This is a genomic window from Streptomyces sp. NRRL F-525 (assembly GCF_000716605.1).
Lineage (GTDB): Bacteria > Actinomycetota > Actinomycetes > Streptomycetales > Streptomycetaceae > Streptomyces.
In genome coordinates, this window is the sequence record NZ_JNXE01000033.1 from 115,344 (window position 1) to 173,014 (window position 57,671).

19 protein-coding genes (2 of these 19 cut by a window edge) are annotated in these 57,671 nt (G+C 71.9%); 6 read left to right on the forward strand and 13 right to left on the reverse strand.

The window, feature by feature from the left end; translation table 11 throughout:
* A protein-coding gene (locus tag OO69_RS35765) for a S8 family serine peptidase (RefSeq protein WP_051801433.1) crosses the window boundary here: on the forward strand, positions 1-2,182 show its 3' portion. Its footprint begins 1,484 nt before the window's first position; only the last 2,182 of its 3,666 coding nucleotides appear in the window; its start codon lies beyond the left edge, outside the window; it ends in the stop codon at positions 2,180-2,182.
* An 80-nt stretch (positions 2,183-2,262) separates the two neighbouring features.
* On the forward strand, positions 2,263-3,264 hold the full coding sequence (locus tag OO69_RS35770; protein ID WP_033285055.1) for a helix-turn-helix transcriptional regulator: 1,002 nt from the start codon (positions 2,263-2,265) through the stop codon (positions 3,262-3,264).
* Positions 3,265-3,329: 65 nt separating this feature from the next.
* On the opposite strand, the gene acnA is transcribed toward OO69_RS35770, so the two are convergent.
* Positions 3,330-6,044, reverse strand: coding sequence for an aconitate hydratase AcnA (gene acnA / locus OO69_RS35775; protein ID WP_033285104.1), 2,715 nt, complete (start codon positions 6,042-6,044; stop codon positions 3,330-3,332).
* Positions 6,045-6,285: 241 nt separating this feature from the next.
* Positions 6,286-7,065, reverse strand: a complete 780-nt coding sequence (locus tag OO69_RS35780; RefSeq protein WP_033285056.1) for a methyltransferase domain-containing protein — start codon at positions 7,063-7,065, stop codon at positions 6,286-6,288.
* Between the two features lie 120 nt (positions 7,066-7,185).
* Between OO69_RS35780 and OO69_RS35785 the strand changes: the two genes are divergently transcribed.
* From OO69_RS35785 to OO69_RS35795, 3 genes are all read left to right on the forward strand, one after another.
* The gene (locus tag OO69_RS35785) at positions 7,186-8,088 is read left to right on the forward strand and encodes a class I SAM-dependent methyltransferase (protein ID WP_033285057.1); all 903 of its coding nucleotides are present in this window, start codon (positions 7,186-7,188) and stop codon (positions 8,086-8,088) included.
* A 70-nt stretch (positions 8,089-8,158) separates the two neighbouring features.
* Positions 8,159-8,356 carry a DUF4236 domain-containing protein gene (locus OO69_RS35790; protein WP_033285058.1) on the forward strand — a complete coding sequence of 66 codons (198 nt, stop codon included), beginning with the start codon at positions 8,159-8,161 and terminating at the stop codon, positions 8,354-8,356.
* An 86-nt stretch (positions 8,357-8,442) separates the two neighbouring features.
* On the forward strand, positions 8,443-9,972 hold the full coding sequence (locus OO69_RS35795) for a helix-turn-helix domain-containing protein (RefSeq protein ID WP_033285059.1): 1,530 nt from the start codon (positions 8,443-8,445) through the stop codon (positions 9,970-9,972).
* 60 nt (positions 9,973-10,032) lie between these two features.
* On the opposite strand, the gene OO69_RS35800 is transcribed toward OO69_RS35795, so the two are convergent.
* The 11 genes from OO69_RS35800 to eccD form a co-directional block, all read right to left on the reverse strand.
* Complete coding sequence (locus tag OO69_RS35800; RefSeq protein WP_033285060.1) at positions 10,033-11,271, reverse strand: RICIN domain-containing protein; 1,239 nt, start codon at positions 11,269-11,271, stop codon at positions 10,033-10,035.
* Between the two features lie 37 nt (positions 11,272-11,308).
* Positions 11,309-24,817 carry a hypothetical protein gene (locus OO69_RS49025; RefSeq protein WP_051801435.1) on the reverse strand — a complete coding sequence of 4,503 codons (13,509 nt, stop codon included), beginning with the start codon at positions 24,815-24,817 and terminating at the stop codon, positions 11,309-11,311.
* An 8,058-nt stretch (positions 24,818-32,875) separates the two neighbouring features.
* A complete protein-coding gene (locus OO69_RS49030; protein ID WP_051801436.1) occupies positions 32,876-47,545 on the reverse strand; it encodes a hypothetical protein in 14,670 nt (4,889 codons plus the stop codon).
* An 18-nt stretch (positions 47,546-47,563) separates the two neighbouring features.
* Positions 47,564-47,929, reverse strand: coding sequence for a hypothetical protein (locus OO69_RS35815; RefSeq protein ID WP_033285061.1), 366 nt, complete (start codon positions 47,927-47,929; stop codon positions 47,564-47,566).
* A 7-nt stretch (positions 47,930-47,936) separates the two neighbouring features.
* Positions 47,937-48,386, reverse strand: a complete 450-nt coding sequence (locus tag OO69_RS35820; RefSeq protein WP_033285062.1) for a YbaB/EbfC family nucleoid-associated protein — start codon at positions 48,384-48,386, stop codon at positions 47,937-47,939.
* The gene (locus OO69_RS35825) at positions 48,383-51,505 is read right to left on the reverse strand and encodes an AAWKG family protein (RefSeq protein ID WP_033285063.1); all 3,123 of its coding nucleotides are present in this window, start codon (positions 51,503-51,505) and stop codon (positions 48,383-48,385) included. The genes OO69_RS35820 and OO69_RS35825 overlap by 4 nt, the downstream gene beginning before the upstream one ends.
* A 99-nt stretch (positions 51,506-51,604) precedes the next feature.
* On the reverse strand, positions 51,605-52,054 hold the full coding sequence (locus tag OO69_RS35830) for a type VII secretion system-associated protein (protein ID WP_033285064.1): 450 nt from the start codon (positions 52,052-52,054) through the stop codon (positions 51,605-51,607).
* A gap of 118 nt (positions 52,055-52,172) precedes the next feature.
* Positions 52,173-52,496: a WXG100 family type VII secretion target gene (locus OO69_RS35835; RefSeq protein WP_033285065.1), complete on the reverse strand. Its 324-nt coding sequence runs from the start codon at positions 52,494-52,496 to the stop codon at positions 52,173-52,175.
* Positions 52,497-52,555: 59 nt separating this feature from the next.
* The gene (locus tag OO69_RS35840) at positions 52,556-52,894 is read right to left on the reverse strand and encodes a hypothetical protein (RefSeq protein WP_033285066.1); all 339 of its coding nucleotides are present in this window, start codon (positions 52,892-52,894) and stop codon (positions 52,556-52,558) included.
* Between the two features lie 221 nt (positions 52,895-53,115).
* Positions 53,116-54,684 (reverse strand): type VII secretion protein EccB, encoded by a 1,569-nt coding sequence (eccB, locus tag OO69_RS35845; RefSeq protein ID WP_033285067.1) that lies wholly within the window; start codon positions 54,682-54,684, stop codon positions 53,116-53,118.
* Between the two features lie 55 nt (positions 54,685-54,739).
* Positions 54,740-56,140: a type VII secretion integral membrane protein EccD gene (eccD, locus tag OO69_RS35850; protein ID WP_033285068.1), complete on the reverse strand. Its 1,401-nt coding sequence runs from the start codon at positions 56,138-56,140 to the stop codon at positions 54,740-54,742.
* A gap of 328 nt (positions 56,141-56,468) precedes the next feature.
* Here eccD and OO69_RS35855 point away from each other — a divergent pair, with 328 nt between their 5' ends.
* On the forward strand, positions 56,469-57,671 hold the beginning of the coding sequence (locus OO69_RS35855) for a type VII secretion protein EccC (RefSeq protein WP_033285069.1). Its footprint extends 2,733 nt past the window's final position; only the first 1,203 of its 3,936 coding nucleotides appear in the window; its start codon is at positions 56,469-56,471; its stop codon lies off the right edge, out of view.

Here is a 57,671-nt window from a genome sequence, read left to right on the forward strand (position 1 = left end):
GGACGTCTTCGCGACCTCGGCGCTGAGCTTCGGCAGGTTCGAGGACGGCGACACGGGCGTCGTCAGCAAGGACATCACGTACACCAACACCATTGACAGTCCGGTGGAGTTGAAGCTCTCGTCGTCGCTCGCCGACCTCGCCCTGAGCGCCGGTTCGGTGACCGTGCCCGCGCGGGGCACCGCCACCGTCTCCGTCGGCGTCGACCCGGCGCAGCTGACCGAGGGCCGGTACACGGGCCATGTCACCGCGACCGCCGACGGCGGTGTCCAGGTCACCACGGGCGTCGGCTTCGAGAAGGCGCCGAAGACCTACAGCCTCAAGGTCTCGATCGTGGACCGCGAGGGCAACACCTCCACCGGGGCGTCGCTCTACACGCTCCAGGAGCTGAACGGCGCCTACCCCGACGAGTACGGCTTCCTCGGCACCGGCGCGACCTGGCAGGTGCCGGCCGGTATCTACTCCATCGCGACCTGGATCCCGGACCGGGACGGGAGCGGCCTGGCCGTGGGCACCTCGGTCGTCGGCAACCCCGAGATCAAGGTCGACGGCGACACCGCGGTCGTCCTCGACGCCCGCAAGGCGGTGGAGATCAAGCCGAAGACCAAGCAGGACTCCGAGTTCCGGGGCTTCAGCACCAACTGGCACCGCGAGGGGCCGGGCAGCGCCTGGGGGCTCACCTACAGCCAGGGCTTCTGGACCGATCACGTCTACGTGGCGCCGACCCCGCGGGTGACCGTGGGGACCCTGGAGTTCTCCGCCAAGTTCCGGCTGTACGCGAAGGAGTTGACGGCGAGCGTCACCGGCCCGGAGAAGACCTCGCTGTCGTCGCTCTACTACTCCCAGACGTACAACGACTTCCCGTTGAAGATCAGCGGTGACCACACCGTGCAGGCGGTGGACGCGGGCGGCGGTACCGCGGCCGACTTCGCGGGGCTCGACGTCAGGGGCAAGGTGGCGGTGGTCGGGCTCGGCGCCACCGAGCGGGCGCAGAGCGCCCTGGACAACGCGACCGAGGCCGGGGCGGGTTACCTCATCGCCTACCGCAAGACGCCCGGTTTCTGGATCGAGGCCGTGGACCGGGCGACCACCGTCCCGCTGATGATCGCCACCGGCGAGCAGGGCGCCGGGCTGGCCGCCCTGCTGAAGACCGGCAGGAAGGTCACGCTGAAGCTGAGCGGCACACCGGTCAGTCCCTACGTCTACAACCTGCTCGCCGCGCAGAGCGGCGCCATCAGCGCGGACCAGACCTACCGTCTGGACAGCTCCAACACGGTGAAACGGAAGGCCCGTTACTACGGTGCCACGGCCGGCGAGATGGGAGCGGACACCCTGTACACCTTCCGCCCCTGGCAGCTCTTCGGCATCGACACCAGCGTGTCCACACAGCTGGGCACGGAACGCGACGAGTACTACTACGTCGACCCGGACACCCGCACCTGGCATGTCGTCTATCCCAACTGGAAGGCCTACAAGGGCGAGTGGAGCCCGCTGCGGACCTTCACCGAGGCGGCCACCGAACCCACCGAGGACTGGCTGCGCCAGGTCGTCCGGCCCGGAAGCAGCGAGGAGTACGGGCTCTCGGAACGCACCGGTGACGAACTCACCTTCTCGATACCGGAGTTGACCGACTCCACGCCGGGCCACTACGGATCTGTCGACGGCGTCGACAGCACGGCGCAGGGCGGGCTCTACGCGGACGGGCAGTTCGTCGACGACTCCACGTCCGGCGGGTACGGCGTCTTCGACATCCCGGCGGCGAAGGCCTCGTACCGCTTCGATCTGGACGTGCAGCGCAAGGCGGCCTGGGCGAAGTACTCCACGAGCACGCACACCGAGTGGACCTTCGCCTCGGCGCACACCGACACCGCGACCGCACTGCCGCTGCTCACCGTCGGCATCGCCCCGAAAGGCCTCGACCTCCTCAACCAGGCCGACGGCGGGCGGGAGTTGACGGTGGGGCTGCCGGTCGCGAACCAGTCGGGGAGCGTCCGGGCGAGCAGTCTGAAGGCCTGGGTCTCCTACGACGACGGCGCGTCCTGGAAGGCGGTGCGTGTCGAGAAGGGCGAGGCGCGGTTCAGGCCCGCGAAGGGCGCCGCGTCGGTGTCGCTGCGCGTGCGGGCCGCCGACCGTGACGGCAACGCGGTCGACCAGACCGTACTGCGGGCGTTCGGCCTGAAGTGAGCCCGAAGTGAGCCTGAAGTGATCGGATGGGTCGAGCCACTGTAAGGATTCTTAACAAAGAACCCCTACCGTGGCGAGCCATGGTGAACACGGCACAGGATCCTGTACGGCAGACCCCTGCCGCGAGCCCTTGGGCAGCGGTGGGGGTCTCCGCCTTCGACGAGCTGGTGTACCGGGCGATCCTCCAGCAGCCCGACGCCGGAGCGGGCGGCTGGGCGCTGCTGACCGGGACGACACCGGCCGAGCTGCGCGAGGCCTGCAACCGGCTGCTCGCGCTGGGACTGCTCCAACCGCCGGACTCCATGGGCGGGTTACGGGCGGTCGACCCGCGGGTGGCGGTCCGTGCGCTGATCCGGCGGCGCGAGACCGAGTCCGAACTGGTCGCCGCCACCGCCGAGGAGATGGCCACCGCGTACGAGGCGGGGCTGCTGCGCGAGGAGCCGTCCCGGCTGATCGAGGTCGCCTCCGGCGAGGGTGCCATCGCGGCCCGCCTGGAGGAGATGTACGCCCGCGCGGAGCACGAGGTGTGTCTGTTCGACACCCCGCCCTACCTGGCCCCGCCCGCACCGCAGGTGGACCTCCAGGCCGATCTGCTCAAGCGCGGGATCGTCTCGCGCGGCATCTACGCGGCGACCGCCCTGGAGGATACGAACGCCCTGTCCCGTGCCTGGAACATGGTCGAACTCGGCGAGCAGGCCCGGGTGTTGCCGTCCGTGCCCCTCAAACTGCTGGTGGTCGACGGGCGTCGGGCCCTGCTCCCGCTGACCTCGTCCGAGGCGGGCGGCTACTGCGCCGTCGTCGTATGGCACTCGGCGGTGACCGAGGCCCTGCAGAAGCTCTTCGAGCTGGCCTGGCAGCAGGCGACTCCGCTCGGCCGGCCCGCGGGGAACGGCGAACTCACCGAGGACGAGCAGGCGTTGACGCGGCTGCTGGCGGCCGGGCTGAAGGACGAGGCGGTCGCCCGCCATCTGGGGGTCAGCCTGCGCACGCTGCGGCGGCGGGTGAGCGACCTTCAGGAACGGCTCGGGGCGGCGAGCCGCTTCCAGCTCGGGCTGCGGGCGGCGCAGCGGGGCTGGCTGTAGCACAACGGCGAAGGGCCGCACCCCCGTCACCGGGGATGCGGCCCTCAACTGCCGTACCGGAGCCGCTAGTTGCGGATCAGGTTGCGCAGGACGTACTGGAGGATGCCGCCGTTGCGGTAGTAGTCGGCCTCGCCGGGGGTGTCGATGCGGACGACCGCGTCGAACTCCACGCCGGTGTCGGTGGTGACCTTGACCGTGCTCGGGGTGGTGCCGTCGTTCAGCTCGGTGATGCCGGCGACGGAGAAGGACTCCTCGCCGGTCAGACCGAGGGACTCGGCGGTCTGGCCCGCCGGGTACTGGAGCGGGACGACGCCCATGCCGATGAGGTTCGAGCGGTGGATGCGCTCGTAGGACTCGGCGATGACGGCCTTGACGCCGAGGAGCGCGGTGCCCTTGGCGGCCCAGTCGCGGGACGAGCCGGAGCCGTACTCCTTGCCGGCCAGGATGACCAGCGGGATGCCCTGCTCGATGTAGTTGCGCGAGGCGTCGTAGATGAAGGAGACGGGGGCGTCGGCCTGCGTGAAGTCGCGGGTGAAGCCGCCTTCGGTGCCCGGCGCGACCTGGTTGCGCAGGCGGATGTTGGCGAAGGTGCCGCGGATCATGACCTCGTGGTTGCCTCGGCGCGAGCCGTAGGAGTTGAAGTCACGCCGCTCGATGCCGTGCTCGGTGAGGTACTTGCCGGCCGGGGTGTCGGCCTTGATGGCACCGGCGGGCGAGATGTGGTCGGTGGTGACCGAGTCGCCGAGCTTGGCCAGGACGCGGGCGCCGGCGATGTCCGAGACCGGGGTGGTCTCCATCGTCATGCCCTCGAAGTACGGGGGCTTGCGCACGTAGGTCGACTGCGCGTCCCACTCGAAGGTGTTGCCCTCCGGGATGGGCAGCGCCTGCCACTGGGCGTCGCCCGCGAAGACGTCGGCGTAGGACTTGTTGAACATGTCCTCGCCGATGGAGTTCGCGACGACGTCGTTGACCTCGGCCTCGGTCGGCCAGATGTCTTCCAGGTAGACCGGCTTGCCGTCCTGGTCGACGCCGAGCGCGTCCTTGGTGATGTCCACCTTCATGGAGCCGGCGAGGGCGTACGCGACGACCAGCGGCGGGGACGCCAGGTAGTTCATCTTGACGTCCGGGTTGATCCGGCCCTCGAAGTTGCGGTTGCCGGAGAGCACCGACGTCACGGCCAGGTCATGGTCGTTGACGGCCTTGGAGACCTCCTCGGGCAGCGGGCCCGAGTTGCCGATGCAGGTGGTGCAGCCGTAGCCGACGAGGTTGAAGCCGACCTTGTCGAGGTAGGGGGTGAGCCCGGCCTTGTCGAAGTAGTCGGTGACGACCTTGGAGCCCGGGGCGAGGGTCGTCTTGACCCACGGCTTGCGGGTCAGGCCCTTCTCCACGGCCTTCTTCGCGACGAGCGCGGCGGCGACCATGACGTACGGGTTCGAGGTGTTGGTGCAGGAGGTGATGGCCGCGACCGTCACCGCGCCGTGGTCCAGCTCGTAGGTCGAGCCGTCGGGGGCGGTCACCGTGACCGGGTTCGACGGGACGCCGTTGCTGGCGGCCGGGGAGTCGGAGGCCGGGAAGGACTCCTTGCCCGCCTCGTCGTCGTCCGAGACGTAGTTGCGTACGTCGCTCTTGAACTGCTCGGAGGCGTTCGCGAGGACGATGCGGTCCTGCGGGCGCTTCGGGCCTGCGATCGAGGGGACGACCGTGGCGAGGTCCAGCTCCAGCTTCTCGGAGAAGTCGGGCTCGGCGGCCGGGTCGAGCCAGAGGCCCTGCTCCTTGGCGTACGCCTCGACGAGCGCGACCTGCTGCTCGTCACGGCCGGTCAGGCGCAGGTACTTCAGGGTCTCGTCGTCGATCGGGAAGATCGCGGCGGTGGAACCGAACTCCGGCGACATGTTGCCGATGGTGGCGCGGTTCGCGAGGGAGGTGGCGGCGACGCCCTCGCCGTAGAACTCGACGAACTTGCCGACGACGCCGTGCTTGCGCAGCATCTCGGTGATCGTGAGGACCAGGTCGGTGGCGGTGGTGCCCGGGGTCAGCTCGCCCGTGAGCTTGAAGCCGACGACGCGCGGGATGAGCATCGAGACCGGCTGGCCGAGCATCGCGGCCTCGGCCTCGATGCCGCCGACGCCCCAGCCCAGCACACCGAGGCCGTTGACCATGGTGGTGTGCGAGTCGGTGCCGACCAGGGTGTCGGGGTACGCCTGGCCGTTGCGGACCATGACGGTGCGGGCCAGGTGCTCGATGTTGACCTGGTGGACGATGCCGGTGCCCGGCGGGACGACCTTGAACTCGTCGAACGCGGTCTGGCCCCAGCGCAGGAACTGGTAGCGCTCGCGGTTGCGGCCGTACTCCAGCTCGACGTTCTGCGCGAACGCCTCGTGGGTGCCGAACTTGTCCGCGATGACGGAGTGGTCGATGACCAGCTCGGCCGGCGCGAGGGGGTTGATCTTCGCCGGGTCGCCGCCCAGCTCCTTCACGGCCTCACGCATGGTCGCGAGGTCCACCACGCAGGGCACGCCGGTGAAGTCCTGCATGATCACACGGGCGGGCGTGAACTGGATCTCCTGCGACGGCTGGGCCTGCGAGTCCCAGGTGCCGAGGGCGCGGATGTGGTCGGCGGTGATGTTCGCGCCGTCCTCGGTGCGGAGCAGATTCTCCAGCAGGACCTTAAGGCTGTAGGGGAGCCGGGCCGAGCCCTCCACCTTGTCCAGGCGGAAGATCTCGTACGACTCGTCGCCCACCTGCAGCGTGCTGCGGGCGTCGAAGCTGTTCGCCGACACGACAGTCTCCTTCATTGATGTGCGCGTTCCCACCGCATCCTGCCGCTACGACGTCTTGGCCGATCCGCTAAGGTAAGGCTAAGTTAGGCAAGCCTTACTACTGGATCGGCGGAGTGTGCGGCTGCGGTGCACCTCGGCAGATATCTCGATGTCGAGATAACTCTAGTACATGGGGGCGGACTGGTCATGCCCGGACCCGCCCGGAGCCGTTCCCGGCGGCCCCTCTCGGCCGGATCGGCGGCTACGACCGCTCGGCCACGACGAGGTAGAACGTCACCGCCGCGAGGAAGGGCCCGGTGGAGAGGTGGTCCAGCCAGCGCCCCGCCCCATCCTCCGTGAGGTGTCCGGCGGCGACGGCACGCCGGGTCGTCCGCTCCAGCCCGAGGATCCTGTCGGCCGCCTCGGCGTCCCGGAACACGGGAGTGACAGGGATGACCGCGGGCACCGCGAATCCGGCCGCTGCCGCCAGCCGGGGGAGCTCCCTGCCGATACGGGCGTTGCGGACGACCTCGTCCGCGACGAACCGGGTGTAGGCGCGCGAGAGGTCGCTGTCCGGATGGTCGACGGCCAGGGTGTCCCAGTCCGGCTCCCCCATGACGAGCCGCCCGCCAGGCCGCAGCACCCGGTGAATCTCGCGGAGCGCCTGAGCGGGGTCGGCGACATGCTGCAGGACCCGGTCGGTGCGGGCGCGGTCGGCGGTGCCGTCCGGCAGCGGGAGGTCGTGGAGGTCACCGAGCCGCACGCTGACGGTGGACTGGTCGGCGGTGCGCTCCCGCGCGGTGTCGACCGTGGCCCGGTCGTGGTCGACACCGATCACCGTGCCTGTCGCGGTGACGGCCCGGGCGAGCGAGGCGAGATCCGTGCCGGGGCCGCAGCCCAGGTCGAGCGCCGTCTGGCCCGGACGGATGTCGAGTTCGTCGAGCATGCGCCCCTTGTAGGAACGGCCCAGGTCGGTCGCGGCGACCCGGTCGAGGTAGGCGGTCCGGTCGGGGGTGGCGGTCTCGAACGCTGGTGAGGTCATGGCAGACAGTCAATCAACTACGGCGGGCCGAAGGGGTGTTGGCACACGTACGACGGCTCCGCGTCCGGCTCCGCGAAAACCGCTGGAGCCGACGCGCCGACCGCCCGTACCGTCCCCGGAGTGACCTATCTGAGCCCGCTCGGGTATCTGCTGGGACTTGAGGGCGCCGCCCTGCTGCGCGGCTTCAGGGAAGGGAGCGCCGACCAGGCGTTCGTCGAGGCCCGGACGGCCGAGATCCGCAGGCTGGTGGAGAGCCCGGAGCTTGCCGAGGGCGTCACGGCGGTCCCCGGCGCGATCAGTACCGCCGACGTCTATCAGGACTGGGCGCCGTACTACGACGACCCCGGCAACCAGATGATCGACATCGAGCAGCCCGTCGTCCAGCGCATCCTGGACGGCCTGCCGGTCGGCACCGCACTGGACGCCGCGTGCGGCACCGGTCGGCACACCGCCCATCTGCACCGGCTCGGCCATCGCGTGATCGGCTGCGACGCCTCGCCGGAGATGCTCGCGCGGGCACGGGAGCGGCTGCCGGACGTCGATCTCCGCCAGGCCGATCTGCGTCGACTGCCGCTTGCAGACAACGCCGTCGACACCGTCGTCTGCGCGCTCGCGCTCACACACGTGCCCGAACTGGCCGTCGCACTGGCCGAGTTCGCGCGGGTGCTGCGGCCCGGCGGGCATCTCGTGATCTCGGACGCGCACGTCATGTCGTCCTATCTCAGGCCCACCCTTCCCCGGCGCCCCGGCCCGGACGGCCGCCCGACCCTGCTCACCGAGTACCACCGCCCGCTCAGCGCGTACCTCTCGGCCGCCCTCCCCCTCGGCTTCCGGGTGCGGCAGTGCGAAGAGCCCCGCCGACCGCGGCGCTCCCTCGATCCCGGCGCCGCCCCGGACCCGCTGCCGACCTGGATGTCCTGGGACCTCCTGCACTGGGATCCCGAGGCGTCCGCCGCCGCCCTGGACGACTCGCCGGTCGCCGTCGTCTGGCACTTCCAGCTAGAGGACAACGGGGAGGAGTGAGCAACTCCCGTTCTTCCTCGGATGATTGGCCGACTTCGGGGTACCCGGTGCCAGACGAAAGGGGGCGGGTATGCCGCTCACGTTCCGTAAGAGCTTCCGGGTCCTTCCCTGGCTTCGGCTGAACATCAACAAGGGGTCCTTGTCGTTCACGACAGGGGGCAAGCGCGGCCCGCGCTACACGCGCAGCACCTCGGGGCGCCGTACGACATCGATGAACCTGCCCGGGCCGTTCGGATGGCGCAAGACGCGCACGAAGAAGGACGACTGACGGCAACGGGCAGCGCCGCTGACCGGTCGTCACCCGAATGGACCCCCCAGGAGGCGCCATCTCATATCTGAGATAACCTCGGCCTCATGGCAGACGACTACCTCGTACGTATCGGCAAGCTCATCCGTGACGCCCGGCAACATCGGGGCTGGACACAGACGCAGCTCGCCGAGGCGCTCGGCACCAGTCAGAGCGCCGTCAATCGCATCGAGCGCGGCAACCAAAACATCAGCCTTGAGATGATCGCTCGAATCGGTGAAGCCCTGGACAGCGAGATCGTCTCTCTGGGCTACGCCGGTCCGATGCATCTGAGGGTGGTCGGCGGGCGCCGGCTGTCCGGCGCGATCGATGTGAAGACCAGCAAGAACGCGTGCGTGGCACTGCTGTGCGCCTCGCTCCTCAACAAGGGGCGCACAGTGCTGCGCCGGGTCGCGCGGATCGAGGAGGTGTACCGCCTTCTGGAGGTACTCGGCTCGATCGGCGTCCGCACCCGCTGGATCAACGACGGTGTCGACCTGGAGATCGTGCCGCCGGCCGAGCTGGAGATGGAGTCGATCGACGCGGAGGCCGCCCGCCGGACCCGCTCGATCATCATGTTCCTCGGCCCGCTGCTGCACCGCATGGACAGCTTCAAGCTGCCGTACGCGGGCGGTTGCGACCTCGGTACGCGCACGATCGAGCCGCACATGATCGCGCTGCGCCGGTTCGGCCTGGACATCGCCGCGACCGAGGGGCTGTACCACGCGCAGGTCGACCGGGCCGTCTCCCCCGACCGGCCGATCGTGCTGACCGAGCGCGGCGACACCGTCACCGAGAACGCGCTGCTGGCCGCCGCCCGCCACGAGAGCGTCACGGTCATCCGCAACGCGTCCTCCAACTACATGGTCCAGGACCTGTGCTTCTTCCTGGAGGCGCTGGGCGTCAAGGTCGAGGGCATCGGCACCACCACGCTCACCGTGCACGGCGTGCCGACCATCGACGTCGACGTGGACTACTCCCCCTCCGAGGACCCGGTCGAGGCGATGAGCCTGCTGGCCGCCGCCGTCGTCACCGAGTCGGAGCTGACGGTCCGCCGGGTGCCCATCGAGTTCCTGGAGATCGAGCTCGCGGTCCTGGAGGAGATGGGCCTCGACCACGACCGCACACCCGAGTACGTCGCGGACAACGGCCGTACGCGCCTGGTGGACCTCACGGTCCGGCCCTCCAAGCTGGAGGCGCCGATCGACAAGATCCACCCGATGCCGTTCCCCGGCCTGAACATCGACAACGTGCCGTTCTTCGCGGCGATCGCGGCGGTCGCGCAGGGCCAGACCCTCATCCACGACTGGGTCTACGACAACCGCGCGATCTACCTCACGGACCTCAACCGCCTCGGCGGCCGGCTCCAACTCCTCGACCCGCACCGGGTGTTGGTCGAGGGCCCGACCCGCTGGCGGGCCGCCGAGATGATGTGCCCGCCGGCGCTGCGGCCCGCCGTGGTCGTCCTGCTGGCGATGATGGCGGCGGAGGGCACGTCCGTCCTGCGCAACGTGTATGTCATCAACCGCGGTTACGAGGATCTGGCGGAGCGGCTCAACTCGATCGGGGCGCAGATCGAGATCTTCCGGGACATCTAGGGCAGGTCGCGGATGTCCGGGGTGCCGCCGTGCCTTTCGGGTGCGGCGGCACCGCCGTGTTCAGCGGGTGCTCCACTTCTGGTTGTCCTGGCCGTTGCAGTCCCAGAGCTGGAGCCGGGTGCCGTTGGCGGTTCCCTGGTCCTTGACGTCCACGCACTTGTTGGCCTGCGGATTGACCAGGTCGTTGCTGGAGTTGAGGCGGAACTGCTGGGCCGGGTTGCCGCTGCACACCGCGATCTGGATGACCGCGCCGTTCGCCGAGGAGCCCCAGGCGACGTCCATGCACAGGCCCATGGAGCGGATCGTGCCGTCCGAACGGAAGTCCCACTTCTGCCAGTTCTTGCCGGTGCAGCTGTTGATCTGCAGCGGTGAACCGTCGGCGCCCTTGTGACCCACCATCTCGATGCACTTGTTGGAGGCGTGGCTGTAGATGGTGGTGCCGGGGGCGGCGACCACCGTCTTGGTGGCGGTGACCTTGGTCGTGGTGGTCTTCTTCGAACTACCGCCGGAGGACGCCTTCTTGGGGGCCTCGGCGGAACTGCCCGCGATCACTCCGGCACCGGAACCGGCACCGGCGGCCGCCGCTCCCGCGCCGCTCTTCACCTTGTTGTTCTTGCCGCCGCTCGGGTGCGAGGGGGTCGCCTTCGGCGAGGTCGGGTCCGGGCTGGCCGAACCGTAGGCGCCCGCGCCGCTGTCCGTCGTCGCTCCGTTCAACACCGTTCCGGCGTCGGCCACTTGGTCCGACGGCTTGCTGTCCGAACTCGACTTGCCGAGCAGGCCCGACACCAGGAACGGCACGCCGATCAGCAGCGCGCCGGCTATCGCGGCTCCGGCGAGCAGACCTCGGGAGGGACGGCCGAAGGCGGGGGCCGCGGCGGCGGTGCCTTCACCGGTGCCCGAACCGGCGCCGGATTCGGCCGCCGCCGCTCCGGCCAGGGCTTCGGGGCCCGGGTCGGGGTCGGCGTGGGTGTCGGGTGCGGCTTCGGGTGCGGCTTCGGGGGTGGCTTCGGGGGTGGCTTCGGGGGTGGCTTCGGGGGTGGCTCCCTCGTCGGTGCCTACGGCGGCTTCCGCGGTCGGGAGTTGGGCCGCCGCGGCGGGCTGCGCGGGAGGCGTGAGGGCCGCTTCCGCCTTCGCCGCGGTCTCCGGGGCGCCGGTGCCGGCGGCCGTCGTCTCGCCGCTGGTCGGCGGGAGGGCCGCCGCCTCGGTCTCGGGGGCGCCGCCCGCGGTGGTGTCCGGGGCCGGAGTGGGCTCCGCCCCGCCCGTCGCTGCCTGGTGCTGCGGGCTGTTCTTGCCGGACATGCTGGTCCTTCCAGAAAGGTGATCGGGTGACGACCGGTCAGTCGTCGTCCGGGGCGGGCGGGTTGACCGAGAACCGGTTGCCGTCAAAGTACAAGGTCAGCGGGGTACCGTCGGCCGGGCCGAAGCGGTGGGTGCGGTCGCCGGGGCCGATCACCTGGACCGGGTGCCCGGTGTCGCGTACGACCAGTGCCGCGAGGGTGGCCACGTAGAAGGGGTTGTCGGGGCTGGCCAGCACCAGGGCGAGGCGGGCCGAGTCGTCCAGTCCGGCCTCCGCGACGGTCACCATGCCGTTCTGGAGGATCGCCTGGGCACGCAACTCCTCGGTGAGGGCGCCGATCTGGGCCAGCACGTCGGTCGACACCTCCGTTGCCGGGGCCGGGAACCTCGGGTCGTCGGGGGCGCCGTGAGCCGCCACATCGGCCTGGACCCAGGTGAGCAGCGCGCCGTGCGGGTCGGGGTCCCGGGTCCACGCGGGGGCGGTGTCGGAGTCGGAGTCGGAGAGCAGCTGGGCCAGTGAACGGGCGAACGTCTCGGGGCGCCGCGCTCGCGACACGACGGGGCGGTAGCGGGAGCCCTCACCTCGGTGACCGTTCGCACCGCCCAAGTCCTGCCGACGCTGGCCGGTCTCATCGTCCCCGTCGTCCTCGTCGTCGCCGTCCTCCTCGTCCGACTCGCCTTCGCCGGACTCGCTCTCGTCATCCAAGTCCCGCCCGTGCCCGCCCTGTTGGCCGCGTTGGCCACCCTGCCCGTGCTGCCCGGCCGGGTCGTCCTGGTCGTCCTCGGACTCCTCGTCGGTGTCGTTCCCGGCTCCGACCGGCTGGAACTCCGGTTCCTGGGGCACTACTTGGGGCTCTGCCTCGGGTTCTTCCTGTGGGTCCGCCACCGGTTCGGCGGCCGCCGGGGTCGCCTCGGCGCGGGCCGGTGCCGGGCGAGGGGTGCGGCGCGGCCATGTGGCCGGGGTCGCGGCCAGGGAGCCGGTCGTCAGGAGGGCCGTGCCGTCGCCCGCTTCCGCTCGCCGGGTCTCCAGGACGGTGACGACGTCGGCGAGGTCCCGCTCCGCGTGGCGCTGCCGGGCCGCCTGCCCGGCCTGTTCGGCGAGGGTGTCGGCGATCGCGCGCCGGAGGGTGTCGAACGCCCGTTGGGCCTCGTCCCGTGCGGCGACCGCCTGGTCGTGGCGTGCGGCGGCCCCGATCAGCGCCGCCCGGGCCGTGCGGGACGCCGTGGTCGCCGTCGCGACCCTGTTCCGGGCGTCGGTCAGGACGCCGGCGGCGTGGCGTGCCACGTCCTCGGCCAGGCCGAGCCGGTGCGCGGTGTCGTTGGCGGTGTGCCGGGCGGTGTCGACGGCGCGGTCGGCTGCCGCGGCCTCGATCCGGGCCTGGTCCAGCGTGGTACGGGCCCGGTTGCGGTGCGCCTCGCGCCGGGCGAGGGAACCGGGGTCGTCCGAGCGGGAGTTGCCGTCGGCGCGGCGCGAACTCCCGCCCCGGGTCGGCGCGTTGGCGGTCCGCTGCCGCGCGGCCTCCTCGGCCTCCCGTACGGCCCGCTCCGCCGCCGCCAGTTCGTCCTCCGCCGTGCGGACCGCGTCGTGGTACTCCCCCGCCGCCCGGGTCGCGGCCGTCACGCGCCCGTTCTGGTCCTGGAGGTCCGCGGTCAACTGCGTTACGCGGGCGCGCCGTTCCTGGTCGGTGCGTTCGGCGACCGGGACGGCCCGCTCGGCGGCGGTGAGTTCGGCGGCCGCGGCGGTCGCGGCGGCGTGGGCGTCGTCCCGGTCCAGCTGCGCCTGTGTCACCGGCGGCTCGGCCTCGTTCAACAGCCTTTCGGCGTCCGGCACTTGGTCCTGGAGCCGACGTTCCTCCGTGTTCGCGGCGTGCTCAGCCCGCGCGGCCTCCTCCAGTGCGCGCACCTGATTCCGTACGGCCGCCCAACCGGCGTCGTGGACCGTGTCGTTGGGATTCAGGCCGCTCGGGCCCGCGCTGCCCGGCCCCCTGTCCTCCAGTTCCTCGTCGCCCCGCTCGTCCGCCCCCTGCGTCCCCTCCGCGTCCCCGTTCGCGTCGAACCGCCGGAACCGCACGCCCTCGCCGTCACGCAGCGCCAGCTCGACCGGCCGCTGTAGCAACGCGGCCGTGCCCGAAGCGGCGTACAGGGCGCGGGCCGTCTGGTTCGGGGTGCCGTCGGTGGCCAGCCAGAGCTGGAGCATGGTGTCGGCGGGTGGGGCGGGGTGCGCCTGGATGCCGTCGGCCAGCAGGGTCGGGAGGTCGCGGAAGGAGATCTGGCGCCAGTCGCGGAGGGCCTCGGCTGCGGGGGCGGCCGGTGCCTGGGCGTCGGCCGCCTCGCGGATCAGGGACGCGGCGTCGTACACGCCCGGGTCCGTGACGCCCGCGGTGACGCCGTGGCCCAGGAGGTCGCGCTCCAGGGGACGGAGGCGGACCGTGCCGGAGACGTACCGGGTGCCGTGCGGGCCGTGGACGGTGACGACGGCATCGGCGAGGATCTCGTGGCTGCGGGTGCCGCGCGAGCCCTCCGGCGTCGAGGTGTTGCCGTGCTTGAGCCACTCGCGGCGGGTGCCCGCGACGGCCGCGCCCGAGCCGGGGTCCTGGGCCGGGCGGGCCAGGACCGGCGCGGTGAAGCCGAGGAGCTGGCGGTTGGAGTCGTGCAGGCTGAGGGCGCCCTGCGCCGACAGACTGCCGGTGAGACCCGCGTGCGAGGCGGAGCCCGCGCTGACCGTGCTGAGCCGGACCCGGTCGACCGTCACGTCGCCGGTGTCGGTCTGCGGGCGCGGCCGGTACAGCTCCACGGTGAGCCGGGGCGGGGTGTCGGGATCGCCCTGGAACGGGTAGGCGCCCGGCATCGTGGTGGTGAGGCCGGCGGGACGGCGCGGGTGGTCCAGCTCGATCGTGCCCGCCTGGAGGAGTTCGCCGACGCGTACGGCGGTGGCGTCCGCGGAGCCGGAGGCGGCGAGCCAACGCCAGGTGCGGGTGAGGGCGGGAGCGGGGGCCACCTCGGCGAGCGCGGCGGCGAGTTCGGTGCCCGCGTCGAAGGAGAAGACCGGTGCGGGACCGCCCGGCCGGAAGCGGCCGCCGGTCGTGGCCGGTCGTGCCGCCGACCGGCCCACCGCCATCCGCGCCTCGGGCTGCGCGGGGTCGCCGGTCTCGCTGCCGGTGAAGCGCAGCGCGGCGGCGGCGTGCACGGTGATGGCGCGCGGCCGGCGGCCGACGAAGAGGTGGGCGATGCGCTGGGCCAGCGGGGTGTCCGCGTCGGTGAGGCTGAGCACGCCGTGCTGGAGCACGCTGCCCGGCAGGTCCACCAGCCAGTCGGCGGTGAGGGAGGACCGCACGGTGGCGACGATCCGGTACGGCACGCCGTCGAAGTCGGCGACGTTGTCGGAGCGCAGCCAGTGCCGGTCCTCGGCGGCCCGGGTCACCCGCGCCGAGTTGCCGCGCACGGTGTCGGCGCTGAGCAGTGCGGCCGCCCGGTCGGTGCGGGGGCCGCCGGTGGGCCTCGGGAGCCGGGTCTGGAGCTGGACGAACCCGGAGTGCCGGGTGCTGTGGGAGGTCTTGTCGGTCACCGCGGACGGGGTGTGGCCGAGGTACTGCTCCATACCGGCGCCCGGGGCCCCGTCGTGGCCGCGCACCTGCCGCAGCGTGTGGTCGTCGGCGTCCGGCTCGGCCGCGAGCGTGACCTCGACGACGCGGGCGCCGCCGTAGCCGACATGGCGGAAGCGGAAGCGCTGGACGCGGCCGGGGCCGCGGCCGGCCAGGGTGCGCAGGCCGGCCGTGGAGGTGAGGTCGGCGATGCGGGTGTCGACGCCGGAGAGGTACGACGCGTGGCCCGGGCCGGTCGTGCCGGGGGCCTCCTCCTCGACGAGGGCGAGGAGCCGCTGCCGGAGGAGGTCGGGGCGCTGCACGGTGCGCAGGGCGTCGGTGTACTGGTCCATCGCCTGGACGCTGCCGAGGCCCACCTCCCGGGAGGCGATGAAGCGGCGCGGCAGCGGCACGGAGGGCGGTGTCTGCGCGGGCACGGTGAGACCGGGCACGGTCGCGAACCAGGCGGGGTGGCGCCGGATCTGTGCCGGGGTGACGAAGAACCGTACGGCGTCCGGGAGTTCGACCGCCACCGTCACGTCGCGGCCCTCGCCCTGTCCGATCGCGTTGCCCACGGCGTTGCGGTGGCCGCGCCGGAACGTGACCAGCAGCAGCGCGTCGGCCAGGACGCTCTGCTGGACGCCGCTCTCGGTGGCCGTGCGGTGCGCCATCGTCGAGGAGGCGAGCGCCCGGCCCTTCTCGTCGCGGGTGGTGCGGGTGTAGCGGCCCGAGGGGTTGAGGGTCGCCGCGCGGGGTGCAGAGGTGGACGTGCCGCCGCCCTCCTGCTGCGCCGGTTCGTCGGCGCGGCGCCGCATGCCGCCCTCGCCGAGGCCGCCGATGTCGCCGTCGTTGCCCGCGGCCTGGTCGGAACTCGGGCCCTGGGCCGAGGAGTTGTTGCGGACCGCGGTGAAGCCGCCCGCCCACTGAGCGGCGCGGGCCACCGTGCGCTGCTGCCCGGCGCCGTCGACGGCGTTGAGCCCTGACTCGAAGTACTGCGTGATCTCGCCCGACGCGCGCGGCCGGCGCAGGGCGCCGCGGATCTCCACCGACAGCACCTCGTCCGAGGCGAGCCCGGGCAGGGTGAGCCCCTCGATCACATAGGCGCCCTTGAACACCTGGTGGCCGCGGGCCAGCAGGGCGGCGGGGCTGCGGGCGGCGCCGAGCAGCTCGGCCGCCACCGTGGTCGGGTCGGTGGCGGCGGCGCCGACCAGCGACTCGCTCACGGCACGTCCGACGCGGGCCACCGGAGCGGGAGTCAGGCCCCCGACCGCGTCCCGTACGCCGTCCAGCAGACCGCGCGCCGGATGCCCCTGGTAGGTGTTGCCGAGCACCCCGCGGAACGCGTCGTCCAGCGCGGCCGACGCCCGGAACACCTCCACCATCGCGTCGTCCGGCAGCGGTACCGCGTCCGGCAGCAGGGTGCCGTCCGCGGCGGTCAGGTCGAGCGCCGTCCTGTCGGCGGCGGTGGCGGCCCGTACGGTGTGCGCGGCGGGCGCCGGCTGGACGGGCTCGTCGGCGGCGGGCAGCGTACGGAGCGTCGGCACCGCCAGCTCCAGCGTCCCCGCCACCCGGTCCGGCGGCGGAGGCGGCGGCGGGTCGTCCGGGCCGGGCGCCGGGGCGCCGTGCGGGACGTACGGCAGCTGGACCGTCTGGTGCGCGAACCGCTCCAGGGGCTCCTCCCCCGGCCCTTCGTACAGGTCGAGCGCGAAGTCGGCCGGCACCGTGAACACCTCGGTGCGGTTGCCCTCCCCGGTGCCCTGGAACTGCTGGTCGTGCCCGAGGGCCACCTGCACACTGTGGTCGTGCTGCACCTGGTGGGAGCGCACATGGTCGGCGGTGCCGCCGAGGGTCCACGCGCCGTCGCGCACCGGTATCCCGAGCGAACCGCCCGCGCCGTACGACGCCCCGTACTGCGAGCCCGACTGGTCGGTGGCGACCGTCGACAGGGAGACCAGGCCGACGCCCTCCACGTGCGGCAGCACCTTGGTGTGTGTGCTGGGACCCGTGCCGCGCCGCGCGCTGAGCACCAGCCGCACCCGGCGGGTGCCGGTCACCGTCGGGATCTCCAGGAAGAGCGAGTGACCGCCGTCCAGCATGGCGTCCGTCGCGGCCCGCTGCCCGATCTGCGAGCGGGTCTGCTCGAACCGGCGCAGGTTGTTCAACTGGGCCTGCACCAGCGCCTCGTCGGGCAGTACGCGGTTGCGCGCGTTGGCGTCGGCGGGCAGGAAGCCCTCGCGGCGCAGCCAGTTCTCGGCGTGCACGAAGAGGCCTTCGGCACCGTCCACGGCCAGCGGTGTCGCGCTGGCGCCGATCGACCGCAGATGCTCCAACTCCGCCGGGAGCCGCCGCAGTTCGGCCGTCGTCGGGGCGTGCCCCTCGGCGTCCTCGGCGGTCATCAGCCGCAGATGCATGCCGGCCGGCCACGCCTCCGGCTCGAAGATCTCCTGCCCGCCGCCCGGCAGATGGAGCACCAGCCGGTGCTCGACCGTGGCCGGCGCCAGCAGATGGCTGCGCTTGGTGCGCACCTCGTGCATCAGGGACGCGCTGGCGCTCTGGTTCAGCGCGTCGCTCGTCCCGGCCTGGACCGAGGCCCGCCCCAGCACACCGCCGCCGACCCGCTTCGTCGCCTCCGGGTGGCCCTGGCCGTGGTCGCCGGTGAGCGCCGGACCGACGCTCCCGGACAGGGAGACCCCGCTGCTGAACTTCGACTGGGCGTCGATCTTCACCGACTGCGTGAGGTGGCTCTCCAGGTTGATCTTCCCGGCGACGCTCCGCCGCCGCGGCTCGCCCACCGTGACCGTGGTCCGCAGCTGGAACATCCCGAGCGCGCGCCCCGACCTGTCGAGCAGCACCGGCGAGAAGACGCCCCCCTGCCGCTGCATCGGCAGGGTGCCCCGCAGCAACGGCTCCGACAGGAACGTCTCCAGCTCGGCCAGCGAGTCCTTGCCCAACTCCCGTAGCCGGACGCTGAATTCCCGCAGCGTCTCCGCGAGCAGCCGCCCCGGCTCCGCCACCGTGTCCACACCCCAGATCGGCAGCACGTCCAGCCCCGCCGCCTCGGGCAGCTCCCCGTCCTCGTCCACCGTCAGATGCTGCGGGAACCAGATGGTCACCGGCCCGTGCGACTGCTCCGGCGACCAGGTGACGGGCGCGGCCAGCGCCGGGGTGTCGACCCGTACGTCCCACGAGGCGGTGAAGTCGTACGGCTCCGAAGGCTCGTTGCTGCGCTGCGCCGTCGTCGACGTCACCACCGACGCCACCGACGCGCTCGACGAGAGCTGGTTCAGGGTCAGTGCGAGGGTCACCGCGGCATCGACACCGCTCACGGGGGTCGCCCGTGTCACGGGGAACAGCGCCGTCCAAGGCAGCATCACCGTACGGATGTTGCCGGACACCTCCGACGACACGGACTCCTGCGAACCGATGCCACGCCGCTCCACCCGTACGTCCCGCACGGCCCCCTCGGCCTGCCCGTACCGGGCCGCCGCCCTCGGATCCGAGAGCCGCATCCGCAGATCCACGTCCCGGTCCCGGCCGTCCACCGTCACCCTGATCCGGAAACCCAGACTCCCGCGCAGATACGGCAGGTTGAGCACCAGCGTCTCGGCACTGGCCACCGTCCGCAGCTGCTCCCGCACCGGGTGCGTGTCGGGCGCGGCCCCCAGCCCGAGCGCCGTCATCACCTGCTGGTGCAGCCCGTTCACGACCTCCGCCGACAGCGGTTCGAGCAGCACCAGGCCTACGTTGCCGTCCCGGTGGGAGCCGTAGTCGAGGACGAACGACGAAGAGGGCGGCGCCACCGGGGCGTTGGAGGCGGGCCAGGTGAGGGGGGTGTCCGTGGGAATGGGCGTGGTGTCGGGGTCGTGGACGGGCGTCGTCTCGTTCTGGCCTGTGTGGTCGTGGAGTTGGGGGCCGGACGCGGTGACGTTCTCGATGATGCGGAGGTAGCGGTGCGGGATGTGGACCGGGGTCTGGGTCGTGGCCATGAGGCCGGCGGTGTGAACCGTGGTGCTGTTCGAGTGGTTGCGGAGGAGGAAGTCGTTGTCGCGTTGCTCGTCCGGCAGGCCGAGGTAGTGGAGGACTTCGTGGAGGAGATCCTCGTCGGAGTGGTTGATGTCCAGGTGGAGTTGGTTGGCGCGGGCCGGGTCCTCGGTGTCGGTGAGAGTGATCGTCTCGGGGTGGTCCGGGTCTGCGATCAGGTTGAGGTTGATGTGGAGCTGGTCTCCTGAACTGGGCAGCGCGAGACCGGAGTTGAGGTGTGTGTCCAGGAGGCCGGTGATGCGGTCCTTCAACTGACCGGTGAGGGAAGGGTCGTTGGTGGTCACCGGGAGGTTGAGCGTGTAGTCGCGGATCCATTGGCCGTTGGGGGCCTGGATACGACGGACCTGCGTGCGGATGAGAGTCGTGGCACCGCTAAGAGCCCCGGGGCGGGGCGAGTTGGACTGGTCGGCGTGCGGGTCGAACCGCTCGGTGCTGTGAACGGCCGGGCGAGCATGGGGACGCAGGCCGTGCCAGGTGTCCTTCGCAGCGGGGTCGGCGACACGGGACGCGGGCCGGTCATCGTCGGCGTCACGCGTGGGCGCGGGACGGTAACGCCCGTCCGGCTGAACGCTGTTGGCGTCCTCGGGACCCCGGGGCGCGTTCGACGGGGTGATGTTCGCCGAGGTGGTGCGGGTGTTCGCGTCGCTCGCGCTGTAGTGGTTCAGGCCCGTGTAATGGACCTCCAGGGCGGGGGTGTTGGTGGTCGGGCCGTAGCGCAGCGCGATGCCGCGGGGGCCGCCGGTCGCGGTGGTGCCGGCGAGCGGGGCGGGCATCGGCTGGAAGACGTGGATCGGGGCGTCGAGGGTGTCGGCGAGCAGGGGCAGGAAGGTGTCGCCGACCGGGTTCGCCCACGCGGCCGACCAGTTGCCCACCGCGCCGCCGAGCATGTTCGCCTCGTCCTGGCTGAGCGGGGCGGTGCTGCGGTGGTAACCGGCGATCAGCAGCGACCGGCGCTCGTCCGTGGTCATGGTGGCGAGCGTCGGCAGGCCGTTCACCGCACGGAGGTAGGCGAACATACGGCGGTTGCTCGGCGCGGCGCCGGTAAGTGCGGGTGGTGCGCCCGGCATGGAGACCGCTTGCAGATAGCGGGTCTGGAGGTCGATCGGGTCCAGATCCTCGGCGTGGGTGACGCCCTGGATGCCGTAGCGGGCCAGTTCGTTGTCGATCTGGGCGGCGGGCATGTTCCGGACCGCCCGCGTGAAGGGGGTGACGAGGACGCCCCGGAGCTGGCCGAGCACCTGCGGCGGGAGCGGGCGGGTGCCGTTGCCCGCCGCCGCCAGCCGGGCGAGGACCAGGTTCTGCAACTCCTGCCGGGCGGCGCGCAGTTGATTGGATCCCCGGTCGGTGGCCTGCGGGTTCCGCGCCATCGTCCTGAGGGCCCGTTGTACGTCGTCGGGCCGGGCGAGCCAGGCCGCGGTGGCTGGGGCGAGCGCCTGGGTGGTACCGGCTGCGGCGGCCTGCTGGAGGCGGGTGCGGACCAGGTGGGGTGCGCTGCCGATGACGGCGTAGAGGAGGCAGTTGCCGTCGCCGGGGGTCTGGACGGCGTTGCCGGTGGGGTCGACGTAGGGGGTCACCGGGGCGGCGGGAGTTGTGGCGGGGGGCGTGGTCGTGGCCTGGCTCTTGTCGACGCCCTTGCCCTTGTCGACGCCCGTGGTCTTGCCGGTGTCCTTGGTCGTACCCGTGCTCTTGCCGGTGCCGGTGCTCTTGCCCGCGTTCTTGTCCTTGCCGGTCTTGCCGTCCTTGCCCGTCCCGTCCGTCTTGGCATTGCTCGTACCGGACTTGGGCGGCCCGCTCTTCTTCGGCTTCGGCTGCTGCTTCGTCGTGGGCGTGGTCCCGGCGTTCGTGGTGGTGCCGGTGGTGGTCGCGGGCGCCGGGGTGTGCGTCTGGCCGCCCGCCGGGAGGGGCGCGGCGCGGCCGTCGGGGGCGGGCCAACGGGGCGGGGTGGTCGCGAAGGTGGTGCGCAACGACTGCTCGGGCGTCGGGGCGCTGTCCTGGACGTCGCCGGACAGGCCGGGCAGCGCGGCGGTGGCCGCCATCTGGTCGGCGGCGGCCTGCAGTTGCGCGGTGACGGCGGCGGCGACCAGCCCGTTGCGGCGGGCGACCTCGGCCTCGGCCGCGGTCACCCGCCCCTTGGCGACGGTCTCGTCCCGCGTGGCGAGCTGCACATTGGCAGCCGCCTCGACCTCGGCTGCCGCCGCCTCCTCCGCCTCCTCGACGGCCTCCTCGTGGTTCTCCTCCTCCGCGCTGATGCGGTCCGGGCCGACCTCGACGATGTGCTCCGCCCGCGCCAGCACCGGCCGGGCTGCGGTGAGCGCGGCGGTGGCCTGCTGGATCGCGTTGTCGGCGGCGGTGATCGCGGGGAGCACGGCCTGGACCCGGGGGTCGGCGGCGACATCGGGCGCGGCGGTGTGGGGGCGCGGGGCACCGGGTGCGATGGGGGCCGGTACAGGAGCCGGAGCGGGGGTGGCGCTCGACTGCCCGTTCTTCGCGGCCTGTTGGGCGGCGGCCCGTGCCGCGGCGGCGCGCTCTTCGCGCACGTTGTTCTCGGCCCGCGTCAGCGCGGCCAGGGCCGTCCGGAGATCGTGGCGGCCCTTGGTCTCGTCCCGCTCGTGCCGCTCGATGACCGACGGCAGGGTCGTGACGGTGTTCCGGGCCTCCGCGAGGTCCCGCTTCAGCCGGGCGACCAGCGCCTCGGCCTTGCGCGCGGCCTCGGCGGTGTCGGCGACCGCCTGCTTCGCGTCCGCGTGGGCGTCGGTCGCGTCCGTGACCGCGAGTTGCGCCTTCTCGTGGGCTTCCACGGCGGTGGTGTGCGCCCGGTTGGCCTGCTGGAGGGAGGCGGTGAGGCGGTTCAGCCGCTGCGGGGTGTCAGCGAGGGTTTCCGTGGCGGTGTGCAGGAGTTCGGCCTGGGCGTCGAAGGCGTCCCACGCGGTGGCCAGGTCGGGGTCCGACGTGACGAGGGCGCCCTCGGGGGTGAACTCCCAGCGGCGGATGCCCTGCGGATCACGCGTCATCAGCTCCAGCGGGCGGTTGCCGAGTACGGCGGTGCGGGACGCGGCGTAGAGGGCCTGGCCGAGGTGTTCGCCCTGCGGGTCGGCGCCGAGGGCGACCCAGACCTGCACGCCGTGACTGCCGGGCGGGATCGCGGAGTTGAGGCGTTCGGGCAGGGTGTGCGGCTCGGCGGTGGCCCAGTCGGGCACGAGCGCGGGCAGGTCGTGGAGGTCCGGCGGGGTCTCCGCCGGGGTGAGCAGACCGTGGCCGAGCAGGTCCCGCTCCTCGATGCGGAGAGTGACCGTACCGGTGACGTGACGCGTGCCCTCCGGCCCCTCAACGAGCAAGTGCGCGTCGGCGTCCACGACGTAACTCCGCGTTCCCCGCGCCCCGTTGGCGGGCGCTGCGGTGCTGCCGGACTTCAGCCAGTCGCGGCGGCTGCCGGTCGTGGTGCCGCCGAAGGTCGAAGGCTGGGTCTGCCGTTGGGCGAGCGGGACGCTGATGCCGGCGATCTCGTGGTTGTCGTCGTCGCCGCTCAGGAGTTCCGTGAACGAGGTCGCGAGGGAGTGGTCGGCACCGGCGGCGGTGCTCACCGTGTCGGTGGTGTTGTGGAGCTGGTCGAGGGTGACGTCGTCGGCGTGGGTGGAGCGGCGCGGGTTGTAGAGCGTGACCGCGATCGACGGGGCCTGATCGGGTGCCCCTTCGAAGGGCGCGGTGCCGGGCATCTTGCGGGTGAGGTCGGCGGCCAGCCGGGGGCGGTCGAGGGAGACGCGCCCGGCCTGGATCAACTGGCCCAGCCGGACGGCCTGTCCCTCCACCGACACGGAGGTGATCTGCGCGTGCCAACCCCGTCCACTGCGCGGCGCCACGTCGTTGAGCGCCGTCTCCAGATGTGCCCAGCCGTCGAAGTGGAACGCCGGGGTCGGCCCCACCGGGTGGAACATCTGCGCGTCGGTGAGATACGGCCCGGCGGCGGGACCGGCCGGCCGCACGGTGTTGCGCGGGTCGGCGCCGGAGACGACCGACGGGGCGTTCACCGGAGCCGGGCCGCCCGCGCCGGGCAGGGTGGTCTCGGTGCCGGTGAAGCGCAGCGTCAGCCGGACCGGGACGGTGCTGGTGCGCGGGGTGCCCCGGGCCATCAGCTCGTCTATCCAGCGGCGTACGTCCCTGTCCGCGTCGGACCACGCGATGACACCGTTCTGGATGAGCCCGCCGATGACGTTCGGCGGCCAGTCGGCGACCAGCGCGGAACGGACGGACAGCTCGTAGTCGTACTGAAGGCCGTCGAAGTCGGCGCCGTTGTCGGTGCGCAGCCAGAAGCGGTTGTCGGCGGTGGTCGCCCGTCGCGCGGAGATGCTGGTGGCCGCCTGCGGGGTGAACACCGGCGCCGCACGGTCCGTCTTGGACGGGTCGGGCCCCTGGTTCGGGCGGAGATAGCGGGTCGTCAGCGTGACCGGGAGCTGCTTCTGCCGGACCGAGGCGCGGGTGGTCGTACGGCCCGCCGCCGTGTGCGACTGCCACTGTTCGAGACCCGAGCCGGGCGTCGAGGAACCCCGGACACCGGCCAGGTTCTGGGTCCGGCGCGGCCGTGCCGTCAGCGTGACCTCGATCAGCCGCTCGCCCCCGTGGCCGTGGTGGCGGAAGTGGAAGCGGGTGGTGGCCCGGCGCGGGGTGCCGTCCGGACCGCGTCCGGGCAGCGAGCGCAGTCCGGCGGACGAGGTGAGCTGCGCGACGCGACTGTGCACGCCCTGCTGGTATCCGGGGTGCCCCGGGGTGACCGCTCCGGGCGCCTCGGCCTCCACGAGGGCCAGCAGCTCGCGCCCGATCAGCCCGCGCCGCTCCCTCGGGTTGACCGGCACCAGCGGGATCTGCCCGGCGGCGGGCCCGGTCGTGGGGACGGGGGCGGCGACGGGCCGGTCGTACTCGATGACCGAGAGGACGCCGCCGAGGCCCAGTTCGCGGTTGCGGGTGTACGGCGCCGGGAGGGCCGCCGTCAACGCCGGGGCGGGCGCGGGAGTGAGCCCCTGCACCGAGCCCATCCACCGTGCGTCGCGGGCGAGTTGGCCCTGGGTCATGAGGAACTGCAGGCCGTCCGGGACGTCCACCGCGAAGGTGACGGGGTCGATCGTGCCGGGCTCGCCGACGCCGTTGAGCAGGGTGCGGGAGCCCGCGCGGACCGTGACGAGGTAGGTGACGTCGGCGACCACGCGGTGCAGGGTGCCGCTCTCGGTGGGAGTGCGGTTGACGCCCGTGCTCGCGGAGAGGGTGTCCGAAGTGTCGGTGCGGGAGACCTTGTTGAGCCGTGCCGAGGGGTTGAAGAGTCCCTTGTACGACTTGCCGCTGGTCTGGCTGGTGGAGACCGAACCGTCCGACTCCGGACCGGTGTTGCCCTGTCCGGCCGGCTGCGGGGGCGGGTTCTGGGTGACCACCCCGCTGCCGCCGAACTGGTGCGACTTTCCGAGGGACTTGAGCTGCTGGGCGCTGTCTGCGGCCGAGACACCCGTCTCCAAGTACTGCCGGGTCGTGTCGAGCAGCCGGGGCCGGTGCGCGACGGCCTGGATCTCCAGGGAGTACTGGCCGTCCGCGACCGTGCCGGGGAGGCTCAGGCCCTCAACTACGTAGGAGTTCTTGAACAGTTCGTGGCCGTGCGCGACGAGACTGCCCGGCGTGATCGCGGCGTGCCGGGTCTCGGTGGCGCGCGTCCTGCTGTCCGTGAGCCCGTGTCCGGCGAGGGGTGAGATGCCGTCACGCGGGGGCGGGGCGGCGGCGGTTCCGGTGGTCGCGGGGGCGGTGACCGGGAGGATCGGGCCCGTGCCGGTGGCGGCGGGGGGCGTCGGCTGGGCCTGGTTGCGGATGACCGTGGCGGCCCGCTGGAAGACGGACTCGATGGCGGCGGAGCCGCGCACGGTGTCGATCAGCGCGTCGTCCGGTATCCGCACCAGCTCCGGGCGCGGGGTGCCGCCGGGGTCGCCGAGGGTGCGTGCGTACGGCCGTCCGGCACCGCCAGCCGCAGCGAACCGGTGACCGTCGGCGCGACGGGCGGTGCGGGGGCAACGGGCGGCGCCCCGGGGACAGTTGGGGCCGGGGCCGGTGCGGCGGCCTGGTTCACGTTCCGCCCGAACCGCTCGCTCGGCTGATCGCCGTCGTCCGCGTACAGGTCCAGGGCCAGCCGCACGGGCACGTCGAACGCGTGACTGTCCTGACCGGTGCCGATGTAGAACTGGTCGTGCGTGGTCGCGCCGCCCACGGTGTCGCCGTGGGTGACCTGGTGGCCGTACTGATAGTCGGCCCCGAACCCGATGGACCCCCAACTCCCCAGCGGACCGCTGACGCTGGCCATCGGCCCGAGCGCGCCGCCGTACGACTCACCGCGCTGCTCGGCGTCGCTGCCCGCCATCTGGGCCAGACCCATGACCTGGATGCCGGGCAGGACCAGGTGATGGGTGCTGGCCTGTCCGGTGTCACGGTTCGCGGAGAGGAGCAGCCGGACCCGGCGGACGCCCGTGTCCGTGCTGTTCGGCACCTCGAAGTGCAGGGAGTGGCCGCCGTCGACCATCGCGTCCGTGGCGGCACGCAGGCCGGTGCGGGAGCGCGCTTCCCTCAGTCGGCGCAGGTTGTTGAGCTGGGCGTGCAGCCGGATCTGGTGCTCGGGCTCGTGGCCGCGCAGCACGCCGTGAGCGGACGGCAGGAAACCCTCGCGGCGCAGCCACGCCTCGGCCTCGTCGAACAGGCCGTCCGTGCCGGTGACCTCCAGCGGGGCCGCGCTCAGCCCGACGCCGTCCAACCGCTCAAGGGAGTCCGGGAGTTCACGCGTCTCGGCGGCGGTCGGCGGGTGCCCGGTGGCGTCCGCCTTGCTCAGGACCCGTAGGTCCATGCCGTGCGTCTGGGTGAGCGCCGGTGCCCGCGTCTCGGTGCCGTCCGGCCGGATCAGGGTGGCCCGGTACGTGACGCCGGACGGGGTGAGCAGATGGCCGCGGTTGGTGCGGATCGCGTGCATCGTGCCGGCGGAACTGCTCGCGCTGTAGGTGTTGGTGACGGTCGCCTGGGTCTGGCCGCGCAGGCCGAGGCTGCCGCCGATGGTGCTGGAGGCGTCCGGATGGCCCTGGCTGTGGTCGCCGGTGAGAGCGGCGGCGCCACTCCCGCTGACGCCGATACCGCTGGTGTACCTCGAAGACAGGTCCACCTTCGCGGTGTTGACCAGGTGGCTCTCCAGGTTGATCTGACCCGGGGTGCTCTGCCGCAGCGGGGTGCCGACGGCGGGCGTGGTGACCAGGTGCAGCATGCCGACCGCGTTGCCGGAGGCGTCGGTGACCACCGGCGAGTAGATCCCGCCGTCCACCTGCATGGGCAGCGTGCCCCGCAGCACCTGCTCGGAGAGGAAGTCCGAGACCTGCCCGGCGGCGGTGTCGTCCAGATCGGCGTGGAACGTCTGATGGACGTGCTCGTACAGCGCCCTCGGGTCGATCACCGAATCGACGCCGTAGAGCGGGAGATCGGCCACCGCGGCGGGCGCGGGCAGCGAACCCGGCGCCGGATCGGCGGTGGTGAGGTGCCGGGGGAACCAGATCGTGGTCGGCCCGTGGGACTGCGCCGTGCCCCACCCGTCCGGTGCGGGGGTGGTCGTGGTGGTGGGCGCGGTGACGGCGGGCGCGTCGACCCGCACCCGCCACCGGGTGCTGAACTCCACAGGATCAGAAGGCTCGTTGGAGCGCTGGGAGGACGTCGTCTGGACGGCCTGCGTGACGGTCGTCGCGTCGCTCGCCTGGTTGTGCGTGATCGCCGCCGTCAGCGATCCGTCGATGGCCCGCACGGCGATCGGTGCGGTGATCGGCCAGGAACCGGTCCACGGCACCTGGAACGTCCGGTACGTCCCCGACGGCTGACTGGAGAAGTTCTCCCGCGTACCGAACCCGCGCCGCTCGACATGCTTGTCCGGGTCACGCGGGTCGAAACGCCCCTGCCGCAACGAGGCCCGCGCATCCGCGAGCGTCAACTGGACGTCGACCGTGTGATCGCGCCCGCCGACCCGGACGGTGATGCGGAGACCGCCGTTCGAGCGCAGATACGGCAGTTGGAGCGCCAGGTTCTCCCGCGTCAGCTCGCCCCGCACCTGCTCGCGCACCGCCTCGGGCGGGTTGTCCGCGTCCAGCCCGAGCGCCTCGTAGACCTGCCCGCGCAGCCCCTCGATCACCTCGTCGGAGAACGGCTCCGCGTACACCAGCCCGACGGTCCCGTCCGGCACCGCGCCGTAGGAGTTCACGTAACTCGACGGCAGCTGGACCTGCGCGGGCGGCTGTGCGGTCGGGGCGTTCGAGGCGGGCCAGGTGAGTGGGGTGTCCGTGGGGATCGGCGTGGCGTCGGGGTCGTGGACCGGTGTCGTCTCGTCCTGGCTTGTGTGGTCGTGGAGTTGGGGGCCGGACGCGGTGACGTTCTCGATGACGCGGAGGTAGCGGTGCGGGATGTGGACCGGGGTCTGGGTCGTGGCCATGACGCCGGTGGTCTGGACGGTGGTGCTGTTCGGGTGGTTGCGCAACAGGAAGTCGTTGTCGCGCTGTTCGTCGGGCAGGCCGAGGTAGTGCAGGACCTCGTGGAGGAGGTCTTCGTCGGAGTGGTTGGCGTCGAGGTGGAGTTGGTTGGCGCGGCCCGGGTTCTCGGTCTCGGTGAGGGTGATCGTCTCGGGGTGACCGGGGTCGCTGATCAGGTTGAGGTTGATGTGGAGCTGGTCGCCCGAACTGGGCAGCGCCAGGCCGGAGTTGAGGTGTGTGTCCAGAAGGCGCGTGATGCGGTTCTGGAGCTGGGTGGTGAGAGTCGGGTCAGTCGCCGTGACCGGGAGGTTGAGCGTGTAGTCGCGGATCCATTGGCCGTTGGGGGCCTGGATACGACGGACCTGCGTGCGGATGAGAGTCGTAGCACCGCTGAGAGCCCCGGGTCGGGGCGAGTTGGACTGGTCCGCGTGTGGATCGAACCGCTCGGTGGAGTGCACAGCGGGACGGGCATGCGGGCGCAGGCCGTGCCAGGTGTCCTTGGGCGCCGGGTCGGCAACACGGGACGCGGGACGGTCATCATCGGCGTCACGCGTGGGCGCGGGACGGTAACGCCCGTCCGGCTGAACGCTGTTGGCGTCCTCCGGACCCCGGGGCGCGTTCGACGGGGTGATGTTCGCGTTCGCGGCGCTCGCGCTGTAGTGGTTCAGGCCCGTGTAACGGACCTCCAGCGGTCGGGTGTTGGTGTTCGTCGGGCCGTAGCGCAGCACGATGCCACGGGGGCCGGCGGTTGTGTTGGTCACCGGTTCGAAGACGTGGATCGGGGCTTCGAGGGTGTCGGCGAGCAGGGGCAGGAAGGTGTCGCCGACCGGGTCCGCCCACGAGTCCGACCAGTTGTCCACCGCGTTGCCGAGCAGGGTCGCCTCGCCCCGGGTGAGGGGGACGGTGCTCCGGTGATAGCCGGCGGTCAGCAGCCACCGGCGTTCGTCCATGGTCATGGAGGCGCGCGTCGGCAGCGCGCCCGTCGAGCGCAGATAGGCGAACATCCGCCGGTTGCTCGGGGTGCCGGTCAGCGCGGGCGGTGCGCCCGGTGCCGAGACGGCCTGCAGATAGCGGGTCTGGAGATCGATCGGGTCCAGGTCCTCGGCGTGGGTGACGCCCTGGATGCCGTACACGTCCAGCTGGTTGTCGACGGCGGCGTCGGGCGCGTCCTCCACCAGCGCCGCGAACTCACCGGCGAGGACGCCCCGGAGCTGGCCGAGCACCTGCGGCGGGAGCGGGCGGCTGCCGTTGCCCGCGGCGGCCAGCCGGGCCCTGACCAGGTTCTGCAGCCCCCGCTGCGCGGCCCGCAGATAGCCTGTTCCGCGGTTGGCGGTCTGCGGCTCGTCCGCGAGTGTCCTGAGGGTGTCCCATACGTTGTCCTGCCGGGCGAGCCAGCCGGCGGTGCCCGGGGCGAGGGCCTCGATGGTGCCGTTGGCGGCGGCCTGCTGGAGGCGGGTGCGGACCAGGTCCGGCGCGCTGCCGATGACGGCGTAGAGGAGGCAGTAGCCGTCGCCGGGGGTCTCGACGACGCGGCCGGCGGGGGCCACGTAGGGAGACCGCGAGGCGGCCGTGCTCGTGCCCGGGAGCGGGGGCGACTGGACGAGCGGGGACTTGGCCTTGGCCTTCCCGTTGGCCTTGCTCTTGTCGGCGCCCGTGCTCTTGCCCTTGCCCTTGCTGTCCTTGCCCGACTTGTCCGTCTTGGCGTTGCTCGTACCGGACTTGGACGGCCCGCTCTTCTTCGGCTTCGGCTGCTGCTTCGTCGTGGTCGTGGGGATCGTCCCCGTGGTCCCGGCGGCGGGCGGGGTGTGGGTCTGGCCGCCGGCCGGGAGGGGGGCGGCCGGGCCGTCGGGGGTGGGCCAGCGGGGCGCGGTGGTGGCGAAGGTGGTCCGCAGGGACTGTTCGGGGGTCGGGGCGGTGTCCTGGACGTCGCCGGCCAGGTCCTCCAGCGCGTCGGTGGCCGCCAACTGTTCCGTGGCGGCCCGCTGTTGCGCGGTGACGGCGGCGGCGATCAGCCCGTTCTGGCGGGCGATCTCAGCCTCGGCCTCGGTCACCTGGTCCTGGGCCTCGCCCTCGGCCCGCGTCGCGGACTGGAGCTCGCCGGCCGCGACGACCACGGCTGCCGCGTCCTCGTCCGCCTTCTCCACGGCCTTCCCGTGGTCCTGCTGCGCCGTGCGGATCTCGGCCGGCCGGTCGGCGACGGTCGCCTGCGCCTCCGCGAGCGCCGACCGGGCTGCGGTGAGCGCGGTGGTGGCCCGCTGGATCGCGTTCTCGGCGGTGGTGATCGCCGGGAGCGCTGCCTGGACGCCGGGGTCGGCGGCGACATCGGGCGCGGGGGTGTGCGGGCGCGGGGCGCCGGACGCGGCGGGGGCGGGCGTACTCGACTGCCCGTCGCCTGCGGCCTGTCGGGCAGCGGCGCGGGCCGCGTTCTCCGCCCGCGTCAGCGCGGTCAGGGCCGTCTGGAGGTCGCGGTGGCCCTGGGTCTCGTCCCGCTCGTGCCGCTCGATGACCGACGGCAGGGTCGTGGCGGTCCGCCGGGCCTCCGCGAGCTCCTGTTGCAGCCGTACGACCTGTGCCCCGGCCTCGCGCGCGGCCACGGCGGATCGGGCCGCCGTCCTCTGCGCCTGTTTGTGGACGTCGGTCGCGTTCTTGAGCGCGCGCCGCGCCTCCTGGTGGGTCTTCGCGACGTCCGTGTACTCCTGGACGGCCTCCCGGCGGGACGTGGTGAGGACGTTCAGCAACTGCGGGGTGTCGGCGAGGACTTCGGCGGCGGTGTGCAGGCGTTCGGCCTGGACGTCGAAGGCGTCCCACGCGGTGCCCAGGCCGGTGTCGGCGGTGACGAGGGCGCCGTCGGGGGTGAACTCCCAGCGGCGGATGCCCTGCGGGTCACGCGTCATCAGCTCCAGCGGGCGGTTCCCGAGCACGGCCGCGCGGGAGGCCCCGTAGAGCGCCTGGCCGAGCCGGGTGCCGTCCGGGTCGGCGCCGAGAGCGACCCAGACCTGCACGCCCCGACTGCCCGCGGGGATCGCGGAGTTGAGGAGTTCCGGCAGCGTATGCGGTTCTACGGTGGCCCAGTCGGGGACGAGCGCGGGCAGGTCGTGGAGGTCCGGCGGCATCTCGGCCGGGGTGAGCAGACCGTGGCCGAGCAGGTCGCGCTCCTCGATGCGGAGAGTGACCGTACCGGTGACGTGACGGGTGCCTTCGGGACCCTCGACCAGCAGGTGCGCGTCGGCGTCGACGACGTAACTCCGCGTCCCCCGCGCGCCGTTGGCGGGTGCGGAGGTGCTGCCGGACTTCAGCCAGTCGCGGCGGCTGCCGGTGGTGGTGCCGCCGAAGGCCGAGGGCTGGGTCTGCCGCTGGGCGACCGGGACGTTGACCCCGCCGAGCTGGCGGTTGTTGTCCTCACCGCTCAGGCGGTATGTGAGCGAGGTCGCGAGGGAGTGGTCGGCGCCGGCCGCGGTGCTCACCGTGTCGGTGGTGTTGTGGAGTTGGTCGAGCGTGACGTCGTCGGCGTTGGTCGAACGGCGCGGGTTGTAGAGCGTCACCGCGATCGACGGGGGCTGCTCCGGTGCCCCTTCGAACGGGCGGCTGCCGGGCATGGTGCGGGTGAGGTCGGCGACCAGCCGTGGACGGTCGAGGCTGACCTGCCCGGCCTGGATCAACTGGCCGAGCCGCACCGCCTGTCCCTCCACCGAGACGGACGTGATCTGCGAGTGCCAGCCGTAACCGCCGAGCGGCGCCACGTGGTTGAGGGCCGTCTCCAGGTGCGCCCAGCCGTCGAAGTGGAACGCCGGGGTCGGCCCCACCGGGTGGAACATCTGCGCGTCAGTGAGATAGGGGCCGGCCGGTCGCGGTGAGTTGCGCGGGTCGACGCCGGACTCGGCGGACGGAGCGGTCACCGTGGGCGCCGGTACCGGCACGTTGGTCTCGGTGCCGGTGAACCGCAGTGCCAGCCGGACCGGGACGGTGTCGGTGCGCAGGTTGCCGCCCGCCAGCAGCCTGTCGATCCACTGGCGTACGTCCCCGTCCGCGTCGGCCCAGGCGATGACACCGTGCTGGATGAGGCCGCCGATGACGTTGGGCGGCCAGTCGACGACGAGCGCGGAACGGACCGTCAGCTCGTAGTCGTACTCCAGGCCGTCGAAGTCCGCGCCGTTGTCGGTGCGCAGCCAGAACCGGTTGTCGGCCGTGGTCGCCCGCCGGGCCGAGATGCTGCTGGCCGACTGCGGGGTGAACCCGACTTCCGCGCGGTCCGTCGTGAGGGGATCGGGACCCTGGTCTGGACGGAGATAGCGGACCGCCGGCGTGACCGGGAGCTGTGCCTGCCCGATCGAGGCGCGGGTGGCGGTGCGGCCCGCGGCGGTGTGCGACTGCCACTGTTCGAGACCCGAGCCGGGGGTGGAGACGCCTCGGACACCGGCCAGGTTCTGGGCCGCCCGGGGCCTCGCCCGCAGCATGACCTCGACCAGCCGCTCGCCGCCGTAACCGTGGTGCCGGAAGTGGAACCGGGTGGTGGCCGGGTGCGGGGTGCCGTCCGGGCCGCGTCCGGGCAGTGAGCGCAGTCCGGCGGTGGAGGTGAGCTGGGCGATCCGGCCGAGCACACCGGGCTGGTGGCCGGCGTGCCCCGGGGTGAACACTCCGGGTGCCTCGGTCTCGACCAGGGCCCGCAGCCGGCGCCCGACCTGGCCGCGCCGCTCCACCTCGTTGTTGAGCGGCACCAACGGGATCGGGGCGCCGGTGCCGGGTACGGGGGCCACGGGTACGGGGACGGCGGGGGCGGGGACGGTCTCGTACTCGCTGACCGAGAGGACGCCGCCGAGGCCCAGTTGGCGGTTGCGCACGTACGACGCCGGCAGCGGGGCCTGGCCCTGGACGGGCGCCGGGGTGAGACCGGTCACCGAGCCCATCCACCGTGCGTCTCGGTCGAGTTGGCCCTGGGTCATGAGGAACTGGAGGCCGTCCGGGACGTCCACCGAGAAGGTGACGGGGTCGATCGTGCCCAGGTCACGGATCCCGCTGCCCAGCGTGCGGGAGCCGGCCCGGACCGTGACCACATAGGTGACGTCGGCGACCACGCGGTGCAGGTCGCCGCTCTCGGTGGGGGTGCGGTTGACGCCCGTACTGGCCGCGAGGGTGTCCGAAGTGTCGGTGCGGGAGACCTTGTTGAGCCGTACCGCCGGGTTGAGCAGGTTCTTGTTCGGCTTGGTGGTGCTCTGGCCGGCGGAGGCCGAACCGTCCGGCTCGGTACCGGTGTTGCTCTGCGCCACCCGTGTGGACGCGCTCTGGGTGGCCGACCCGGTGCCGCCGAACTGGTCCGACTTTCCCAAGGACTTGAGCTGCTGGGCGCTGTCGGTGGCCGAGACGCCGGTCTCCAGGTACTGCCGGGTCGTGTCCAGCAGCCGGGGCCGGTGCGCGACCGCCTGGATCTCCAGGGAGTACTGACCGTCCGCGAAGGTCCCCGGGAGGCTCAGGCCCTCAACTACGTAGGAGTTCTTGAACAGTTCGTGGCCGTGCGCGACGAGACTGCCCGGCGTGATCGCCGCGTGCCGGGTCTCGGCGGCGCGCGTCGTGTTGTCCGTCAGCCCGTGCCCGGCGAGCGGGAAGAGGCTCGCGCGCTGCGGCGCGGCGGGGGCGGGGGCCGTGCCGGGGGCGGTGACCGGGAGGATCGGTCCGGTGGCCGGGGTGGGGGGCGTCGCCTGCTGGGCCTGGTGGCGGATCTCCCGGGCGGCCCGCTGGAAGACGGACTCGATGGCGGCGGAGCCGCGCACGGTGTCGATCAGCGCGTCGTCCGGTATCCGCACCAGCTCCGGGCGCGGGGTGCCCGGCCGGCGCGGGGGCCGCCGCGGGTACGTGGGTACGGCCGTGCGGTACGGCCAGCCGCAGCGAGCCGGTGACGGTCGGCGCGACGGGCGGCGCTGGGGCAACCGGCGGCGCCCCGGGGACAGTTGGGGCCGGGGCCGGTGCGGCGGCCTGGTTCAGGTTCCGCCCGAAGCGCTCGCTCGGTTCGTCCCGGTCGTCCGCGTACAGGTCCAGGGCCAGCCGCACCGGCACGTCGAACGCGTGGCTGTCCTGGTTGGTGGCGATGAAGAACTGGTCGTGGCCGGTGGCGCCGCCCACGGTGTCGCCGTGCGTGATCTGCTGGCCGTGCTGGTAGTCGCCCCCGAACGCGATGGTCCCCCAGCTGCGCAACGGCCCGCCGACACTGCCCAGGGCGCCGAACGCGCCGCTGTACGACTCACCGCGCTGCTCGGCGTCGCTGCCCGCCATCTGCGCCAGGCCCATGACCTGGATGCCCGGCAGTACCAGGTGATGTGTGCTGGGCTGCCCGGTGGCCCGTTCGGCGGAGAGCAGCAGCCGGACCCGACGGACGCCCGTGTCCGTGCTGTTGGGCACCTCGAAGTGCAGAGCGTGTCCGCCGTCGACCATGGCGTCGGTGGCGGCGCGCAGCCCGGTGCGGGAACGCGCCTCGTTCAGCCGGCGCAGGTTGTTGAGCTGGGCGTGCAGCCGGACCTGGTGCTCGGGCTCGTTGTTGCGCACGGCCTGCTTCACCCGGCCGCCAACTCCGGTAGGGGGCGGGGCCGTTGGGTCGAGCGGCAGGAAGCCCTCGCGGCGCAGCCACGTCTCGGCCTCGTTGAACAGCGGATCCGTGCCGGTGACCTCCAGCGGGGCCGCGCTCAGCCCGACGCCGTCCAACCGCTCGAGCGAGTCCGGGAGTTCACGCGTCTCGGCGGCCGTGGGCGTGTGCCCGGCGGCGGTCGTCCCGCTCAGGAGCCGCAGATCCATACCGTGCGGCCGGGAAAGCGCCGGAGCGACCAGTTCGGTGCCGTCCGGCCGGATCAGGGTGACCCGGTAGGTGACCGCGGTGGGGGCGAGCAGATGGCTCTGGTTGGTGCGGATCGCGTGCATCGTGCCGGCGGAACTGCTCGCGCTGTACGTGTTGGTGACGGTCGCCTGCCCCTGCACGCGCAGACCGAGGCTGCCGCTGATCATGCTCGACGCGTCCGGATGCCCCTGGCTGTGGTCGCCGGTGAGGGCGACGGCGGCGGTGCCGCTGACGCCGATCCCACTGGTGTACTTCGAGGAGAGATCCACCTTCGCGGTGTTGACCAGATGGCTCTCGAGGTTGATCTGACCCGCGGTGCTCTGCCGCAGCGGGGTGCTGGTCCCGGGCTGGGTGACCAGGTGCAGCATGCCGACCGCGTTGCCGTCGGCGCCGGTGATCACCGGCGAGTAGAGCCCGCCGTGGATCTGCATCGGCAGCGTGCCCCGCAGCACCTGCTCGGAGAGGAAGTCCGCGACCTGCCCGGCGGCGGTGGCGTCCAGGTGGGTGCCGAACGCCTGGTGGACATGCTCGTACAGCGCCCGGGGATCGATCACGGAGTCGACGCCGTAGAGCGGGAGATCGGTCGGCGCGGCGGGCGCGGGCAGCGAACCCGGCGCCGGATCGGCGGTGGTGAGGTGCCGCGGGAACCAGATCGTGGTCGGCCCGTGCGACACCGGCCCGCGCCATCCGTCCGTCGCCGGGGCGGTGGCGGGCGCGGTCGGCACGGCCGGGGCGGCGGGCGGCGCGGTGACCGCGGGACCGTCGACGCGCACGCGCCAGTGGGTGGTGAACTCCACTGGATCAGAAGGCTCGTTGGAGCGCTGGGCGGACGTCGTCTGGACGGCCTGCGTGACGGTCGTCGCGTCACTGGCCTGGTTGTGCGTGATGGACAGCGTCACCGACCCGTCCACCGCCCGCACCGGCGTCGGCGCGGTGATCGGGAACGTACCGGTCCACGGCGCCTGGATCGTGCGGTACGTCCCCGACGGCTGGCTGGAGAAGTTCTCCCGGGTCCCGAACCCGCGCCGCTCCACGTGCTTGTCGGGGTCCCGCAGGTCGAAGCGCCCTTGCCGCAACGAGGCCCGCGCGTCGGAGAGCGTCAGTTGTACGTCGACGGTGCGGTCGCGTCCGCCGACCGTGACGGTGATGCGGTGACCGCCGTTCGAGCGCAGATACGGGAGTTGGAGCGCGAGGTTCTCCCGGCTCAGCGCGTCCCGCACCTGCTCGCGCACCGACTCGGGCGGGTTGTCGACATCCAGCCCGAGCGCCTCGTAGACCTGCCGGTGCAGCCCCTGCATCACCTCGTCGGAGAACGGCTCCAGGTACACGAGCCCGACGGTCCCGTCCGGGAGTGCGCCGTAGGAAGTGACGTAGCTGGACGGGAGTTGGCCCCGCGCGGGCGGCTGTGCGGTCGGGGCCTGGGAGGTGGGCCAGGTGGGTGGGGCGTCGGCGGGGATGGGGGTGGTGTCGGGGTCCTGGGCCGGGGTCGTCTCGTTCTGGCCTGTGTGGTCGTGGAGTTGAGGACCCGCGGACGTGACGTTCTCGATCGTGCGGAGATAGCGGCGGGGGATGTGGACGGGGGCCTGCGTGGTGGCCATGACGCCGGTGGTCTGGACGGTCGTGCTGTTCGGGTGGTTGCGCAACAGGAAGTCGTTGTCGCGCTGTTCGTCCGGGAGGCCGAGGTAGTGCAGGACCTCGTGGAGGAGGTCCTCGTCGGAGTGGTTGGCGTCGAGGTGGAGTTGGTTGGCGCGGCCCGGGTTCTCGGTATTGGTGAGAGTGATCGTCTCGGGGTGGGCCGGGTCAGCGATCAGGTTCAGGTTGATGTGGAGTTGGTCGCCCGAACTGGGCAGCGCCAGGCCGGAGTTGAGGTGCGAGTCCAGAAGACGCGTGATGCGCTCGTTGAGCTGCTGGGCGAGGTCCGGGTCGGTCGTGGTGACCGGAAGGTTGAGCGTGTAGTCGCGGATCCACTGGCCGTTGGGCGCCTGGATACGACGGACCTGCGCACGGACGAGAGTCGTGGCACCGCTGAGGACCCCGGGCCGGGGCGAGTTGGACTGGTCCGTGTGCGGATCGAACCGCTCCGTGCTGTGAACGGCAGGGCGGGCATACGGGCGCAGACCGTGCCACGTGTCCTTGGGCGCGGGATCGGCGACCCGGGACGCGGGCCGCTCGTCGTCGGCGTCACGCGTGGGCGCGGGACGGTAACGCCCGTCCGGCTGAACGCTGTTGGCGTCCTCCGGACCCCGGGGTGCCTTCGACGGCGTGATGTCCGCGGGGGTGTTGTCGGTGAGGGGCCCGGCGTCGGTGGCGTTGTAGTGGTTCAGGCCCGTGTAGTGGACCTCCAGGACCCGGGTGGCCGCGGGTGAGCCGACGCGGGTGACGGTGCCGAGGCCGGTCGACGGGTCCGGCCGCAGTACCTCGACGGCCACGTCCAGGGTGTCCGCCAGCAGCGGGAGGAACAACTCGCCCTGGTTGCTCTCGTACGCCTTGGACCAGTTCTGGACGGCGTCGAGCGCGTGGGCCAGTTCGGCGTCGGTGAACTGGGCGTCGCTGACGGTGTATCCGTGCCCCAGCAGCCTGCGGAGCTGGTCGTCGGAGAGCTGGTCCGGCGTGGGCAGTCGGCCGGTGTCGCGGAGGTAGGCGAACATGTCCTGGACGCTGGGAGCCGCCGGGCCGGTCGCGTTGTCACCGGTCAGCGCCTCGATGTACAGCGTGTCGAGGTCGTCCCGCTCCAACTGGTCCGGCTCTGTCACCCCCGTGATGCCGTACTCGTCGAGGGTCGCGAGGAGTTCGGGCCGGTTCATGGCCGCCGTGCGCCCGTCGAACCACCCCGCGAGGGTCTGCCGTACCTGGCCCACCACCTCGTGCGGCAGCGGGCGTGCACTGCGCGCGGTGAGCAGGCGGTCCTCGGCGAGGATGCGCAGCTGGTCGGCCGCGAGCATCAGGTGGTGACCGGCCCTGGGCATCGGGGTGCCCGGCCGCCACCGGGTGAACTGGGCCAGCCCGGCCCGGACTTGGGCCGGGTCGCCGAGCCAGGCGTAGGTCTCGGGAGCCTGGGTCCGCAGTCCGGTCAGCCGGTCGCGGACCCGTGCCGGGTCGGTGCCGATGAACGTGTAGAGCATGCACCGGCCGTCACCGCGGGTCGGCACCAGATTGCCTCGCGGCGCCCGCACTTGGAAGGCGGCGGGCTGGGGGGCGGTGGGGATGACGGGGGTGGACGACGTGCCGTTGGTGTCGTCCTGGGCAGGGGCCTTGCCCTTGCCCTTGCTGTCCTCTGTCTTGGGTGCGTCGGTGTCCGTGTCCGCCGGTGCGGTGGGCGAGTCGGTGGACGTGGTGATCGTGTTGCCGACCAGGGCGTCGAACGCGCTGTCCTGGGCGGAGGTCGTGCCGGGGTCGCCGGACGTGCTGCCCTCGTCCCCGCCGGTGGTGTCCTTCGGCGGGATGACGGACGTCGTCGGGTCGGGAGTGGTCAGTTCGGTGTCCGCGTCCGAACTGTCGTCTCCCCCTGCGTCCTCGTCCCCCGAATCCTCGTCCCCGGTGGTCGAGTTGTCGCTCTCGGAGATGTCGCCGTCGCCGGGGAGCGGTGAGTTGCCGGTCGAGGGACCCGCCGTGCGAGGACGGCCCGAACCCGGCCAGCGCGGGCTGACCGAGGCCAGCGTCGTGCGTGACGTGGGCAGCGTCGAGGGGGCGGAGGCCAGCACCGGGCCGGTCGCGCCGGGCAGCGCGGTCTCCGCCGCCGCCCGGCGCGCCGCGGCGTCGTCGCGCCTGCCGAGGGCGTTTTCGATCCGGGTGTCGATGTCCCCGAGCGTCTGCGCCGCCCGCTCATGGTTCTCGCGTGCGTCCTCGTGGACCAGCGCCGCGTCCTCGGCATGCCCGCGCGCCGTGCCGGCGTCCGAACGCCGGGTGCCCGCCGTGGCCTTGGCGCCCGGAAGCTGCGCCCGCGCCTCGTTCAGGGCCGCCACGTCACGGTCCAGGCCGGCCTGGGTGTCCCGGAGCGCGGCACCGTCCCGCTCGAGCCCGGCCCGCACCTCGGCGAGGTCGGCGTCCAACTTGCCGATCTCCGCGGTGACTTCGGTGATCTGCTGGGTGAGACGGGGGTCCACGGCGGGGGCGGGGGCGGTGGCGGTGGTGTCGTCTCCAACTGGCGGTCCTACGACCGTTTCCGGCGCGGGTGCCACGACCTCGTCCGGCGTCGCGCTCTCGACCGTCGTAGCGCCATCCGTGTCGCCGGAGCCGGAACCCCTCGCCGCCGAAGCCTCTGCCGCGCGAGCCGTGAGGTCGGCCAGCTGGCGGCGGGCGGTGTTGATCCGGGCGCTGAGGCGTAGCTCCTGGCGCTCGCCCTCGGAGACCGCGCCGGTGAGCGGGCCGATCGTGCGGCGGGCCTCGGATATCCCGCCGACCAGGGTCTTCTCGCGGGTGATGAGATTCTGGAGGTTCTGTTCGGCCTGGTCCGCGTCCTGTTCGGCGGTGGTCGCGGCCGTGTCGGTCCGGTGTGCCTCGTCCGCCGCGGCCGTCAGCGCGGTGGTCGCGTCGTTGAGGGCGTCCTGCGCGTCGGGCCGCAGTTCCCGCTGCTCGTACTCGTCGTCAAGCGCCGCGGTGTGGTCGGCCTCGGCCTGGTCGAACGCGGCGGCCTCGCGCTCGAAGTCCGCCCAGGCCTGGTCCAGGGACGCGACCCCGGTGGTGGCGTCCGACGCCTGCGGCCCGGTCAGCGTGCCGTCCGGGTCGAAGGTCCAGACGCGCAAGCCTTCCGGGCCACGGGTGACGAGTTCCACCGGGCGCCCGTTGTCCCGGGCCGCCCGCGACGCGGCGTAGAGGGCCAGGGTCAGACGGGAGCCGTCCGCGTCGGGGCCGGTGGCCACCCAGAGCTGGAAGCCGTCGTCCGTGAGGTCGAGGCCCGCGTTCACGTTGTTCCGTACGTCCCCCGGCCGCGTCGTCGCCCAGTCCTCCGGCGCGGTGCCGGTGCCCTCGGTGAGCAGGGCCGGGAGGTCGTAGACCTGGGGCATCGGGTTGGGCTCAGTGATGCCGTGGCCGAGGGCGTCGCGTTCCTCGACGCGGATCGTGGCCGTACCGGTGACATGGCGGACGCCCTCGGGCCCGGCGACCTGGATGTGGACGTCGGCCCGCACCTCGTAGCTGCGGGTGCCGCGGCCGTCGGCGGGCAGGCTGGTGCTGCCGGTCTTGAGCCAGTCGCGGCGGCCGCCGGAGACTCCGCTGCCGAAGTTGCTTGCGTCCACGGGCCGTTGGAGCACCGGCGGGGTCGCGCCGAGGAGGTTGCGGTCGGGGTCGTCGGCGCTCAGGACGAACGGCAGCGAGAGCCCGCCGGTGGTGTCGGCGCCGGAGACCGTGCTGCTGCTCTGGGTGCTGATCCGCAGCCGGTCGAGGGTCACGTCGCCGCCGTCGGTGACCACCCGCGGCCGGTACAACGAGACGGTGAGGGTGGGCCGTTGGTCCGGCGCGTTCTGCAACGGGAACGCGCCCGGCATCGACGGCAGCATCCCGCCGGTCTGGCGGGGTGTGTCCAGCGAGATCGTGCCGGCCTGGATGAGTTCGCCGAGCCGTACCGACGCGTTCTCGTCGGAGGTCGAGGCGGGCACGGAACGCCAGCCGCTCCCGGTGTCCGGGGCCACCTCGTCGAGGGCGGTGTACAGCTGGCTCCACGCGTCGAAGCCGTAGACCGGGACGGAGCCGGTCGGGTGGAACAGGTCGGCGTCCCGCAACGCGGGCTGTGTGCCGGGCAGTTGGCGGGGGTCGACCCGGGACACCGAGGGCGGCGCGGGTGCGGGCAGCGGAGGCCGGGTGCCGTCGGTCTCGCTGCCGGTGAAGCGCAGGCTCACCTGGGCCGGTACCCGGACCTGGCCGCCGAGTTCGCCGGAGAGGGTGCGGCCGATCCAGGAGCGGGTCTGCGGGTCGGCGTCGTCCCAGGCGATGACCCCGCGCTGTACCAGCGCGCCCACCACGTTCGGCGGCCAGTCGGTGACCAGGGTGGTGCGGACGGTGGCGACCAACTCGTAGTCCAGGCCGTCGAAGTCGGCGGCGCTGTCGGTGCGCAGCCAGAACCGGTCCTCGGCGGTGCGTCCGCTCTTGTCGACCTTGCTGGACGAGGCGACCACGTTGACGGAGGGACCGAGCCGGTCCGTACGGTCGTCGGCGTCGGGGCGGGTGAACCGGGCCGTCGGGTTGCCGGTGAAACGGTGTGTCCGGCCCACCGAGGAGGAGAGCGAACGCCCCTCCGCCGTGTGCGAACCCCACTGCTCTATACCGGACTTGTCGCCCGGTACGGCGGTGCCTCGCACGGCGCCCCGCTGCGCGGCGGTGCTCGTGGGGCGGGCCGAGAACGTCACCTCGACCAGGGCCGAGCCGCCGAACCGGTGGTGCCGGAAGCTGAACCTGGTCTGTCCGCCGCCGCGCCCGATCAGCGCGCGCTTCCCGGCGACCCCGGTGTTGTCGGCGATCAGCGCGGCGACCCCGGGCAGGTAGGAGGCGTGGCCGGGGGTGGTCGCGCCGGGGGCGTAGCGGTCGACCAACTGCCGTACGTCGTTGTGGAATCGGGAGCGCTGCTCGATCGGCGGGGTCGGCGTCGGGCCCGTGCCGGGGTCGGAGAACTCGGTGACCGAGTTGACCGCGGCCAGGCCGAGGGTGCCGTCGTGGATGTACCGGTCGGGCAGCGACGGGCTCGTCAGACCGGTCGTCGACGGGTCGGCCGGGCGCTCGGGCAGGGCGCCCATCCACCGTCCGTCGCGCCGGAGTTGACTCTCCGTCATGAGGAACTGGAGCCCGCGCGGCACGTCCACGGCGAGCGTGACGGTCTCCGCGGGCCCGAACCCGAGGGAGTTGGCGACCACGTTGCGGTGCCCGGACCGTACGGTGATCAGGTAGGTGACGTCGGCCGTGATCCGGTGCTGGAGGCCCGACTGGGTGGGCGTCCGGTTGGTGCCGGTGCCGCTGGTGAGGGTGTCGGACTTGTCGCTCTTGCGGTCGTACTGGTAGCGCCCGGACGGGTTGAAGCGGGACGGCGTGGACGGCGTGGGTGCCGGAGAGCCGGCGGGCTGTGAACTCGCGGGAGGAGTCGGCGGGTTGTTCTGGGTGGCCGAGCCGCCCACCCCGAACTGATGTGTTTTCCCAAGCCCCTTGAGCTGCTGCGCCGAGTCGGCGGCGGAGATGCCGGTCTCCAGGTACTGGTTGACGCTCTGCGTCAGCCGGGGCGTGTGGGCGACGGCCTCGATCTCGATCGCGAGCTGCCCGTCGGCACCGAGCCCGGGCAGCGTCAGCCCCTCCACCACATAGGTGCCGCTGAAGATCTGGTGCCCCCGGCCGACCAGCGAACCGGGCGAGAGCGCGGTGGTACGGGCCTCGGCACTCACCGTGGTGGTGTCACCGAACGGACTCCCGACCAGTGAACTGCTCAGGAACCCGGTGAAGTTGTCCACCAGCCGGGAGACGCGGCCGGGAGGGGCGGCTGGTTCCTCATCAGTATTGGTTTCGGTGTCGGCATCGGTGTGGGTGTCGACACCGGCGCCCGTCACGATCCGCCGGAACGCGTCCTGCAGCGCCCCCGAACCCCGCACCACGTCGATCAGCGCGTCGTCCGGGACGCGGACGACATCCGGGTGCGGATCACCGCTGACCGGGTCCGTCAGGGCCAGCCGGTCCCGGTCCTGCTGCGTGACCTGTCGTACGGTGAACGGCTCGCCGTCCGGCGCGGGCTCCGCGTCGGCCAGCGTGCGCTCGTGCGGTACGGCCAGCCGGATCGTGCCCGCGACACCCCGCTCGTGGGGAACCTGAAGGCCCAACTCCGGCTCGGGCTGGGCGTGTTGGTCGGGCGGTGCCACCTCGCCGAACCGGACCACCGGCTCCTGGCCCGAGCCCTCGTACAGGTCGAGAGTGAGGCGGGCCGGTACCCCGAACTCGTGGGTGTCCTGCCCGGTCCCGATGAAGAACTGGTCGTGGCCGAGCGTGGTGCCGGTGGTGTTGCCGAGCGTGGCCTGGCCGACGTACTGGTAGTCGCCGGTGGCGCTCAGGGTCCACGCGCCGCCGTGCGGGGTGGGCACGGTGAGGCCGCCGCCGAACCCGGCGCCGAGGCCGTAGGTGTTGCCGAGCCGGGCGGTGCCGCCGCCCGCCGCCTGCGCCAGGCCCATGACCTGGATGTTGGGCAGCACCGTGCGGTGCTCCACCGGCCGGTCCGGGTCGCGCTGCGCGCCCAGCTCCAGCCGTACCCGGCGCCGTCCGGTCACGGAGGGGACCTCCAGGAACAGCGAGTGGCCGCCGTCCACCATGGAGTCCGTCGCCGCGCGCAGCCCGAGCGGGGAACGCAGCTCCTGAAGCCGCCGCAGATTGTTCAACTGCGCCTGAACCAGCGTCTCGTCGGGCAGTCGGCCCCGGCGCGGGGCGTTCGCCGGCGGCGGCAGGAAGCCGTGGTCCCGCAGCCAGGTCTCCGCGTCGTCGAACAGCGGATCCGCGTCGCCCTCGTCCACCCCGAGCGGCGCGGTGGACTGGCCGATCGACTCCAGGTTCTCCAACTCGGGCGGCAGCACGCGCACTTCGTCCGGCTCCGGTGCGTGCCCTTCCGCGTCCTCGGCGCTGAGCACCCGCAGATCGAGAGCGTGGGTCCAAGTGCCGGGCGTATAGGTGGAGATGGAGCCGTCGGGCCGGATCAGGGTGAGGGTGTACTCGACGTCCGCCTCGGTCAGCAGGTGGCTGCGGTTGGTGCGCACCGCGTGCATGGTGCCCGCGAGGTTGCTGGTGCCGAACACGTTCTGCGCCGCGAGGCTCGCGGTGCCCTTGCCGTTGACGGTGCCGCCGATGCCGTGGGAGGCGTTCGGGTGTCCCGCGCTGTGGTCGTTCGTGAAGGTCGGTCCGACGCTGCCGGTGAAGGTCACCCCGCTGTTGAACGACGTGTTCTGGTCGTTCTTCACCGAGTTGACGACATGGCTTTCGAGGTTGATCTTCTTGTCGAGGCTCTTCGCCACCGGGGTGGTGCCCCGGACCGTCGCGTCCAGCCGCATCATGCCGACCGCGCGTCCGTGCGCGTCGGTGAGCACCGGCGAGTACAGCCCGCCCTCGACCTGCATCGGCAGCGTGCCCCGCAGGATCGGTTCAGCAAGGAAGTCCGCGAGCTGGGCCGACGACGTGGCGTCCAGGTCGTCGCGGAAGTTCTCCGCGGCCCCCTCGTACAGCCGCCGCGGATGCAGCACCGAGTCCACGCCGTAGATCGGCAGTGTCCTGATGTCGGCGGGCGCGGGCAGCAACTGACCGGGATCGCTGTCGGCGTCCACGACGTGCTGCGGGAACCAGATGGTGACCGACCCGTGCTGCGCGGCCGGACTCCAGTCGCGCGCCGGGGCGGGAGGCGCGACGTCCGTGGCATCTACGTCTGCGTCGCCCACGTCCGTGATGGCGGCCGGCGCGTTCTCCTGGACCGTGCCCGGGGCCGGCGCGTCCACGCGCACCTGCCAGTTGTCGTCGAAGTCGTAGGCGCGGGAGGGCTCGTTGCTGCGCTGGGCGCTGGTGGTCTGCACGACCTGGGTGACCGTGGTCGAACCGTCCGCCTGGTTGTGGGTGATGGTCGCGCCCAGCGCGATGTCCACCCCGCGGACCGGGCCCGCCGCGCCGACCGGTACCGAACCCGTCCACGGCACCGGGATCGTCGAGAACGTGCCGGACGGCTGCGCGGAGACGATCTCCCGGGTGCCCTGCCCGCGCCGCTCCACGTGCTTGTCGGGATCGCTCGTGTCCAGCGTGCCCTGCCGTACGGACGGCCGCCGGTTGTCGAGCGTCAGCCGTACGTCCACGTCGCGGTCGACACCGTCGACGTCCAGGACGATCCGGTGACCGCCGAGACTGCGCAGATACGGCATGTTCAGCGCCAGCTGCTCCGCCGACAGCACGTCCCGGAGTTGCGTGAGCACGGGGTCGTCCGGTCCCGGGGCGGGCCTGCCGAGCGCGGTGAGCACCTGGCGGTGCAGCCCGTCGACCAGGTCCGGCGCGAACGGCTCCACGTGCACGAGCCCCAACTGGCCGTCGTGGCGCCGCCCGTAGCCACCGAGGTAGGAGGTACGGCGGCCACCTCCGACCACCGACTCGGTCGGCGAGGTGGTGTCGCCCTCCGGGGTGGTCAGGGTGATGTCCGGCACCGACGACACGACCGCGGGAACGGTCTCTGTCTCGGTGTCGGTGTCCGTCTCCGTATGCGTGTCGGTGTGCGTGTCCGTCGGATCGACGTCCACCGTGTCCGTGGACGTGGTGGCCACCGGGGTCGGGGCGGTGTCGTTCTGATCGACGGTGGGCGGGGCGGGCGGGTCCGCGCCGGGCGCGCCCTTGACCGGTTCCCGACGTCCGGCACCGCCCCGGGGGTCGTCCGCGGGATCGCCGACCAGGGTGCCGATCAGTGCGAGGTGCCGGGGCCTGAGCCCACCCGACCCGTACGCCGGGTCCGACGCGGGCGTGAACCGCGTGGGGTCGCCCATCAGGCTGTTGGTGCCGCCGCGGTGCGGGGCGGCCGAGTCGAAGCCGCTCTCGTCGCGCAGGCCGACCTGGTGGCCGATCTCGTGGGCCAGGTCGGAGTCGGAGATGTCGGCCGGCCACGAGTGGTGGGTGGCCGGGATCCCGTCCGTCGGGTCGGTGAGAGTGACGTCGAGGTGCGGTGTCTCGCCGGGAGCGGCCGGTACGACGGTGACGCGCAACTGGCTCCCGTCCCCCAGCCGGTGGCCCGGGGTGTTGAACACCCGCTGCACACCTTCCGTCAGCCGCTGCTGGACACCGTCGACCTGTGCCCCCAGCCCCGGGTTGCCGGTGAGCCGGTAGGTCACGGTGAGATCGGTGACCGGCACCCCGTCGTGGGTGAAACGCCGCACGGCGAAACCGGCCCGCACCACGTACTGGGTACGCGCACCGTCCGCCCCGAGCGGCCGCGAGACCGGATCGACCCAGGTATGACTCCGCTCCGAGGGAGTCGCCCCGGCCCGCGCCTCCTCGTAACTCCCGGGCTCCGGCGTGGAGTTGGGGGTCACGGAGGGGGTGAGCACGACGGGGTCGGGGGTGAGGCCGGGGGTGCTGGACGAGAGATCCGAGGAGGTGTGGACGGTAGCTGGTGCCGGCGCCGGGGTGACATCGCCGGAGTGGGACGGCTGCGTCACCTCCGGCGCGGGAGTCGCCTCCGGCGCCGAACTGGTCGTAGGGGGCGCGCTGTTGCTGGTGGTGGCGACGGGAGTGGGCAGCTCGGTGTGGGTGTCCGTGCTCGTGCCGGTGTCGCCGTCGGTCACGGTGTTCGTGTCGGTGTCGGTGTTGCTGACGGTGCCGGAATCGGAGGGGGAGGTGTCGATGCCCTCCGTGCCCGTGCCGTTCGTGGTGTCCGTGCGGGTGCTCTCGGAGGTCGTGCTCTCCGGGCGCCCTGTCGCCGTAGTACGCGGACTGCCACCACTGTGCGAGGACGTACCGGAACCTGAACCGGACGTACTCGTGCCGGTGCCCGTGCCCGTGCTCGTAGTCGGCGGTACGACGCTGGTGTTGGACCCGCTCGCGACCGGAACGTCCGGCGAGGGCAGCGGAGTTGAGGTGTCCGAGGAGGTCGAGGTGTCGTTCTGCTGGCCGGGCCCCTGGGCGGGCTCCTCCGTGTCCTGGCCCGACGGCGTGTTCTGCGTGTCGTCACCGGTGTTGTGCGGCTGCTGCTGAACCGTCCGCACGGGCGCCGGAGTTCCCGACTCGGTGCTGTGCGGGCCGCCACCGGCGTTCGAGGGCGAGCCGGACCCGGTCGTGTCCGAGGTGTCGTTCTGCTGACCGGTCCCCTGTGGCTCGTCGGTGGTGTTCGTGTCGGGCTGGTTCCGCGTCGCCGTGGGCGTATGACTCGTGGCCGTAGGGGTGTTGGACTGCGAACTGCCCCCGCCCGACGTGCTCGTCGTCCCGTGCGGGACGTTGCTCTGGAGGTCTCCCCCGTCGACCTTCACGTCGTCGATGTGGGTGTCGGTGGACTCGGGCGGCGGGGTGTTCGTCGGCGTGCGTTGAGGCGTGGTGGTCGTCGAGGAACTGCCGTTGGTCGACGTGGTGTTGATGGGTCCGGGGCCCGACGTGGTCGACGAGTCGGACGACGGGCCGTTCGTCGAGGAGGTCGAAGGGGCTTTGTCGGAACCGGTGTTGGAGTCGGAGTTGGAGTTGGTCTCCTCGTCCGGGATGTCCGCCGTGCCCAGGGTGTTGACCTGCGGCGGGGTGGTGAAGTTGAACTTGTTGCCGATCGCGCCCGCGCCCTGGCCCAGGTGGCGTTCGCTCATCGAGCTGAGGCCGGCGCCCAGGAAGGTGTTCAGGGGGTCGATGGGGAAGCCGAAGATGGACGCCGTGGCGACCTCGCCGAGCGTCTCCGCGCCGCCCTCGGTGAGGAAGTGCTCGAAGTCCTCGCCGAGTTCGTGCTTCACCTTGTCGCCGAAGGTCTTCGGCTTCGGGGTGGGCGTCGGGGTCGGGGTCGGCGTGACGTGCGGGGTCGGCGTCGGGGTGGGCGTGGTCTTCGGGTTCGGGGTCGGCGTCGGCTTCGGGTTCGGCTTGGTGTTGAGGTCGGGGTTGTCGAACTTGTGGTTGTTGAACTTCTTCCCGTTGCCGCTGATGTCCTTGAACGGGTTGTGGGTGTTGAAGATGTTCTTGAAGTTGTTCTTCAGGCCCTTGCCGAGGTCGTGCAGCAGGCCGTGGAACAGACCGGTGAACGCGCCGAAGACACCGTCCTGGACGATCTGCGACCAGTCGAAGCCGTTGGGCCGGCGGCCCTTGGGCGCACCGAGCATCATGGCCAGCCGTACCGCGAAGGTGGTGAACGCCTCTTCGAGCGCCTCGGTGAGGCTCGGCATCAGATGCGTCTTCTTCATCAGCCATTCCATCAGCGTGAGAATGGCGACCCGGCTGCGGGCCTTCGCCACCGCGGCCTGGCTGGAGGCGGAACCCCCGGTGAAGGCGGACAGCACCGCGATGACCAGCAACTCGATGAGCAGCCGCACCAGTTCGGCGATGATCTGCCACTTCGACTCCATGATGTCCATGGAGGACTTGGTGCGGGACTGCCCGATGCTGTCGAGCTGGTCGGCGAAATCCTTCAGGTAGTTGACGCCGCCGCTGTCGAGGAACATGTGCATCGCCCGCACATAGTTGTTCCCGACCTGCGGCGGCAGCGCGCGCGCCACCCCACCGGCGGTCTGCTCGATCAGGTCCGAGAGGTCACGCATCCGCCGGCCCAGCCGCTCGTACGGCTTGCCGTTGGCGAACGCCATGTCCTCGTCGGCCTGGAGGAACTTCTCGCCGATGAGCACGAACATGAGGTTGTTCAGCTGGGGCGACGCGTGGATGGTCATCAGGGGCGATCCGCTGCGTCAGTGCTTTCCGCCGTGCGAACCACCGTCGGTGTCGCCCGTGTTGATGTCGGAGTCGTGGATGGCGCCCAGTACGCCGTTCTGCGTGCCCAGCACGCTCTTGAGGTTGGTGAGGGTGCCGTCGCCGATGCTGACGATCGCCTCGGAGAGGGACGAGCCGGTCTTGATGGAGCCCTCCCGTTGTTCCTTCTCCTGCGGCAGCATCTGCTTGGCGTAGCTGTCGTCGTGTCCGGGCCAGCCGGAGGTGGACGACACGTCCGTGATGAACTCGTTGATCATCTCATTGGCCAGCCGGCTGATCTGCTCGATCTGCCGGGTGCCGGCGACGAGCGCGGGCGGGGCGGCGGAGTAGGCGTTCGAAGCCATCGTCTTCTCAGTCCTCCGGGTCTTCGCTGATCTCGTCGCGGAGCCGGCCGGCCCCACGCCGTCGGCCGCCCTTGGGGCCCTCCAGGACACCGGGCCCGAAGATCTTGTTCCAGTCCACGTCGAAACCGGTGATCTCGGGTGCCTCGGGGTTGGCCTTGGTGAAGGGCTCGAAGGTGGCCATGACGTGCCGGGCCATCCGTGCCCGTGCCTCCTGCACCGCCTCCAGCACGCTCGCGGCGAGCTGACCGGCGGGCATCGTGCGGTACTTGTCGTCCAGGAAGGTCACCGCGCGCAGGTCGCCCTGCGCGGAGACGGTCACCTCGACCGCGCGGTCCGCCGAGCGCACCGTGCTCTCGGCGTGGGCGAGTTCACCCTCCGCGCGGGCCACCGCGGCCTCGGTGGCCTCGAGTTCGGCCACCGCCTTGGCCAGCCGCTGCTCGATCGACTCGCTGCTCATCGGCCGATCACCGCCGGCGAACCGCCCTCGTCGGTGCCCCAGACGTCCTCGTCCTCGGTGAGCCACGCGTCGCGGGCGCGGTCGCCGCTCTCCGTGGAACGGCCGTTCTGGCCTGCGCCGTTGCCGCCGGGGCCGCCCACCGGGTACGGGGCGCTGGACGTGGTGGGCCGGGTGTACACGACGTCCTCGTCCTCGTCCACGTTCGCCGCCCGGTTGGTCCGGCCGCGCCGGGTGGAGCCGTTGGCCGGGTCGGTGAGGACGGCCCGGGTGCGCTCGCTGGTGCCGCCCTGGCCACCGCCTCCGCCACCGCCCATACCACCGCCGCCCATGCCTCCCATGCCGCCCATCCCCATCGGGTTGAGCGGGGTGCCGCTGGACGCGCTCTGCTCTCCGGTGGAGGCGCCGAGGGCGGCGGTGTCGAGGGAGTCGGAGCGCAGCGCGCCGCCGGTGTAGGGGGTGCTGTCGTAGTCGTCGTAGCCGCCGTCGAGGCCCGAATCCAGGCCGCCGGAGGACGAGTTGAGACCGCCGCTGCTGAGGCCGCCGCTGTTGAGCCCGCTCGTGTTCAGGCCGCTGGTGTCGAGGCTGCTGCCGTTGTTCAGGCCGCTCGTGTCGATGCCGCTGGTGTCGATGCCGTTGCCGTTGAGGCCGCTGGTGTCGATCGAGGACGAGGGGAGGTCGCTGCCGTCGATGTCGGTGGTGGTCGAGTGGCCCGACGGGTCGGTGGTGGTGAGCTGGCCCGTGTCCGGGTTGAGGGTCTGGATGGAGCCGTCCGGGAACTTCGTGGTCAGCGTGCCGTTGTCGTTCAGCGTGGTGGTCGAGCCGTCCGGGTTGGTGAAGGAGTCGCCCGGGTTGAGGTGCGAGGTGGTGACGTTGCCCGAGGGGTCGGTGACGGTGACCTGGCCGGTGTCCGGGTTGAGCGTCTCGGTGGAGCCGTCCGGGAACTTCGTGGTCAGCGTGCCGTCGGAGTTGAGCTGGGCCGTCGAGCCGTCCGGGGTGGTGAAGGAGCCGTCGGTCGGGTTGAGCGTCGACGTGCTGACGGTGCCGTCCGGGTTCGTGGTGGTGACCTGGCCGGTGTCCGGGTTGAGGGTCTGGCTCGTGCCGTCCGGGAACTTGGTGGTGAGCGTGCCGTCGTCGTTGAGCGTGGTGGTCGAGCCGTCCGGGTTGGTGATGGTGCTGCCCGGGTTGAGCTGGGAGACCGAGGTGGTGCCGTCCGGGTTCGTGGTGGTGACCAGGCCGGTCGACGGATCGATGGTCTGGGTCGAGCCGTCCGGGAACGTCGTGGTGAGCGAGCCGTCGCCGTTGAGCTGGGTGCTGCCCCCGGTCGGGGAGTTGAGCGTGGTCGAGCCGTCCTTGGTGGGGTCGTTGCTCGTCAGCAGCGAGTTCGGGGTCAGGCCGCCGTTCAGGATGGAACTGGCGAGCTGGGTCGGGTCGTTGCCGTTCGTACCGTCGCCGTTCAGCGGGTTGTCGGTGCTGAGGTTGTTGAGGTCGTCGAGCCCGCTGCCGACGTTGTTCAGGCTGTTGCCGAGGTCGTCGTTCAGGTTGTTCAGGCTTGAGTTCAGGCCGTCGCCGATGTTGTTGAGGCTGTCGTTCAGGTTGGTGTTGAGGTTCGTGCCGAGGTTGTTGAGGCCGTCACCGAGGTTGTTCAGGTTGTCGTTGAGGCCGTCGTTCAGGTTGTTGAGGTTGTCCCCGAGGTTGTTGAGGTTGTCGTTCAGGTTGTCGTTGAGGTTGTTGAAGTTGTCGCCGAGGTTGTTGAGGTTGTCGCCGAGGTTGTTCAGATTGTCGTTGAGCTTGTCGTTGTTCTCTTTCGCCTCCTCCTCGGCGATCTCGTTCTCCTCCTTCTGGAGGACCTCGGAGAGCGTCTCGTTGTTCTTGTTCGTGACCTCTTGGTCGAAGGCGTCCTGCACGTCGGCCCAGGCGTTCTTCACATTGCTGAGCGCGTCGATGGACGGCTGCTTGAGCTTGGAGTCCGCGTGGTCGGACCAGCTCTTGACCGCGGCGTCGGCGACCTTCTGCCAGGTGGTGTGCTGGGTGAGGTCGCCGTACTCGGGGACGGACTGCTTGAAGTTGGCGTCCGTGGAGTAGGAGGTGTAGTCGCCCCCTCCGTACTCGCTGTAGGTGGACGTCGTCGACGACAGCACGTGGTTGATGTTGTTGTTGATGACCCACTGACTGATCTCGTCGAGGATCTTCTTCACGTGGTAGTGCGGGTCGTGCTGACCGTCGGACGCCCAGTCGTTCCACGCGGTCTGCAGATCGGTGACCGCCTGCTTCAGCGCCGTCTGCGCGGCGGCCAACGCGTCGCTCAGCTTCGACTTCGGGACGTAGCCGCCGAGGGTGGTGTTGGTCGGCGTGTAGTCGGTGCCGCCCAACTGGGAGACGTAGCCGTTGTAGTTGGTCTTCAGCTCGTCCAGCAGATGCCAGAAGAGGCTGGCCGCCTTGCCCTTCCAGGCCGCCTGGTCCTCGCCGAGCGAGGTCATCCACTTGTCGACGATGTCCGAGTGGTCCTTGAAGAACTGCACCACCCGGTCGAAGGACTGCCCGGTGTTCTCGAAGGAGAGCATGTCGACGGCGTTGGCGTCGATGACCGACAGCCCGCTGTAGGAGAAGCCCTGTGTCGAGTACGGCGACGCCAGGATGTGGTCCAGGACCAGCTTGCTGCCCGAGATGTACTGGGCCATCGGCCCCGAGTCCCACTGGACGTGCGAGTACGAGCCCTCGAACGCGCCGCCGCCGGTGACCTCGCCGCCGCTCCAGAGCGTGGCGCGGCCGTTCCCGTCGACGGTGACGCCGATCATCACGATCCGGGCCTTCTTCATGCTCACGCTGTCGTGCGCGCCGTCCCCGCCGGCGTCGTAGAAGGCCAGGTCGTAGTCCTCGCCCTTGTTGACCTGCCAGCCGCCGATCGCCGAGTAGTCGGCCGCGGTCACCGACCTCATGTCGATGCCCTGGATGTCCATCCGGAACAGCTTGAGGTCGCCGAAGTCGTCGTTGGCGGAACTGCTCAGCTTGTCGAACAGTGCGGACCGGGCCGGGATCGTGTAGCCGGTGAAGTCGGTGACGGCCTGGGCGAAGTAGTCGTCCGGGTCGTAGTTGGCGGTCCCGGTGGTGGTATCGGCCATGGGGCGGACTCCGCTGCGGAGGAGGAGGGGGACTGGGTGGGGGGTTCCAGGGGACAGGGCCCGGGGCCCGGCGGGAGCCGGCGGGCCGCGGGCCCGGCCTCAGGAGGTCTTCGAGTCGCTGCCGCTCATGTCGCCGTCGACGGTGTCGAAGATGTCGAGCAGCTTCTCGCCGTCGATCGAGTCGAGACTGTCGCCCTGTGTCTTCAGCAGGGTGGTGATGGTCTCGTCCAGCGCGTCGTCGATGTCGTCGAAGAGCGTCTTCTGACCGGTGAGGATCTTGTCCAGCGCGGTCGCCTGCGTCTTGAGCGCCTCCACCAGCGTGGACCCGCCGACCGGGTCCGAGCTGTCGCCGCCGTTCATCAGGCCGATGCGCAGGATCTTGGCGAGGCCCTGGGCGGAGCCGGCGCCGGTCTCGGCGATCAGGTTCTTCAGGGACCGGACGCCCGCGTTGTCCTTGCGGATGTTCACCAGATCGGTGATGAAGTCGGCGACGTCGGTGTTCTTGAAGTTCTTCAGCGCGGTCGAGTCGAGGTGGGTCAGATCTGCCATGGGTGCCTCCGCGGGCGGAACGCGCCGACCCTGGCGTACGGCGCGGCGACGGAACGGGAAGGAGCCTGGACCGCACCGACCACGAGGGGACCGGTCGGTGCGGTGGGGACCGGCCGGCTCAGCGGCCGATGGTGACCTCGGACCACATCTGGCTGAGCGAGTTCTCGCTGTACTTGTAGCTGCTGGAGATCTCGTTGAGGAGCTGCGAGTGCGAGGTGAGCAGCGTCTCCATGTTCTGCACCGCGCCGTCCCAGGCCGCCTGCTTCTGGCGGTAGGTGTCGGCGTCGTTTCCGTACCAGGTCTTGGACAGCTCGCTGAGCTCGGCCTCGAGGTTGGACAGCGTCTGGGCGATCGCCTTGGTCTGCGCCACCATGTCGTCCGCGGCGTTCGACATGTGGTTGTAGCTGACGTAGATGACACCGTCGGACAGGTTGTCTGCCACAGCTTGCCTCTCTAACGCGATGAGTCTTGCGCGATGGGGGGATCGGACGTGACGCGAGGTCAGCCGGCGAGCTGGTCGAAGGCCGACTGCGCCGCGTTGTACGCCTGGTTGATGGAGTCGTTCGAGGAACCCTGGGTCTTGTTGTGTTCCACGAGGCTCTGGTTCAGCCGGTCGATGACGTCCTCGAGGTTCTTGAGGATGACGTTGCACTGGCCGTCCCACTGGGCGAGGAGCTGGCCGTACTGGCCGCCGTCGCTGCCCTGGTAGCCGCTGCCCAGGGTGGAACGGGTGCTGTCGACGTCCTGACGGATCTTCACGATGCCGCTGAAGGCGCTCTCCAGGGCCTGGATTCCGTTCCGGGTCGAACCTTCGCTTGACTGCTGGCCATCTCCAGCCATCGTCCCACCTTTCGTAAGTCGATCTGATGTACAGGTGCAACTGAGCCTAGATTGGCGGAAGTTGCGCTGACAACGAACTGAGGAAGATCTGAGCTTGCGTACCGCTTCCGTTCAGATGCTTTTACCGGTAAGCAACTTGACCGGAACACGCGGTTCCGTGGTCGGCGGTTCTGGAGTGAATCCAGTTTGGCGTGAACACGATCTCCATCGGCGTGAATCCGTCAGTTCCCGGCCCCCGAGGCCGAGTTGAGGGATCCGCCCGCCGGGACCTGTCCGGGTACCGCGGGAAGTCCGGCCTCGATCCCGGACCGTCCGCCGGCACCGGCACCGGCCCCCGTGCCGCACTGCGCCGCCGCGCCGCCCGTGCCCCCGCCCACCGAGCCGGAGTCCGACGCCGCCGCCCGGGCGCTGAGTTCGGGCCCGGTCGGCAGCATCGACAGCAGCGTGGACGGCACCTTCACCGGCGTGGCCCCGCCGTAGCCGAGCGCCGCGAGGGCGTTGGCGTCCGGGATGCGGTACTTCACGCCGTCGTCGCCGACCAGGAAGGTGGTGTCGCCGACGGTCTCGCCGGCCGCGCCCAACGCCCGTACCAGCGCGCCGTGTCCGGGCCGTGCCACCACCCGGTCCACGTTCACGCAGGCCGCGGTCAGCGCCGTCGGGTCCGCCTGGGCCTCGGGGTACAGCGCGGTCTCCGCGACCCGGACCGAGGTCACCCGCACCTGTCCGTCGGCCGGGTCGACCTGGGCGCACACCGACTGGCCCGCCGCCAGCGCCAGCGCGCTCGGCGGGGTGTCCGGCAGCCCGGCCACCGACGGGTCGGTGCCCGCCGATCCCGGTGCCTGGTGGGCGCGCAGGTCGGACACGTCGATGGTGACGACGTTCGGCGCCCCTCCGTCGTAGGCCTCCTTGCGGGTGTCCGGATCGCCGAGCAGCAGCGCGGACTGGGTGTCCGTGACCGGGTGCAGGCCGTCCTTCTGGAGGAGGTACTCCTGGTTGCCGGAGCCCGCGACCACGCGGAACACCTGGCCGATCCGGGTTGCCCTGCCGCCCAGTTCGGGCCCGGTGGTGCCGCGGCCTTCGACCTTCGGGGTGGCCAGGTCGGGGCCGGTCACCAGGGCGTCGAGGAAGGCCGCCGAGACCGGGCGGGGGGTGACGGGCGCGTAGCCGAGGGACTCCGCGGCGCCCGAGTCCTCGTCCAGCTCCAGGCGGCTGCCCTGCCACACCAAGTAGGTGTGTTTGTCAGGGCCCTTGACCACCAGCGCCGACTTCGCGCCGACCGGGTCCGTCGTCACCGGGGCGCCCGGCACGAGGGTCGTCTGCAGGCCGGAGCCGGTCGAGCAGACCTCCCAGGGCGAGGACTCCAGGTCACTGGTGCCCGGTACGGAGTCGGGGGCGCCGGTGATCCCGACCGGCCGGCCGACCGGCGTGCCCGCGAGCGACTTCGAGCCGACCGACGTGGTCTTCAGGTCGGCGCCGCCGATCAGCACGGCCGAGGCGTAGTTGCGCACCGGGCGCAGCCTGCCGTCGGCGTACAGGTAGCGGGCGCCGGTGTCCTTGTTGACGATCAGGGTGTCGCCCGTGCGCCAGGCGTCGTTGCCGCCGGGCCTGAGCAGCCCGAACACCAGCGCCCCGGCGCAGAACAGCACGCCGACGATCAGGCCGACCAGCGCGCCCCGGCTGGTACGGCCCAGCGGGCTCTCCGGTGCGTCCGGGTCGGCGAGCAGCATGCCCGAGGTCAGGCGGCCCATCATGAACGTGTGCGCTTGCACCTGGTCGCGCTTCGACCGCACGCTTTCCTCCTGGCTCGGTCGTTCGTGTTCTGGTTCGCTCGGCCCTGGCGGGCGGTCAGCCGAACATGCCGCGGAGGGTGCCGAAGACGCCCAGCAGCCACAGGGTCAGGGGCAGCAGGGCGATCGCCAGCAGGGAGTGCAGGATCTCCGCCGCGCGCCCCCAGTACGGGACCAGGCGCCGTCCCGGTACGGTCCACACCGCGACCGTGAGCACCGCCGCCACCGCGAGCAGGCCCGCGACCAGCAGCGTCCGCTCGGTGCCGGACAGCCGCAGCCCCCAGCCGAACGCGAGCAGCAGCAGACCCCAGGCGCCCGGCAGCACCAGCACGAGCCGCTGCGCGGTGTTCACCAGGCCCCGGCCGTGCAGGAGCAGCAGCAGCGACAGGACCAGCGCGACCAGCAGCGCGGGGAGGCTGGGGCGGCGGGCCAGGGCCACCAGGCAGGCCGACGAGAGGACGCCCGTGGCGCCGTAGAGCGCGGTCATCCACTCGCCGGCGAGCTCGGTGCGTACGGCGACGTCGTTGCCCCGGTAGGGCTCGATGCCCTCCTGGAGCTGTTGCGCGTTGGTGGGCAGCGCGGGCATGCGCATCCCGGCGAACTTGAACGACAGCGAGGGCACCAGACCGCCGAGCAGCACGGTGAGCGAGGCGACGACACCGGCCGCGGCCGCCACCCGCACGTCGAACACCGTCATCAGCACACCGCCCACCGCCGTAGCGAGCGCCACCAGCGCCGACGCCAGGAACAGCGGGGTGCGGGCCGCGGAGGCCGCGAGGGCGAGGACCGCGCCGCCCGCCCAGGCCGCCGCCGCCCCCAACAGCCGTGCCCCCAGCACCTGGTGGGCCTGCGGACCGCTCAGCTCACCGCCCGGCACCAGCCAGCCCGCGAGCGCGAGCGCCGGTGACGCGAGCAGGCCCAGGATCACCCCGGTCGCCGGATCGTCCACGGCCCGGCTCGCCGACGCGGCCCCGGCCAGCAGCAGCAGACCGGTTCCTACGGCGGTCGCCGCGCGCAGCGACGCCGGGGCGCCCGGCAGCGCCAGCAGGACAAGACCGGCCAGCACCGCCACCGCGAGCAGGCCGCGCAGCAGGCGCCGGGCCGCCTCGGGGCTCCAGCCGTGCAGCCGGTCCCGGGTGACCGCGGCGATCCCGTCGACCAGGTCGTCGAGGCGTACCTCGGGCAACGCCTCGGTGCGCGGCCGGAGATGGAGCGCCTCGCCGTCGGTCAACCCGAGCGAGGCGAGCGTCGCCTCGTCGTCGAGCGGCCGGCCGCCGAGGCGCTGGAGTACCCAGCCGTCGTGTTCGAGACCGGTCTCCTCGGCCTCCTCCCCCGCGTACCGCAGCACGGTGGGCAGCAGGTCGGCGACCGGCACGTCGGACGGCACGGCGAGGTCGATGGTGCGGGCCGGGGCCCGCACGGTCAGATGGCACAGGCCGGTCACGGAAGTGTCGGTCATACCGGGGCTCACGTCTCCTGGACATCGAAACGGGGGCACGCGGCGCGGCGTGCGGGGGTGGGGGGAACTGAGGGAAACAGGGTGCCGGTGAAGCGGGGGGTGACATGGACGTACAGAGTTGACGGGGTGCACACTACTGACACTCCCTACGACGCGTGTCAACGGGAGCCCCCACCAACGGTGTTGACAGCGTCCTCCACCGTGCCAGTGCCGAGGCCCGTTCCGGTGCATGCCCCCACATGCCGCCACGGTGCGTGAAGTCCGTTAGGAGCCCCAAGCGTTGAGCGTGGTCCTGTTCCGTCGTCCTGCCCGCCGCCGCGGACCCGACATGCCCGCAGGCGAGTTGGTCCTCCAGGAACCGCCGACCCTCATGGAGACCGTCCCGGACACGTCCGCGGTGTGGACGTATCTGCCGATGGCCATGATGTCGGTCTCGATGATGATGCTGTTCCTGCGGTCGGGCGGCCAGTCCAGCGGTGTCTTCATGTACATCGCGCTCGGCATGATGGTGATGGCCGCCGGCGCGATGATGATCGGCCAGGTCATGCGCAAGGCCGGCGACCGCAAGCAGCGGCTGCGCGGTGAACGCCGGGACTATCTGCGCTACTTGGCGCAAAGTCGACGTACGGTGCAGCGTGCCGTGGTCGAGCAGCAGCTCGCGCTGGCCTGGCGGCATCCCGAGCCCCGGGTGCTGCGCACCATGGTCCGCACGACACGGCTGTGGGAGCGCCGGGTCAAGGACGAGGACTTCGGCGAGGTGCGGATAGCCGTCGGCGACCAGCAGCTCGCGATGCGGCTGACTCCCGTGTCCAGCAAGCCCGTTGAGGACCTGGAACCGCTGTGCGCGCACGCCCTGCGCCGCTTCATCCGCGCCTACAGCACCGTTCCCGGCCAGCCGATCGCGCTGTATCTGCGGTCCTGGTCACGGGTGTTGGTGCACGGCGACCACGACGCCGCGCGCGGGATGCTGCGTGCCGCACTGTCCCAACTCGCCCTGTTCCACCCGCCGGAGGAGCTGTGGATCGCGGTCTGCGCCGGTGACGAGGTGCGCGCCGAGTGGGAGTGGGTGAAGTGGCTGCCGCACAACCAGCACCCCCAGGAGACCGACGGCGCGGGCCCGTTGCGCATGGTGGCCTCCGCCTTCACCGACCTGGAGGACCAGCTCGGCAGCGAGTTCTCCGAGCGGCCCGCGTTCGACCCCGACGCCGTGCCCGGCCGTGACGAGCCGCTGGTGGTGGTCGTGGTGGACGGCGCGGGCATCCCGGCCGGACACCGCTTCGACGGCCCCGGTTTCCGCAACGCCGTCGTCCTCGACCTCTCCGACAGCCTCACCTGGCGCCCCGGCCGCACCACCCTGCGCCTCGACGTCGCCCCGGACTCGGTCTCCCTGGTCCGCACCGACCGCAGCCGCAAGGAACAGGCCACCGTGCTGGGCCGCCCCGACCGGGTGGGTCCGGTCGCCGCCGAGGCGCTGGCCCGGCTGATCGCGCCGTACCGGATGAGTCTCTCCTCCGACGCGGTCGAACCGCTC

Bases quoted from the DNA above. Each gene is read 5' to 3' on its own strand.
- OO69_RS35800 (WP_033285060.1), bottom strand. From the start codon at position 11,271: ATGTCCGGCAAGAACAGCCCGCAGCACCAGGCAGCGACGGGCGGGGCG.
- OO69_RS35820 (WP_033285062.1), bottom strand. From the start codon at position 48,386: ATGAGCAGCGAGTCGATCGAGCAGCGGCTGGCCAAGGCGGTGGCCGAA.
- OO69_RS35790 (WP_033285058.1), top strand. From the start codon at position 8,159: ATGCCGCTCACGTTCCGTAAGAGCTTCCGGGTCCTTCCCTGGCTTCGG.
- OO69_RS35830 (WP_033285064.1), bottom strand. From the start codon at position 52,054: ATGGCAGATCTGACCCACCTCGACTCGACCGCGCTGAAGAACTTCAAG.
- OO69_RS35770 (WP_033285055.1), top strand. From the start codon at position 2,263: ATGGTGAACACGGCACAGGATCCTGTACGGCAGACCCCTGCCGCGAGC.
- OO69_RS35840 (WP_033285066.1), bottom strand. From the start codon at position 52,894: ATGGCTGGAGATGGCCAGCAGTCAAGCGAAGGTTCGACCCGGAACGGA.
- eccD (WP_033285068.1), bottom strand. From the start codon at position 56,140: ATGACCGACACTTCCGTGACCGGCCTGTGCCATCTGACCGTGCGGGCC.
- OO69_RS35825 (WP_033285063.1), bottom strand. From the start codon at position 51,505: ATGGCCGATACCACCACCGGGACCGCCAACTACGACCCGGACGACTAC.
- OO69_RS35780 (WP_033285056.1), bottom strand. From the start codon at position 7,065: ATGACCTCACCAGCGTTCGAGACCGCCACCCCCGACCGGACCGCCTAC.
- OO69_RS35815 (WP_033285061.1), bottom strand. From the start codon at position 47,929: ATGGCTTCGAACGCCTACTCCGCCGCCCCGCCCGCGCTCGTCGCCGGC.
- OO69_RS49030 (WP_051801436.1), bottom strand. From the start codon at position 47,545: ATGACCATCCACGCGTCGCCCCAGCTGAACAACCTCATGTTCGTGCTC.
- OO69_RS35795 (WP_033285059.1), top strand. From the start codon at position 8,443: ATGGCAGACGACTACCTCGTACGTATCGGCAAGCTCATCCGTGACGCC.